Source organism: Rhodobacter sp. JA431 (assembly GCF_900217725.1).
Classification (GTDB): domain Bacteria; phylum Pseudomonadota; class Alphaproteobacteria; order Rhodobacterales; family Rhodobacteraceae; genus Rhodobacter; species Rhodobacter aestuarii.
Map to the genome: position 1 here is coordinate 1 of NZ_OBMP01000009.1, position 55,625 is coordinate 55,625.

At 60.3% G+C, this 55,625-nt stretch carries 57 protein-coding genes (1 of these 57 running past the window's edge); 38 read left to right on the forward strand and 19 right to left on the reverse strand.

Annotated elements, in window-relative coordinates; genetic code table 11:
- From CRO18_RS18910 to CRO18_RS15510, 7 genes are all read left to right on the forward strand, one after another.
- Positions 1-582, forward strand: a 582-nt coding sequence (locus CRO18_RS18910; RefSeq protein WP_097081114.1) for a peptidoglycan-binding protein, incomplete at its 5' end; no start/stop codon positions are given.
- A gap of 13 nt (positions 583-595) precedes the next feature.
- Positions 596-799, forward strand: a complete 204-nt coding sequence (locus tag CRO18_RS15485) for a hypothetical protein (protein WP_076484706.1) — start codon at positions 596-598, stop codon at positions 797-799.
- Between the two features lie 11 nt (positions 800-810).
- Complete coding sequence (locus CRO18_RS15490; protein ID WP_097082813.1) at positions 811-1,077, forward strand: hypothetical protein; 267 nt, start codon at positions 811-813, stop codon at positions 1,075-1,077.
- Positions 1,077-1,388 carry a hypothetical protein gene (locus CRO18_RS15495; protein WP_097082814.1) on the forward strand — a complete coding sequence of 104 codons (312 nt, stop codon included), beginning with the start codon at positions 1,077-1,079 and terminating at the stop codon, positions 1,386-1,388. Before CRO18_RS15490 ends, CRO18_RS15495 begins: the two co-directional genes overlap by 1 nt.
- Positions 1,385-2,494, forward strand: a complete 1,110-nt coding sequence (locus CRO18_RS15500; RefSeq protein WP_097082815.1) for a hypothetical protein — start codon at positions 1,385-1,387, stop codon at positions 2,492-2,494. The genes CRO18_RS15495 and CRO18_RS15500 overlap by 4 nt, the downstream gene beginning before the upstream one ends.
- On the forward strand, positions 2,491-2,766 hold the full coding sequence (locus CRO18_RS15505) for a hypothetical protein (RefSeq protein ID WP_097082816.1): 276 nt from the start codon (positions 2,491-2,493) through the stop codon (positions 2,764-2,766). The genes CRO18_RS15500 and CRO18_RS15505 overlap by 4 nt, the downstream gene beginning before the upstream one ends.
- Positions 2,763-3,077: a hypothetical protein gene (locus tag CRO18_RS15510; RefSeq protein ID WP_097082817.1), complete on the forward strand. Its 315-nt coding sequence runs from the start codon at positions 2,763-2,765 to the stop codon at positions 3,075-3,077. Before CRO18_RS15505 ends, CRO18_RS15510 begins: the two co-directional genes overlap by 4 nt.
- Positions 3,078-3,343: 266 nt before the next feature.
- Here the strand turns inward: CRO18_RS15510 and CRO18_RS15515 are convergent, their stop codons facing one another.
- Both CRO18_RS15515 and CRO18_RS15520 read right to left on the reverse strand, forming a co-directional pair.
- Complete coding sequence (locus tag CRO18_RS15515) at positions 3,344-3,895, reverse strand: hypothetical protein (RefSeq protein ID WP_097082818.1); 552 nt, start codon at positions 3,893-3,895, stop codon at positions 3,344-3,346.
- Positions 3,895-4,635, reverse strand: coding sequence for a hypothetical protein (locus CRO18_RS15520; protein WP_097082819.1), 741 nt, complete (start codon positions 4,633-4,635; stop codon positions 3,895-3,897). The genes CRO18_RS15515 and CRO18_RS15520 overlap by 1 nt, the downstream gene beginning before the upstream one ends.
- Here CRO18_RS15520 and CRO18_RS15525 point away from each other — a divergent pair.
- Positions 4,634-4,927 (forward strand): hypothetical protein, encoded by a 294-nt coding sequence (locus CRO18_RS15525; RefSeq protein WP_097082820.1) that lies wholly within the window; start codon positions 4,634-4,636, stop codon positions 4,925-4,927. The two genes, CRO18_RS15520 and CRO18_RS15525, sit on opposite strands and share 2 nt — an antisense overlap.
- On the opposite strand, the gene CRO18_RS18670 is transcribed toward CRO18_RS15525, so the two are convergent.
- Positions 4,916-5,176 carry a hypothetical protein gene (locus CRO18_RS18670; RefSeq protein ID WP_143128661.1) on the reverse strand — a complete coding sequence of 87 codons (261 nt, stop codon included), beginning with the start codon at positions 5,174-5,176 and terminating at the stop codon, positions 4,916-4,918. The two genes, CRO18_RS15525 and CRO18_RS18670, sit on opposite strands and share 12 nt — an antisense overlap.
- Positions 5,177-5,244: 68 nt before the next feature.
- Positions 5,245-5,439 (reverse strand): hypothetical protein, encoded by a 195-nt coding sequence (locus CRO18_RS15530; RefSeq protein WP_097082821.1) that lies wholly within the window; start codon positions 5,437-5,439, stop codon positions 5,245-5,247.
- 886 nt (positions 5,440-6,325) lie between these two features.
- Between CRO18_RS15530 and CRO18_RS15540 the strand changes: the two genes are divergently transcribed.
- Complete coding sequence (locus tag CRO18_RS15540) at positions 6,326-6,802, forward strand: thermonuclease family protein (protein WP_097082823.1); 477 nt, start codon at positions 6,326-6,328, stop codon at positions 6,800-6,802.
- 193 nt (positions 6,803-6,995) lie between these two features.
- On the opposite strand, the gene CRO18_RS18675 is transcribed toward CRO18_RS15540, so the two are convergent.
- The 3 genes from CRO18_RS18675 to CRO18_RS15555 form a co-directional block, all read right to left on the reverse strand.
- On the reverse strand, positions 6,996-8,180 hold the full coding sequence (locus CRO18_RS18675; RefSeq protein WP_143128663.1) for a hypothetical protein: 1,185 nt from the start codon (positions 8,178-8,180) through the stop codon (positions 6,996-6,998).
- A 4-nt stretch (positions 8,181-8,184) separates the two neighbouring features.
- Entirely contained in the window at positions 8,185-8,583 is a 399-nt protein-coding gene (locus CRO18_RS15550; RefSeq protein WP_143128664.1) for a hypothetical protein, read from the reverse strand.
- Positions 8,584-9,103: 520 nt separating this feature from the next.
- Positions 9,104-10,315: a site-specific integrase gene (locus CRO18_RS15555; RefSeq protein ID WP_143128665.1), complete on the reverse strand. Its 1,212-nt coding sequence runs from the start codon at positions 10,313-10,315 to the stop codon at positions 9,104-9,106.
- 277 nt (positions 10,316-10,592) lie between these two features.
- Here CRO18_RS15555 and CRO18_RS15560 point away from each other — a divergent pair, with 277 nt between their 5' ends.
- Positions 10,593-12,380 carry an ABC transporter transmembrane domain-containing protein gene (locus tag CRO18_RS15560; protein WP_097082827.1) on the forward strand — a complete coding sequence of 596 codons (1,788 nt, stop codon included), beginning with the start codon at positions 10,593-10,595 and terminating at the stop codon, positions 12,378-12,380.
- Between the two features lie 149 nt (positions 12,381-12,529).
- Complete coding sequence (locus CRO18_RS15565; protein WP_097082828.1) at positions 12,530-14,422, forward strand: acyl-CoA synthetase; 1,893 nt, start codon at positions 12,530-12,532, stop codon at positions 14,420-14,422.
- 111 nt (positions 14,423-14,533) lie between these two features.
- Here CRO18_RS15565 and CRO18_RS15570 read toward each other — a convergent pair whose 3' ends face one another.
- The gene (locus tag CRO18_RS15570) at positions 14,534-14,671 is read right to left on the reverse strand and encodes an entericidin A/B family lipoprotein (protein WP_076483853.1); all 138 of its coding nucleotides are present in this window, start codon (positions 14,669-14,671) and stop codon (positions 14,534-14,536) included.
- Between the two features lie 313 nt (positions 14,672-14,984).
- On the opposite strand from CRO18_RS15570, the gene CRO18_RS15575 reads away from it, so the two are divergent.
- Positions 14,985-15,740, forward strand: coding sequence for a putative phage abortive infection protein (locus CRO18_RS15575; protein WP_170952707.1), 756 nt, complete (start codon positions 14,985-14,987; stop codon positions 15,738-15,740).
- On the opposite strand, the gene ettA is transcribed toward CRO18_RS15575, so the two are convergent.
- The gene (ettA, locus tag CRO18_RS15580; protein ID WP_076483855.1) at positions 15,741-17,396 is read right to left on the reverse strand and encodes an energy-dependent translational throttle protein EttA; all 1,656 of its coding nucleotides are present in this window, start codon (positions 17,394-17,396) and stop codon (positions 15,741-15,743) included.
- A 123-nt stretch (positions 17,397-17,519) separates the two neighbouring features.
- Here ettA and CRO18_RS15585 point away from each other — a divergent pair, with 123 nt between their 5' ends.
- From CRO18_RS15585 to CRO18_RS15595, 3 genes are all read left to right on the forward strand, one after another.
- The gene (locus tag CRO18_RS15585) at positions 17,520-18,281 is read left to right on the forward strand and encodes an ion transporter (RefSeq protein ID WP_083951933.1); all 762 of its coding nucleotides are present in this window, start codon (positions 17,520-17,522) and stop codon (positions 18,279-18,281) included.
- Between the two features lie 231 nt (positions 18,282-18,512).
- Positions 18,513-18,929, forward strand: a complete 417-nt coding sequence (locus CRO18_RS15590; RefSeq protein WP_097082830.1) for a hypothetical protein — start codon at positions 18,513-18,515, stop codon at positions 18,927-18,929.
- A 603-nt stretch (positions 18,930-19,532) separates the two neighbouring features.
- Positions 19,533-19,949: a hypothetical protein gene (locus CRO18_RS15595; protein ID WP_076483857.1), complete on the forward strand. Its 417-nt coding sequence runs from the start codon at positions 19,533-19,535 to the stop codon at positions 19,947-19,949.
- A gap of 73 nt (positions 19,950-20,022) precedes the next feature.
- On the opposite strand, the gene CRO18_RS15600 is transcribed toward CRO18_RS15595, so the two are convergent.
- The 3 genes from CRO18_RS15600 to CRO18_RS15610 form a co-directional block, all read right to left on the reverse strand.
- Entirely contained in the window at positions 20,023-20,415 is a 393-nt protein-coding gene (locus CRO18_RS15600) for a hypothetical protein (protein WP_097082831.1), read from the reverse strand.
- Between the two features lie 133 nt (positions 20,416-20,548).
- Positions 20,549-22,171: a calcium-binding protein gene (locus CRO18_RS15605; protein ID WP_097082832.1), complete on the reverse strand. Its 1,623-nt coding sequence runs from the start codon at positions 22,169-22,171 to the stop codon at positions 20,549-20,551.
- A 134-nt stretch (positions 22,172-22,305) separates the two neighbouring features.
- Positions 22,306-23,049: an N-formylglutamate amidohydrolase gene (locus tag CRO18_RS15610; protein WP_097082833.1), complete on the reverse strand. Its 744-nt coding sequence runs from the start codon at positions 23,047-23,049 to the stop codon at positions 22,306-22,308.
- A gap of 132 nt (positions 23,050-23,181) precedes the next feature.
- On the opposite strand from CRO18_RS15610, the gene pyk reads away from it, so the two are divergent.
- From pyk to CRO18_RS15650, 8 genes are all read left to right on the forward strand, one after another.
- Positions 23,182-24,627, forward strand: coding sequence for a pyruvate kinase (pyk, locus tag CRO18_RS15615; RefSeq protein WP_076483861.1), 1,446 nt, complete (start codon positions 23,182-23,184; stop codon positions 24,625-24,627).
- 30 nt (positions 24,628-24,657) lie between these two features.
- The gene (locus tag CRO18_RS15620; protein WP_097082834.1) at positions 24,658-24,888 is read left to right on the forward strand and encodes a hypothetical protein; all 231 of its coding nucleotides are present in this window, start codon (positions 24,658-24,660) and stop codon (positions 24,886-24,888) included.
- Between the two features lie 121 nt (positions 24,889-25,009).
- On the forward strand, positions 25,010-25,210 hold the full coding sequence (rpmI, locus tag CRO18_RS15625) for a 50S ribosomal protein L35 (RefSeq protein ID WP_076484010.1): 201 nt from the start codon (positions 25,010-25,012) through the stop codon (positions 25,208-25,210).
- Between the two features lie 16 nt (positions 25,211-25,226).
- Complete coding sequence (gene rplT, locus CRO18_RS15630; protein WP_076483863.1) at positions 25,227-25,595, forward strand: 50S ribosomal protein L20; 369 nt, start codon at positions 25,227-25,229, stop codon at positions 25,593-25,595.
- A gap of 124 nt (positions 25,596-25,719) precedes the next feature.
- Positions 25,720-26,802 carry a phenylalanine--tRNA ligase subunit alpha gene (gene pheS, locus CRO18_RS15635; protein ID WP_097082835.1) on the forward strand — a complete coding sequence of 361 codons (1,083 nt, stop codon included), beginning with the start codon at positions 25,720-25,722 and terminating at the stop codon, positions 26,800-26,802.
- On the forward strand, positions 26,799-27,191 hold the full coding sequence (locus CRO18_RS15640) for a DUF2513 domain-containing protein (RefSeq protein ID WP_097082836.1): 393 nt from the start codon (positions 26,799-26,801) through the stop codon (positions 27,189-27,191). The genes pheS and CRO18_RS15640 overlap by 4 nt, the downstream gene beginning before the upstream one ends.
- Positions 27,188-29,596: a phenylalanine--tRNA ligase subunit beta gene (pheT, locus tag CRO18_RS15645; RefSeq protein WP_097082837.1), complete on the forward strand. Its 2,409-nt coding sequence runs from the start codon at positions 27,188-27,190 to the stop codon at positions 29,594-29,596. The genes CRO18_RS15640 and pheT overlap by 4 nt, the downstream gene beginning before the upstream one ends.
- 78 nt (positions 29,597-29,674) lie before the next feature.
- Positions 29,675-31,288 (forward strand): GMC family oxidoreductase, encoded by a 1,614-nt coding sequence (locus tag CRO18_RS15650; protein WP_097082838.1) that lies wholly within the window; start codon positions 29,675-29,677, stop codon positions 31,286-31,288.
- On the opposite strand, the gene CRO18_RS15655 is transcribed toward CRO18_RS15650, so the two are convergent.
- The 3 genes from CRO18_RS15655 to CRO18_RS15665 all read right to left on the reverse strand — a co-directional run bounded on the left by CRO18_RS15655 (position 31,285) and on the right by CRO18_RS15665 (position 33,389).
- Positions 31,285-32,013, reverse strand: coding sequence for a rhomboid family intramembrane serine protease (locus CRO18_RS15655; RefSeq protein WP_076483870.1), 729 nt, complete (start codon positions 32,011-32,013; stop codon positions 31,285-31,287). The genes CRO18_RS15650 and CRO18_RS15655 overlap by 4 nt on opposite strands.
- 42 nt (positions 32,014-32,055) lie before the next feature.
- Positions 32,056-32,472, reverse strand: coding sequence for an META domain-containing protein (locus CRO18_RS15660; RefSeq protein ID WP_097082839.1), 417 nt, complete (start codon positions 32,470-32,472; stop codon positions 32,056-32,058).
- 74 nt (positions 32,473-32,546) lie between these two features.
- Positions 32,547-33,389, reverse strand: a complete 843-nt coding sequence (locus CRO18_RS15665) for a MerR family transcriptional regulator (RefSeq protein ID WP_097082840.1) — start codon at positions 33,387-33,389, stop codon at positions 32,547-32,549.
- Positions 33,390-33,501: 112 nt separating this feature from the next.
- Between CRO18_RS15665 and CRO18_RS15670 the strand changes: the two genes are divergently transcribed.
- The 3 genes from CRO18_RS15670 (at position 33,502) to CRO18_RS15680 (ending at position 36,023) form a co-directional block, all read left to right on the forward strand.
- Complete coding sequence (locus CRO18_RS15670; protein ID WP_076484012.1) at positions 33,502-34,785, forward strand: 4-aminobutyrate--2-oxoglutarate transaminase; 1,284 nt, start codon at positions 33,502-33,504, stop codon at positions 34,783-34,785.
- A gap of 3 nt (positions 34,786-34,788) precedes the next feature.
- A complete protein-coding gene (locus CRO18_RS15675; RefSeq protein WP_097082841.1) occupies positions 34,789-35,256 on the forward strand; it encodes an Lrp/AsnC family transcriptional regulator in 468 nt (155 codons plus the stop codon).
- 110 nt (positions 35,257-35,366) lie between these two features.
- Positions 35,367-36,023, forward strand: coding sequence for a GcrA family cell cycle regulator (locus CRO18_RS15680; RefSeq protein WP_097082915.1), 657 nt, complete (start codon positions 35,367-35,369; stop codon positions 36,021-36,023).
- Between the two features lie 64 nt (positions 36,024-36,087).
- On the opposite strand, the gene CRO18_RS15685 is transcribed toward CRO18_RS15680, so the two are convergent.
- Together CRO18_RS15685 and CRO18_RS15690 are read right to left on the reverse strand one after the other, a co-directional pair.
- A complete protein-coding gene (locus CRO18_RS15685; protein ID WP_097082842.1) occupies positions 36,088-37,356 on the reverse strand; it encodes an OmpP1/FadL family transporter in 1,269 nt (422 codons plus the stop codon).
- Between the two features lie 158 nt (positions 37,357-37,514).
- Positions 37,515-39,257, reverse strand: a complete 1,743-nt coding sequence (locus tag CRO18_RS15690; protein WP_097082843.1) for a hypothetical protein — start codon at positions 39,255-39,257, stop codon at positions 37,515-37,517.
- 93 nt (positions 39,258-39,350) lie between these two features.
- Between CRO18_RS15690 and rimO the strand changes: the two genes are divergently transcribed.
- The 3 genes from rimO (at position 39,351) to pnp (ending at position 43,649) form a co-directional block, all read left to right on the forward strand.
- Entirely contained in the window at positions 39,351-40,745 is a 1,395-nt protein-coding gene (gene rimO, locus CRO18_RS15695; protein WP_097082844.1) for a 30S ribosomal protein S12 methylthiotransferase RimO, read from the forward strand.
- 217 nt (positions 40,746-40,962) lie between these two features.
- A complete protein-coding gene (locus CRO18_RS15700) occupies positions 40,963-41,169 on the forward strand; it encodes a cold-shock protein (RefSeq protein ID WP_076483875.1) in 207 nt (68 codons plus the stop codon).
- Between the two features lie 332 nt (positions 41,170-41,501).
- A complete protein-coding gene (gene pnp, locus CRO18_RS15705; RefSeq protein WP_076483876.1) occupies positions 41,502-43,649 on the forward strand; it encodes a polyribonucleotide nucleotidyltransferase in 2,148 nt (715 codons plus the stop codon).
- Between the two features lie 72 nt (positions 43,650-43,721).
- Here pnp and CRO18_RS15710 read toward each other — a convergent pair whose 3' ends face one another.
- Complete coding sequence (locus tag CRO18_RS15710; RefSeq protein WP_097082845.1) at positions 43,722-43,937, reverse strand: DUF1127 domain-containing protein; 216 nt, start codon at positions 43,935-43,937, stop codon at positions 43,722-43,724.
- 220 nt (positions 43,938-44,157) lie between these two features.
- Here CRO18_RS15710 and CRO18_RS15715 point away from each other — a divergent pair, with 220 nt between their 5' ends.
- From CRO18_RS15715 to CRO18_RS15735, 5 genes are all read left to right on the forward strand, one after another.
- Positions 44,158-45,594, forward strand: coding sequence for an aldehyde dehydrogenase family protein (locus tag CRO18_RS15715; protein WP_097082846.1), 1,437 nt, complete (start codon positions 44,158-44,160; stop codon positions 45,592-45,594).
- Positions 45,595-45,654: 60 nt separating this feature from the next.
- The gene (locus tag CRO18_RS15720) at positions 45,655-46,443 is read left to right on the forward strand and encodes an exodeoxyribonuclease III (protein WP_097082847.1); all 789 of its coding nucleotides are present in this window, start codon (positions 45,655-45,657) and stop codon (positions 46,441-46,443) included.
- Positions 46,444-46,511: 68 nt separating this feature from the next.
- Positions 46,512-47,423, forward strand: a complete 912-nt coding sequence (locus CRO18_RS15725) for a co-chaperone YbbN (protein ID WP_097082848.1) — start codon at positions 46,512-46,514, stop codon at positions 47,421-47,423.
- A 26-nt stretch (positions 47,424-47,449) separates the two neighbouring features.
- A complete protein-coding gene (locus tag CRO18_RS15730; protein WP_097082916.1) occupies positions 47,450-48,088 on the forward strand; it encodes an LON peptidase substrate-binding domain-containing protein in 639 nt (212 codons plus the stop codon).
- Positions 48,089-48,156: 68 nt separating this feature from the next.
- Positions 48,157-48,309, forward strand: a complete 153-nt coding sequence (locus tag CRO18_RS15735) for a Trm112 family protein (RefSeq protein WP_245826447.1) — start codon at positions 48,157-48,159, stop codon at positions 48,307-48,309.
- A 3-nt stretch (positions 48,310-48,312) separates the two neighbouring features.
- Here the strand turns inward: CRO18_RS15735 and CRO18_RS15740 are convergent, their stop codons facing one another.
- Complete coding sequence (locus CRO18_RS15740; protein ID WP_097082917.1) at positions 48,313-49,539, reverse strand: UbiH/UbiF/VisC/COQ6 family ubiquinone biosynthesis hydroxylase; 1,227 nt, start codon at positions 49,537-49,539, stop codon at positions 48,313-48,315.
- Between the two features lie 90 nt (positions 49,540-49,629).
- Here CRO18_RS15740 and CRO18_RS15745 point away from each other — a divergent pair, with 90 nt between their 5' ends.
- The 4 genes from CRO18_RS15745 to CRO18_RS15760 all read left to right on the forward strand — a co-directional run.
- Positions 49,630-50,946 (forward strand): amidase, encoded by a 1,317-nt coding sequence (locus CRO18_RS15745; protein ID WP_097082850.1) that lies wholly within the window; start codon positions 49,630-49,632, stop codon positions 50,944-50,946.
- Positions 50,947-51,064: 118 nt separating this feature from the next.
- Positions 51,065-52,243, forward strand: coding sequence for an aminotransferase class I/II-fold pyridoxal phosphate-dependent enzyme (locus CRO18_RS15750; protein WP_097082851.1), 1,179 nt, complete (start codon positions 51,065-51,067; stop codon positions 52,241-52,243).
- A 12-nt stretch (positions 52,244-52,255) separates the two neighbouring features.
- On the forward strand, positions 52,256-55,369 hold the full coding sequence (locus tag CRO18_RS15755; protein WP_097082852.1) for a DNA translocase FtsK: 3,114 nt from the start codon (positions 52,256-52,258) through the stop codon (positions 55,367-55,369).
- An 89-nt stretch (positions 55,370-55,458) separates the two neighbouring features.
- Positions 55,459-55,625: the 5' portion of an outer membrane lipoprotein carrier protein LolA gene (locus CRO18_RS15760; protein WP_076483885.1), read on the forward strand. The gene runs 433 nt beyond the window's last position; the window shows 167 of its 600 coding nt (coding positions 1-167); the start codon lies at positions 55,459-55,461; its stop codon lies beyond the right edge, outside the window.

Sequence of the window (55,625 nt, forward strand, 5' to 3'; positions counted from 1 at the left end):
ACCGCGTTCAAGCGCAGTGTCGGGCTTACGCCGCGGCCCTATTTTGGCCCGCTCACCGAGGCCGCGCTGATGGGCGGCGCGCAGCAACGTGCGCGCGCCGATATTCCCTGGATGGCCGAGGCGTCCCGGATGCTCGGCATTCATGAGGCCCGCGACACGGCACGGCTGAAGGCGTGGTTTGACAAGGCGGTCAACTGGATCGACCCGCGCGAAATCCCCTGGTGCGGGGCTTTTGTTGCCACCTGCATTCGCTCGGCGCTGCCCGGTGAGGTGCTGCCCGACAATCCGCTTGGTGCGCGCGCCTGGGGCGGTTTTGGCAAGGCCTGTGCGCCGGTCTTTGGGTCCGTGCTGACCTTTTGGCGCGGGTCGCGCGCGGGTTGGCAGGGGCATGTCGGCTTTTACTGGGGCGAGGAGGCCGGCGCCTATCACGTGCTTGGCGGCAATCAATCAAACGCGGTGAGCGTCACGCGGATCTCCAAGGCGCGTCTGCTCACGGCGCGCTGGCCAGACGCTCTCCCCGTCACCGGAAAACCCATCGAGCTGTCCGCCTCGGGCGGGCCGCTCTCGCACAACGAAGCCTGAAAGGAGGCTGATCATGGAAAATATCGTTTGGGCGCGCGTGGTGTTTTACGCGCTCTCGTCGCTCCTCGCCGCGATGCCCGCGGCTTGGGCGGGTTGGGGGCTCAGCTATGACGCCGCGACCGGCATTCTCTCGATCAATATCGAGACGCTGGCGGGCGTCTTTGTCGGCGCGCTCCTCGCCTCCGGGGGCGTGATGGCGCTCTGGGGCAAGAAATAGGGGGGCCGATCATGTCTGATCCGTTTGCACTTCATGATCCCGGCATCAACGGCCCCTCCCTGGGGGCGGCGCCGATTGTGCCGAGCGACACCGAAGATCTGGCGGTGCCGGTGCGCGCCGTCACCATCGGCGTGAATGGCGGCACGGTGCGCTACACCCATGCCCGCACCGGCGCGATCTGCACCACCGGCGAGCTGCCTATCGGGCAGCATTCGATCTGGGCGCGCCGCATCTGGGACACCGGCACCACGGCCGAGGGCCTGACGGGGTGGCAGTGATGATGGGGCTGATGGGACTTGGCGGGCTTGGGCTCGTCAGCATCGGCGGTGGGTTTGTCTCGGCGCGGCCAAGTTACCGCGTCGGCGATCTGCAGCCCTGCCTCGGGCTCGACTTCCGAAACGCGGTCTACGTCGCGGATGAGACCTGGTGGTATCCGTCCTACACCTCTGGCGATGATCCGCCCTGTCTCGTGCTCGACGTCGCGCGCGAGACGTATCTGGCCGATGTGGATTGGTGGAAGGAACCGCCGTTCCTGCCAGCCACCCCTGCGCTGATCTTGGACTTCACAAACGAAAGGTATGCGGCATGAGCCTGCAAACGAAATCTTTTGCCGATCTGATCTCGCTCTCCCGCGCCAGCGTGGCGACCTATCTGGGCGCGGATGGCACGATCAAAACAGCCGCGGTCGATGTGCCGCGCTTTGACTTCTCGACCGGGAAAAAGGCGCTGCTGTTGGAGGGGAGTCGCACCAATTTGCTGACGGCTTACACAAACCCGACAAACACCGCAGGCTTTACCAAGACTGGGGATGAAAACGGCGTCTGGAGTTTGGTTGATGACAGCGCAGAACTAGCAGCCGCTGGCCTGTCCGAAATTGTCACGTCCGGCAAGGTTATTAAGGTCGATAACTCTGCTGGCACCACGGACGTTTGGATTAACTCGTCAGTTACGGTTGGCGCTATAGACTCGTTCGCAATGCAGTTGTGGTATCGCGGTGGTGGTGGCGATAGCTCCATCTACCTGACCGGACAATCGGCAGATAGAACGCTGCTTGAAAGCGAGGGTTACGACCACGCCGTAAAGGTGTCCGTCGCGACAGAAACCACCCAGAAAATGATAATCCGGGTGTCTGCTGGTCAGACGCTATACTTCACAATGGCGCAGCTTGAAGCCGGGGCCGGGGCAACATCCTACATTCCGCAGTCTGGGGTAGCCACTACCCGCGCTGGAGATATTGTCGCGCCCATTGATCTCAGTGGGTTCTATCTCGGCGATGGTTATACGCTCGTCGCAAAAGGGCGGCTCGACGTGGCCGCCGGACCATTTGACCGGGTTGTCCAACTAGACGCGGAAGACGACCTCACTCGACAGCACTTCATGTGGCGCAGATCGGCGAATGCGTTTCAGGCCGAGGCTTACGATAACGGGTTAGAGCAGGCGACCTTTGTGGTCGCTGGGGGCCCTCAGCGCGGCGATGATTTTGCTCTGGCAATGGCAGTTGGACCTGACCATTTCCAAGTAGCCAGAAATGGCGTTGCTGGCGCAAAGGACAGCACAGTTTCGTTTGCTCTCCCGGTAAACATGAGGCTCGCATGTTCGGTTGGAGGAAATCGCCCCGCCCTCCTCCTGCTCGAAAGCATCATCATTTACCCCTACCTTCTGACCGAGGCCCAGCTGATCGAGGTGACGGCATGATCTACCTGACCTTTGCCGATGAAGCCGAAGCGCTGGCCGCTCTTTATGAAACCGATGGGGAAACCCCGCGCTATCCGGGCTTGGAGATCCTCAACCCGTGCCCGATGCCGGTGAGCGAGGCCACGGGCGAGGTGGATGCCGAAGGCGCGCCGATCAGCGCGGCGGTGCCCGGCTATCACGTCAACTGCGTCTGCCCGATGGGGACTTGCCCGCCGGAACTGGACCCGTGGCGGGTCTATCCGGTGACGCCCTTTGCGGTGCTGGCGACATGACCCTGCGCGCTCTGCTGCGGCTGTGGTGGCTTTGGCTCGCCATCGCCGCAGCACTCGGCGGCGCATTGGCTTGGGGTCATTACGCCAGCCTGCGCGCTGACCTCGCCGCCACGCGGGCCGATCTGGTGGCCGCGCAGGGCAGGGTGGCCGCCTATGCCGAAGCGGCCGAGATCCGGCGCCGGTCAGACGAAACCCAAGCGCGGCTGCGAGAGGAAGCCACCGCGCTCGATCTCCAGCTCGAACAAATGGAGGGGGGCGATGCGCCGCTTAGCGAATATCTGCGCACTGCTGCTGGCCGCCTGTGGCCCTGACCCCGCGCCGCCGCCATTGGCCGGGCTCGATCTGACGCCTTGCCCGGGTTGGACCGGTGGGCTGCCGGATACCGAGCAGAGGTTGATGCGCGCCGCAGCTGCGGAACGCGCGGGGCGGCTCTGTGCGAATGCGAAGTTGGTCGCGGTAAGGGAGGTCGTGAGGTGAGGCGATACTGAACGCTACCGCGCACAGCTCGTGACGCTGCAAGGCTGGGCACGGGCGATGAGGTGAGGGGGAGGTGGGGCGATATGATGCGCCAGGCCGATCACTCCATATATTTCGGCTGAACCTCTAGATGCTCGAATTTGAGCGCCTTTGGGTTTGCAGGCCTTTCGGGCGGAATAAATGCTAAGACCGGTCTGAGCTCATCGTCACCTGTGCCGCCTCCGTCGTCGGGCACTTCTCGTGATGTGCGATCAAAAAAGACAGCGGCGATCTGGAGTTTAAGGGCATCGAGGTAGACGCACTCGCGCGAGATTTCCGAGAGAACCCTATTTAACTGGGCCTCGCTTTCGGGCGTAAGATTTCCATCGAGTTCGCCCATCCGATGCAGGATCTTGTTCCTATTTTCTCGGCAAATCTGTGATCGCTTTATTGCCTGATCTACCTCCGCGACGATTTCGCGATCAAATTCCTTTGCGCCGACAACTGCTCGCAATAGCTTTTCGCGATCCTGAGGCCGCAATGGCTTGACCAGCAAGTCAAAGGTCAGTGCATCCACGTCCAAATAGAGCGCTGCCATGCTGGCGACGGCGTCTTCGGCGCGGTTCCATGCAATTACTATGCTTCCAATTGTTTGGCGTACTGTGTCTTGCATTATGCGCCATCAAAATCGGATGGAGGGCTTATGTGCGGCCAAAACATCGCGATCTCGGCGCAGCTCGCCTCAATATTTGCAAGCGTGCGCTTGTAGTTGGATGGCGCTGGCGTAGTCTTCATCGCAAATACATCAATCGCAAGACAGAGCTTTCTATCGACCTCACCAAGCGACTGTAGATGCTTGCTCGCCAGCATCCACACCAATGAAGAGACGCATTTGCTGTGATCTTCGCGCCAACCCTTTGAGGCGACAGCTTTAGACGTCTGCAGAAGAACGCCGCCGACACGGCCCTTGCCGATGTTCCGCGATACGAGGTCTAAGTTCACGCTCACATCAACGCCAGCAATTGGGAGCTTCGGTAGTTGACTGGTGTTCACTGTGAACGTGAGGCCTTTTAGGAAATTCGGGCCGATCATGCCTCGAAAGTTTGAGATGGCCTCTGCCGAAAGCGCGGCGTCGTTCTTGGAGTACGCGGTTCCATCGGACTTACTCAGGTCGATCTGGAGTTGTTCCGCCAGCGCAAGCTGGCTCGGTTGCCTGGTATCGTCGGCCAAGTAATCACAGATTGCAGATTTCGCTGCACCATACCTTGTCACCAGAAAGGTTGGCGAATATTTGGCATTGCGAAGAATCGTCTGTCGACGGGTCGGCGAAGCTAAAGTATACTCCGCCAACTGGTTGGCTGACATGCGTGGATCGTGATTCAGTCTGTATTTTTGGGAGGTTATGCCAGTCATGGACGACATCTACCTTTCTGAAACCGTGTGCGACGATACAATTTTTGTAACGCCGCTATCGAAAATGTTCTACCGTCAAGCGGGCGCGCATGGTCTAGGCGGGTCTGAAGGCTTTTTCATCTGCTCTTCTTCGTCGATTGATCCGGACGCGGGCTTCGAGGTCCTGGCGAAAGCTGCTACGGCAGACGCCGCTGAGAGAATTTTCCGCGCGCTTGTCAGTTTCGCCCGTCAGAATCATGGTGCCGCTGAATTGATAACGCAAGGCGCGCTCTCCGAGCCCCTATTCCAATAGGCTGCCGCTAGATCTCAATACGGCGGTTCCATCGGATGAGACGTGACCGATAGAAACGCGAATTTTCTTCGTGCCGCAATGAAGCACCGGCAATCCGGTTTTCATACCGATTCTGAACACTTCATTGCTCCTCGCGATGCCGTCCAGTGCTGTTTTGCCCCCTCCGGGAAGAGGCCGTAAATCCACGTAAACGTGGAAAATATCTCCATCTTCAAACTCAAGAGTGCCTTCGCCTTTTATGGGCTGCATTTTCCGATCCTTTGTTTTGTGTGGCGTCTTCAATGGGACAGCGAGGCGCCCTAAGGCACCCCAAGTTTTCAAGCATGCAGCCGCCGCAGCGCCTCGACACGACTACCTCGGTGCCGCTTTTCGGTGTTGATCTCGCTGATCCGTCCCTGATTTACGCCGTAAAGCGCGGCAATGCTGTGTTGCATCTCTCCCTGAATGATCAAGGTTTGGATGTTCACGGCATCCGCAAAGGTTAGGATGCGGGTCGTTCTTCTCTTGGCCATTTTGGGGCCTCCTTTTGCCCGTCGGGCATAGAGGCCTTTCTGACTTGAAAACCCGTATTACAACTGACAATCTGCCAGTTGACGGGAGGCAAGCCGAAAGGCGCTCCGGTTGACAACAAGCTCGAGGGGTAAGCGAATTCGGACCTCACTGCCCTTCGAGCACTCTTTGCGCCCTGTTCGACCCTGATTTTAAAACTGTCTCCATGCAGGGTTTGGCGCGTGTCAGTAATTTCTGTCCCGGTTGAGCGCGCGTCAACGGAATTTTCACCTTCTCATCGTGCGGTTTTCGGTTGACTGGGTGCTTTTAGAAATACGCCCAGATTCTTCCACTAGGCTTGCATATCGTCCGTGAGACACCACGCCAGCCGCATGTCATGCTGCCCTCGCGCCCCGCAGGCACCGCATTTGGCGCAGTTCACCACATCCTCAACCGATCGATCCGGCGTGCGCTCGGCAAGCTCGCGAAGGCGGATGCTGCCGTGGTGTCCGCACTGTCGGCAGGTGAGGTAGAGGCGGAGGGTGGAGACGGTGGAGAGGGCTGTCATGGGGCGCGATCATCTCGAGAAACCGATCAGGGCGCAATCCACTCGCGCGGCTTTGCGCCAGAGTGTCATGTGTCCAAATCTGCAGGCAGGTGGTCGCCGCGCCCGGTTATTGTTATGCTCCTCGGTAAGATACTGTTACAATCGATCAGCGTTTTGACCAGTGGAGATATTGTGATGATAGCCCGCGTCCTTCTTGCATGCGCCCTGATTTGTCCCGCACCGGGCATGGCGTTTTCCGACAATCAGGGATTTGACGGCCTTGTCGAGCATGGAGGCGGCTGCCGCAAAAGCTCACCTGCTGGACAGTGCTGCCACATGGACAGAAAAGCAGGGAAGGTGCATTGCCACTGAGATTTCAAGCGGTCGCGCTGATCATCACACTATTATCAGTGCCGGCGTTCGGCGGCACCCTGACAGGCACGGCCTCTGTTATCGATGGCGATACCATCGAGATTCACGGCACCCGCATTCGACTGAGCGCGATGGACGCGATTGAAAGCCGCCAACGCTGCACCTTGCCAGACGGAAGCCAATGGAATTGCGGGAAGGATGCCGCCTTTGCGCTTGCCGACAAGATCGGACGCGCGCCGGTCTCTTGCGATGTGAGCGGCACTGATCGCTATGGCCGCGCAATCGCGACCTGTTATCTGCGCGGGGAGGATATTGGTGGCTGGATGGTCGAGCACGGCTGGGCGGTGGCTTATCGGCGTTACGGCACCCAATATGTGCCCGCAGAGAACCGCGCCCGAGTTGAGGGGCGTGGCATCTGGGCAAGTCAGTTTGTCATGCCGTCCGAGTGGCGGCGCGGCAAGCGCTAAGTGAGGGGCACATTGGTTAGCCCAAAGCTGCCGGTCACCTCTGCGTGAGCGAATGCCAGGTAGACGGCGGCGACAACTGAGATGCCAGGAAATAATATAAGATCCCCATGGAGTGAAACCATCCGAAACTAGATTTATAAATACATGATGCCTTTGACACCTTCGCTTCAAAATAAATCCCAACAACCCTCATTCATATTAAAGTTTTGGGGTTAAAAAATTCAAACTCTTGCACCTGCATATAGTCTACGCGCTCTCGTCGCGTTAGGATACCGCGCATACTCAAGTAGCGGCTCAAATCCAGCTTTCCCTCTGGGGCCACCAGTTCAAACTGCTCAGGTGAGAATTTGCATGTGACCTGCCTTCCGCGGAAGGACATTATTCGAACAGTCCTAGTTTTTTCGGAGCCCCCTACTATCTTTCCCTTTTCGATGATCGGGCGACTCTCAATGTCCACAAGGGCCGATTTCACAGCAATTGCGGCTTCCCGCTTGAAGGTTACCACATTGACAGACTTTCCTTGCGAAGCGCTAAACTCGACAGCATCGAAAAAACTGTCTTCATTGGGCATTAGTTCGCTCAATGCAGCAGTTAGTAGAAAATTCTCTGCCGCATACTTTTCCATCTCACCCTCTACAGTTGCCGCCTTCGACATCTCCTTGATCTTTTCACCGAGAATATATCCTTGATATCTGACGCCGCTTTCAATTCCCTCCTGGGTGAGGTCACTAAGCTCGCTACGGCGTCGCACCGCCTGCATATTCACAATAGGAGACTTGACCGCCACCACAAATGAAGACAATGCAATTTGGCAATCAAAATCCAACGTGCTTGACCTACTATTTTGTAGCTCCAAGGGGGTCAAAAGCGCCCTAACTGTAACAAAGCTTTTGTCCACAAGAGACCTCAATCGACCTAGCGAAATGGATTTGTCGTTAAGATTTTGACCAGAGAACTTAATTGAAAATATAGATTCAGCTTGTGCAAGGCTGTCTGGCGCAGGATTTTGCCAGTAATATAGAGGGCGCTGAGTTTTTGGAAGAAACTTTTTAGGCAAATCAGAATGATCTATGCGCCAATAAGCCAACTCTTTTGACCCAAATCTCCAGAAAAATATCCAGTAGCTTTTAGAGAGAAAAGCGCCCCTCACAGATATATTTCCATCTTTCAAGGCAGAAATTATATCATCTTTGGTTTCTGCTGCTAAATAGTATGACCCGCCGTTTCTCGATGAAACCTTATTCAGAAGGCAATCCAAAGGGCCCACTTTTGCTCGAAAAATGAGGGGCTCATCAAATTCATACAAAACCTCGCCGACCTCGAAAGTATCTACAGTCAAGGTGCCATGGCGATTCAGGCCGAATTCCCATTGTGCCAATGCTTTAGCCCTCCTCAACCGGAGGCATAATAACCTTGAACTTGGAGGGCATGTCGCAGGTCAAATCGTTCCACAATGTACAGTGCTTGGGCTGCGGCCTGCTCGGCGTGGGCTCCCACACGCCATCGCCGACGTCTAGTGAGCCTTTGGCGATATATTTCTCAGCAAGGGAAGGTGTGATGTCACGCGCGTGATTGACTGCGTCCAGGTCTCTCCAGACTGACAGCCCCCAACACTGGCACCTGCTTTCCGTACGCGGGCGCAGCCCAAGATTTACCCATGACTGGAAATCTTCTTCTGCAATTTCATTGCTTTCTACTGCGCGGTAGAACTCATCTCCAGCAGAGACAGGCAAAGCGGTCATCGGCGGGCAATTTGCGGGAATGTCATCATCAAAAGTCAAACACACCTCCACTTCTACGCCACTTAAACAGCGGCGCGACGAATTTTGTCAATCGGTCACTATCGCGCAGCACGAGTGTCTCTGTCGACCTGGTTCATAAAATCCACACGCTCTCCCTGGAAATGTGAAGCAGCCACGGCGCCGCGCGAGAAAGGGCTGAGAAGTGTGCTTTCTAAGAGGCCAGGCAGTTCGCTTCAGGTCTTGGTCGCCCCCCTTCGAGCGCCCCAAGTGTCAACTGGTCAACTGACAATCACGGTCATTTCTTCAATGGTTTTTCTATATAATTTTATCTGGGCAAGTGCTGTTAGTGAGCGATGGACTTCCGGCACGGACCCTCATCGTAAAATACAGCGCAGGGAGCGAGTGCGTTCCGGGTTTCGCTGTCGTTGGCCCTGGACGCCGCGAAAGGCAGCTATCCGCCCTTTGCCACAATGCCCGCACTGTAGGCAGTCGAGATAGAGGCACAGGGTTGAGACGGTGGAGAAGGGTATCATCGGGCTGGGAAATCCCGAGGAACCGATTAGGGCGCAATCCCCGCCCTCAGCGGCACAACCTGTGCAACCTCCCCCGTCACATAGTCCGCCCATCGCTGCATAAGCGCTGCCCGCTGGTCCAGCAAGTCGGAGCGGGCATAAGCGCGACGAACCTTCCCGCCGACGACATGGCCCAGCGCGGTTTCGGCCGCAATGTCATACGATCCGTCAAGCTTATCTTGCACCCATGTCCGAAACGTGGTGCGGAAGCCATGCGGGCGCCCCGCCTCCCCGGCCTTATTGATGGCCTTGAGCAGCGCGTTTTGGCTTATTACAGCACCGCGATCTCCGGGGAACAAAAGCCCATCCACCGGATCGTTCGTCAGGTGCCGCGCCTCCTCGACAATTGCGAGCGCCTGCACCGAGAGCGGCACGCGGAAATCGTCAACCGCTTTCAGCTGCCCCTTCACCCGCTCTTTTGGCACGGTCCACACATTCCCCTCGATCTCGCTGAAACGTGCCCCGCGCGCTGCATCGCCGCGCACCACGGTCAATAGCAGGAAACGCAGGCACATCAGCCCCGATGTATCGCCGCGCAACCGCTCGAAGAGCGCCGGAGCATCCTGCCATCTGGTGGCCTCGATGTGCTCGGGCTCGATGTGCAGCGCCCCCATCATCTCTCGCGCCACTTCTAGCGCATCTGGGTCGATACTGTATCCGATGCGCTTCCCCTTCCGGCAGCAAAGCCGCAGGCGATGAAACGCCTTTTCGGCCGTGGATGGCTTGGCCCGCCAGATCGGCTGCAGCACCCGAACGAAATCAGCAGCCCCAAGCGTGGATACTGGGCGCTTGCCGATCTTCGGCAGCACATGCACGCGCAGCGGTGAGAGCCACCTGCCCGCCTCCCCCTCGCCCTTGAGCGTGTGCTTGATGGCCTCGAATGTGGTCTGCACTAAATCCTCCAGCGTCGGGTCATCCCTACTCGCCTCGGCCTCCCGCTCGCGCCTGCGGGCCGTGATCGGGTCTTGTCCTGATGCGAGCAGCGCGGCCCATTTGTCACGCTCCTTACGAGCCTGAGCCAGCGTCACCGCAGAGAGTGTGCCAAGCCCCATGTCGCGGCGCTTGCCGCCGAACGTGTATCGGTAGAGCCATTTGCCCCCGTCTTCCGTCTTGTCGAGATAGAGCCCGCCGCCGTCGCCATATCGGCCCGGGGCGGCGTTTCTGATCGTGATTGCTGTCAGCTTATTGGTCGCCGCCATTCTCAGCCCCACACTCAGCCCCACAATGAGAGCGCGCTGCAAGGGCTGCGGCTGAAACACGGTGAGACGGAAAAACCTTTATTCCATTGGGGTTTTCGGCATATCAGAGTCAACCTGAAACAGGTTGCGACATATCGCGGGTGCAGGCCGCCCGCACCACTTTCCTTCCCGCCGTTTTGCCTTTCACAGCTGCGTGTGCCCGACGGGTGACCCGACAAGAGCCTTGCCCTGTGGTCAAGCCGCTCCTAAACGAGATCAAACGCATCAGGGAGAGACGATGGCCCGCAGTCCGCAAGCCCCGCTGGAAGACCGTCCTAAGACCAAACGCGTCGCCGGATTAAGGGGCCTTGCGCCCTTCCTTGCCCCCTACAAGATGATGGCCTTGGCCACGCTGGCCGCCCTTGTGGCCACCGCTTGCGTGACGCTGATCTTGCCGGTGGCGGTGCGCCGCGTGGTGGATAGCTTCCAATCGGGCGGTGAACTGCTCGACGAATATTTCCTCGCCGCCCACATCATCGCCGCGCTTTTGGCGCTTGGCACAGCGGTGCGCTACTGGCTTGTGTCGCGTTTTGGCGAACGGGTTGTGGCCGATATTCGCAAAGCGGTGTTTGACCGGGTGATTGGCCTTTCGCCTGCCTTTTACGAAAAGATCCTGACCGGCGAGATCATCTCGCGGATCACCACCGACCCAACCTTGATCCAATCGCTGATCGGCTCTTCCGTTTCGGTCGCGCTGCGCAACCTGCTGATTTTGATCGGTGGGTTGATCATGCTGATGCTCACTTCGGCCAAACTGACCGGGTTGGTGCTTTTGATCGTGCCGCTTGTGGTGGTGCCGATCATCATCATGGGGCGGCGGCTACGTAAACTGAGCCGTGAAAACCAAGATTGGATCGCCTCTTCTTCCGGCTCCGCCTCTGAGGCGCTTTTGTCGGTGCAAACGGTGCAAGCCTTCACCCATGAGCCGCGCACCCGCGCCGCCTTTTCCGATGTGACAGAGAAAGCCTTTGGCGTGGCCTCGGCCCGGATCACGATGCGCGCAGTCATGACGGCGCTGGTGATTTTCTTGGTTTTTGCCGGGATCGTTGGAGTGTTGTGGATCGGCGCGCGCGACGTCCGTGCGGGCGCAATGACGGTGGGCGAACTGGTCCAGTTCGTCATTTATGCGGTGATGGTTTCTGCCGCCGTGGGTGCGCTGAGCGAGATTTGGGGCGAGCTTTTGCGCGCCGCAGGTGCGACCGAGCGTCTGGTGGAACTGCTCAATTCCGAGGATTCGGTGCAAGACCCGGCTGAGCCCAAAGCGCTGACCTTGCCCGCAAAAGGCGCGATCACCTTTGACAATGTGACCTTCCATTACCCGTCGCGGCCTGAAATGTCGGCCTTGAACACGGTCAATCTTTCGATTGAACCGGGGGAAACGGTGGCGCTGGTTGGCCCCTCGGGCGCGGGGAAAACGACGATCATTCAGATGATCTTGCGGTTCTATGACCCCGAAACGGGCCGCATTTTGATTGATGGGCAAGATCTGCGCAGCCTCAAACGCGCTGATTTCCGCCGGGCCATTGCACTTGTGCCGCAAGACCCGGTGATCTTTGCCACCACGGCGCGCGAGAACATCCGCTTTGGGCGCCCCGATGCGACAGATGCCGAGGTGGAGGAGGCCGCCCGCGCCGCCCATGCGCATGATTTCCTCTCCGCCCTGCCGCAGGGCTTTGACACCTATGTGGGCGAGCGTGGCGTGATGCTGTCTGGCGGGCAAAAGCAACGTATCGCGATCGCGCGGGCGATTTTGCGCGACGCGCCAATCTTGCTGCTGGATGAGGCGACCTCGGCGCTGGATGCCGCCTCGGAACGCGCGGTGCAGGCCGCCTTTGACGAAATGCGCGCCGATCGCACCACGCTGATTGTGGCGCACCGTCTGGCCACTGTGAAGAAAGCGGACCGGATCGTGGTCTTTGACCAAGGCGAGATCATTGCCCAAGGCACGCATGAATCGCTGGTGGCCGAAGGCGGGCTTTATGCGCGGCTCGCGCGGTTGCAATTCACCCAAGGTGGTGAAGAGTAACGCCCTTTTGCGATTGGCTGAAAACAGGTTTTCGCCGCGTCATCGGGTGATTACGTGACGTTTTGCCGCCGCCCACCCTTGCCCAATTGCTCGTTTTTCCGGCATTCTGGGTTCAAGGTCCGCAGAGGAACGGGCCGGGGAGGAAGATCATGACCGAGACTTTTGCGACCGTGGCCGACCGGGACCGCGTCGAGCAGCAGATGCCGTGGGAAGAACGTGACCGCGCGCTGACGATGTATGATTTCCTCTCTCGGGTGAAAGCGCAGCATGGCGCGCGCCCGGCGCTGACCTTCCAGATCACGTCAGGGCCCAAAGACCCGGCGGTGACATGGACATGGGATCAGGTGCATGCCCGTGTGACGCAAGCCGCGAACCTTCTGCGCAGCCTTGGCGTGCAAGAAGATGATACCGTCGCCTACCTGCTGCCCAACTGCCTTGAAACGGCGGTGGTGTTGTTGGCGGGCTCGGTCGCCGGGATCGTGAACCCGATCAACCCGCTTTTGGAGGCTGAACAGGTCGCCGCGATCTTGCGCGAAACCAAGGCCAAAGTTCTGGTAACGCTGAAAAGTTTCCCCAAAACCGATGTCGCGCAAAAGGCGGCAGAGGCGGTGAAACACGCGCCGAACGTCAAAGTGGTGCTGGAGGTCGACCTCAACCGCTACCTGACCGGGGCGAAAAAGCTAATCGTGCCCTTTATCCGCCCGAAAACGCATCTGAAGCACCATGCTGACGTTTATTGCTTCAACATCGCCTGTGATGGCATGCCCGCCGATCATCTGGTGTTTGACGATGCCACGGGCGACCGTGTTTCCGCCTATTTCCACACCGGCGGCACGACCGGGATGCCCAAGGTCGCACAGCACAAGTATTCGGGCATGGTCTATAACGGCTGGCTCGGCGGCACGCTATTGTTTGACCATAAAGACGTGATGATCTGCCCGCTGCCGCTCTTCCATGTGTTTGCAGCCTATCCGATCTTGATGTCGGCCATTGCCTCGGGCGCGCATGTCGTCTTCCCCACCCCTGCGGGCTATCGCGGCGAGGGCGTCTTTGACAATTTCTGGAAGCTGGTGGAGCGCTGGCAAGTGAGCTTTCTGATCACCGTGCCCACCGCGATTGCCGCGCTGATGCAGCGCAAGGTGGATGCGGATATCTCTAGCCTGCGCACCGCGATTTCTGGCTCGGCCCCCTTGCCGATAGAGCTTTATAACCGTTTCAAAGAGGCGACTGGGGTCGAAATTTGCGAAGGTTACGGGCTGACCGAAGCCACCTGTTTGGTCGCGGTGAACCCGGTCGATGGCGTGAAAAAGGTGGGATCGGTCGGCCTGCCCCTGCCCTATTCCCATGTGCGGATTTTGCGCCAGACAGACACCGGCTTTGACGAATGCGGCGTCGATGAGGTGGGCGAGATTTGCGTCGCCAACCCCGGCGTGTTTGAGGGCTCGACCTATACCGAGGTGGACAAGAACCACGATCTTTTCGCCGAAGAACGTTTCTTGCGCACCGGCGACTTGGGGCGGCTCGACCCCGATGGCTATTTGTGGATCACCGGGCGGGCGAAAGACCTGATCATTCGCGGCGGCCACAACATCGACCCCGCCGAGATTGAAGAGGCGCTGCTGAGCCATCCGGCGGTCAGCTTTGCGGGCGCCATTGGCCAGCCCGATGCTTTTGCGGGCGAATTGCCCAGCGCTTATGTGGAGCTGGTGGCAGGTGCAAGCGTCACGCTGGATGAGCTTGCCGCCCACGCCAAACGCCACATCCACGAACGCGCCGCCGTGCCCAAACATATCGAGATTTTGGAGGAACTGCCCAAAACCGCTGTGGGCAAAATCTTCAAACCCGATCTGCGCAAACGCGCGATTACGCGGGTGCTGAACGTCGCCTTGGCCGAGGGTGAAGTGGCCGCGCATGTGGTGGCGGTGGTCGAAGACAAAAAGCGCGGCCTTGTCGCGAAACTCGCCACCACCGGCGAGTTGGACGAGGCCAAACTGCGCCATGTCTTGGGGCAATTCACCGTGCCGTGGGATTGGGCGGAGTAAGATAAGGGGCATCGACTGGAAGACCAGTCACCGTCCGATTTCGCGACCATCCAGAATAAAAAAGCCCCGGCACAAGGCCGGGGCATCGCGCATCTTGGCAAATGAACGAACTTACATCTCGCTTTGCGCCTCGGCGGCCTCGCTCGTCACGGCGGAGCCAGCGGCTTGCATGTCGCGCCCAGCGCCTTTGACGGTTTCACAGGCGGTCAGCGCAAAAATGGCCAGCAGCGGAATGGCGATCTTGGTCATCGGGTCTCTCCCTTGGCTAATCTTGCCACCCAAACGCACAAAAGCCGCGAAGGGTTCCCCTCGCGGCTTTTGGCATGATGTCAAAACGGCGCTTAGCGCGTGAATTTCTTGTACTTCACCCGTTTCGGCTCAACCGCATCCGGGCCAAGGCGGCGTCGGGGAGGGAGGGGACGATGTGGATGAGGACGATTGTAGACACACGTTTCTCCTATGATACGCTAACCCCGGGTTGACAGCTTTGGTGACGCAAATGCCCTCTCGGTCCAGACCGACAATTTTCGTCTTCGTTTATTCTATCATACTCGTCCTGCTGTTGTGGGTCGCGAATCTTAAATATGGCTGGACGCTTCATGGCCCAGACGATCGCGGCACGTTCGGAGATCAATTTGGCGCGGTGAACGCGCTTTTCACCGGGCTCGCATTTGCTGGAGTTTTGTATGCTATCTTTCTTCAACGACATGAAGTCGAGCTATTGCACGAAGAATTAGAAAGAACCAAGCAGCTTCTAAAAAATCAGGAAGAACTGGCGCAACTCCAACTGGCATCCCAGCGCAAGCAGATATTTGAGGGAACCTTTTTTCAAACCTTGAGCGTGTTCAATGGGATTGTCTCGGGAATGGATCTCAAAAGCACTGGAAAACCAGATGTCACGGGCAAAGATGTTTTTCCGGTATTTTTGGATCGCATAAGGGGCATCTCACCTCTCAAAACGGCAGGATATTATCAAACGATGGAGGCAGAGAGCGTAGGTTCTTCAGAGGTAGCTTACGAGGATTTCTATAAGAAACACGCGTCAGAACTCGGGCACTATTTTAGAGTTTTGTACAATATCCTGAAACTAGTTGACCGGAGCGACGTTGATGACAAACGCTTCTATACAAACCTAGTTCGGGCACAACTTTCGGATGATGAGGCTCTTCTTCTTTTCATCAATGGAATATCTCCACGAGGCGAAAAAATAAAACCTCTTCTTGAAAAGTACTCCATGCTGAAGAACGTGCGCATGGAGGATAAGATCGTGAAGTGGGCGAGGGGGCGCACTGACTACGCCCCCTCAGCCTTCGCGTAGTTACCTCGTAAACTTCTTGTACTTCACGCGCTTCGGCTCCACCGCATCGGGGCCGAGGCGGCGGATTTTGTCTTCTTCGTAATCTTCGAAGTTGCCCTCGAAGAACTCGACATGCGCCTCGCCTTCAAAGGCAAGGATATGCGTGCACAGACGATCAAGGAAGAAGCGGTCGTGGCTGATGATGATCGCGCAGCCGGCGAAATCTTCGATCGCCGCTTCCAGCGCTTGCAGGGTTTCCACGTCCAAGTCGTTGGTCGGTTCGTCGAGCAGCAGCACGTTGCCGCCCGATTTGAGCAGTTTTGCCATATGGACGCGGTTGCGTTCCCCGCCCGACAAAAGGCCCACTTTCTTTTGCTGATCGCCGCCTTTGAAGTTGAAGGCGCCACAATAGGCGCGCGAGTTCACCTGCGCGTCGCCAAGCTCGATCAGTTCCGCCCCGCCGGAAATCTCTTCCCAAACGGTTTTATTGGCATCGAGCGCGTCGCGCGACTGGTCCACATAGGCGAGCTTCACCGTATCACCATAGCTGATGTCGCCGGCATCGGGGGTTTCTTGGCCGGTGATCATCCGGAAAAGCGTGGATTTACCCGCGCCGTTCGGCCCGATCACACCCACAATCGCCCCCGGCGGGATGCTGAAGGACAGATTTTCGATCAGCTGGCGGTCATTGTAGTGCTTGGCCAGACCTTCGACCTCGATCACCTTGCCGCCAAGGCGCGGCCCGTTCGGAATGATGATCTGCGCGGTCGAAATCCGGTCGCGCTCGGATTGATCGGCCATTTTCTCATAGGCCGAGATACGGGCTTTCGACTTGGCCTGACGGGCTTTGGCCCCGGCGCGGATCCACTCAAGTTCTTTCGCCAGCACTTTTTGCTTGGCTTTATCCTCGCGGCTTTCTTGCTCAAGGCGTTTCGCCTTTTGCTCCAGCCAGCTCGAATAGTTGCCCTCGTAGGGGATGCCCCGGCCACGGTCGAGTTCCAAAATCCAGCCGGTGATGTCGTCAAGGAAATACCGGTCGTGGGTGACGATCAGGATCGTGCCTTTGTATTCGATCAGGTGCTTTTGCAGCCAAGCGATGGTTTCGGCGTCAAGGTGGTTGGTCGGTTCGTCGAGCAGCAGCATGTCGGGCGCTTCAAGAAGCAGCTTACACAAAGCCACCCGGCGGCGTTCCCCGCCCGAAAGCGTCGCGACATTGGCATCATCGGGCGGGCAGCGCAGGGCTTCCATCGCCACGTCGATCTGGCTGTCGAGATCCCAAAGGTTCTCGGCGTCGATCTCATCTTGAAGCTGCGCCATTTCCTCGGCGGTCTCGTCCGAGTAGTTCATCGCGAGGTCGTTGTAGCGCGCGATTTTCGCGGTCTTTTCCGCGACACCGAGCATGACGTTTTCGCGCACGCTCAGGCTTTCATCCAGCTGCGGCTCTTGCGGCAGGTAGCCGATCTTGGCGCCCTTGGCGGCCCAAGCCTCGCCAGAGAAATCCTTGTCCCAGCCCGCCATAATGCGCAGAAGCGTCGATTTACCGGCGCCGTTGACACCGACCACACCGATTTTCACGCCGGGCAGGAAGTTCAGGCGGATGTTTTCGAAGCATTTCTTGCCACCCGGATAGGTCTTGGAGACACCATCCATGTGGTAGACATATTGATAGGAAGCCATGCGCGCACCTTTGGGAATGAGGGTTTGGTGGCTAGATAGGGGAAATGGCCCTTCGGGGGAAGGGGCGGAAAGGCGCAGTTGGCAACTGCGCAAGGGTGTTTTAGCCTGTCTTCAGAGGTGGGCATGCTGAAGACACTGAGAAAACTCTACTTTGGCAATTCGAAACGCGCCCATGCGTTTCGCTACGGGCTATTGGCCTTTGACCTGCTGACGGTGGTCTTTGTCATCACCACCTCCTTTTTTCCCCACACGGCGGCGGTTGAGACAGCCGATGAGGTGATTGGCGTGGTGATCGTGCTCGATTTCCTGGCCCGCTTCGCGATTGAACCGCGCAAGCTGATGTTCTGGGCGCGGTTCTCCACCTGGGCCGACCTTGTGGCTTTGGTGTCATTTATCGCGCCCGTGGCAGGGGAAAGCTTTGGCTTCATGCGGGTGCTGCGCACGTTGCGGCTCCTGCACGCCTATCAGATGCTCAGCCGCCTGCGGCAGGATTTCAGCGCGTTTCGCCGCCATGAAGAGGTGATTTTGGCCACGATCAACCTGCTGGTCTTCCTGTTTGTGATGACCGGGCTGATCTATGCAACGCAGTTTCCCTCGAACCCGCAGATCCAAAACTACGCCGATGCGCTTTATTTCACGGTGACCACGCTCACGACCACCGGCTTTGGCGACATAACCCTGCAAGGCACTTCGGGTCGGCTTTTGGCTGTGGCGGTGATGATCTTTGGCGTGACCCTGTTTTTGCGGCTGGCACAGGTGCTCTTTCGCCCCTCCAAGGTGAAATACGAATGCCCCACCTGCGGGCTCAAGCTGCATGATGCCGATGCGGTGCATTGCAAGCATTGCGGCACGATCGTGCATATCGACACCGAAGGCTACACCTGACCTTTCCCATCGCTGCCAGATTGATGCGCTGCAACGGGTCGTTGCGGTGGCAAAAAAGTTCCCGTTTTTCCAGTTCACATCCACGCGACAATGGTTTTTCAGCGCACAATAGATGGTGCGTTTCGATGAATTCACACATCAAACGCACAGGCCTATATCTCCCTCATGACGACGGAACAACCCGCCGACCCGACCTAAAACACTGATAGATATAGAGAACTGGAGAATATCATGCGTACCACTGTTGCCCTTGCCGCTGCCGCCCTTGCTCTGAGTGCAGGCTTTGCCAGCGCCTCCGAACCGAACCAAGGCCTGAAACAAATCGCGGCCTATCTGGGCGTGGATGCGGGCGCCTACAGCGCGACCGAACTGCACGAACTGCTCGCGGCGCGCAAAGACGGCGACCAATCGACCTACGCTTATCTGCTTGAGCGTGGCGACCTGAACAAAGATGCGGCCACCTCGGCGGGTAAATCCCAACTCGCGGCGCAGCTGAAGCTTGACCCGTCGGAATACACCTCGAACGAGTTGACGCTGATCAGCGAAGCCCGCCGCGATGGCGACCGGAATGCGGAGCGCTTCCTGCTCAACCATGAAAACCGCAACAACATCTACCATCCGGTGCCGCAAATCGGCCGCGACAGCTGATTTGAGATCACAGACAACCAAAAGGGCAGCTCCTCACGGGGCTGCCCTTTTTGCATTTAGGCCCCATAGACCCCACGCGCTGCGAAGCCGGATCGCCGCTAAGCGCAATACGTCAATCATGGTGAGAAGCCTCCGCTCAAGCGTCGCAGCGCAGATCCGATTGCCGTGACGAGTGCGCCCCGCACGCGCGACGCATTCCACACCGATCCCCGCACCGCGCGGATTGAGCGCTGGTGACAGGCGAGTCGTCAGGGCTGAGCCTCTTCTCCCTGATGCGCGACTTCTGCCCACCTGCAGACAGAAGCTGCCTTCGCCTAGGCAGTGCATTCCGCGCCATTCTGCCTATTGCGGCCCTATGAGGCCTCAGGCGGCGACGCCCCTCCCGCACCTTGACGAAGGCGAGCACCCAAACGGAAGCGGCCCGAATTGGTTCCGTATACCATCGCTCACAAACGTGCGATTTTGGTTCATTTTTGCACATTAGTTGGATTAATTAGATAAATTTACAGTCCATTCGCACAGTCCTATATCTTCCTCATGAAGACGAAACGAGCCGTCAAACAAACCTAACACACTGATAGATATAGAAAACTGGAGAACATCATGCGTAACACCGTAGCCATCGCCGCCGTCGCCCTTGCACTTGGCACCAGCTTTGCCAGCGCCGCCGAACCGCGCCAAGGCCTGCAACAAATTGCCGACTACCTTGGCCTTGATGCGGGCGCCTATAGCGCGACCGAACTGCACGAACTTCTGGCCGCGCGCGATGCCGGCGACCAATCGACCTACGCTTATCTGCTTGAGCGTGGCGACCTCGCCAAAGATGCCGCCGCCTCGGATGGCAAATCGCAGCTTGCCGCGCAGCTTGGTCTGGATGCGTCGGCCTTCACCTCCGCAGAACTCACCCAAATCAGCGATGCCCGTCGCGATGGCGACCGGAATGCGGAGCATTTCCTGCTCAACCATGAAAACCGCAACAACATCTACCACCCGGTGCCGCAAATCGGCCACGACAGCTAATCCGATGCGACAACAAGAAAGGGGCAGTTCCTGACGGAGCTGCCCCTTTTTTTATGGAGATACGGCAGCGCGCCTAGGCGCTGCGAAACCGGATCACGGCGGGATGCAGCAAGGCTGCGTGCGTGGCTTCCACGATCACAGCGGGAAACCCCTCGATCAGCAAACGCACATCGCGCCCGATTTGCTCAAATTGCAAATCCTCTGCGCGGGGCACTGGCCCTTCGATCGCCAGTTCGATCACATCGCCCGGCCGAAAGCCCGTGATCCGCGGCAAGGCCTCAAGCGGCACATCCTCAACACGCCGCGCCGATGGAGTTGCTCTGAGACGCGCGCTGCGCCGTGGCTTCAAGGGCTCGAGGGGTTCAAACGCCTGATACTGTGCAGCACGCCGTGCAAACAGCCGCCGCAACTCGACCCAAAGCACAATCACGATTGCGCAGCTTAAAGAGAGGATCAGTGCAAACATTGACCCTGTCCTCCTTGCAAGGTTTCAGATCGACCGGACACCCAACCGACAGATCGCAAAAGACAGATCGCTTTGAAACCCCTCTCGCACCAAAGGCGCGAGAGGCTGTGGCAATGCCCTAAGCGCGAAAGCCTCAGGCTGATTCCACCAAGCGCACGGTGACGCTCGTGACCGGGAATTGCGCCGGGTCGACCCCGTCGATGACCATCAGCGCTTTGCCGTTATAGCTGATCAGCGTGCTATTGCTGCCATAAGCCGAGGTCGTCACCGTGCCAGCCAAACTATCGGTCAGCACCTCGACAGCATCGCTGCCCACCTCAAAATCAGTCACATGGACTAGATCGTAGGTGTCAGGCTCATCGGTTGCGGCCAGGAAGGTGTCGTTCCCGCTGCCCCCCGTCAACAGCGCCCCATCCTCACCGGCGAGCGTGTCATTGCCAGCACCGCCATCAAGGATCGACGGACCGGATGCAGACGCTTCGCCAAGCGCGCCAAGGAAATCATCGCCATCGCCGCCAAGCAAGGTATTCATGCCGCCCCTCGCAGCAAGCGTGTCATTGCCTGTGCCGCCATCAAGCAGGTTGTTCCCGGCAGTATCGACCAACACATCATTGTCAGCGCCGCCGTTCAGCGTGTCATCGCCATCGCCGCCGTTGAGAAGATCGCCACCGGTGTAACCATTGAGCAGGTCATTGCCAGCACCGCCGAGAAGGAGGTCTGTATCACTGCCCCCATCGAGGTTGTCATCCCCAGCGCCGCCGTCCAAGATGTCATTGCCGGTGTTGCCGATCAGATAATCATCGCCGTCACCGCCCTCGAGGCTGTCATCGCCTGCTTCGCCGTAAAGCGTATCGCCGTTGCCGCCGCCCAAAAGCGTGTCATTGCCATCGCCGCCAAACAGGGTGTCGAAGCCATAACCGCCATTGAGCAGGTCATCGCCGCCAAGCCCCTCGATGAAATCGGCCCCAAGCCAGCTTGCGATATCATCATCGAATTCGGTGCCGGTCAGGCTGTCAGCCCCGTTGGTGCCAACCATTTGCAGGCCAGCCTGCTGCTGTGCGCCAACCAAAGTCGGATAGATGACGGTTGTGTCATCATCTTCGATGGTTAGCGAAACCTGCCCATCCAGATCGGCGGCCGAACCGCCATCAAAGAAGGCCACGGTCTCCCCGCCGAAGCTGAGCGACGCGCCGCCATCGACATCTTGCAAGGTGAAGGGCGTGCCGGGTGTGTAAGAGCTCACGCCGAGGATGAACTCCTGATCCTCATCCGGCGTGAAATCGGAAACGATGACAGGGTCATCGCCGCTTTGCCAAACAGACACAAAGAGGTCACTGCCATCACCGCCAACGAGCGTATCGCCATCATCGCCAACCAGCGTGTCATTACTCGCGCCGCCTTGAATAAGGTCCGCGCCGCTGCCGTCCAGATCAACGGCTGCAACAAAGTCGTTGCCATAGCCGCCATGCAGCGTGTCAGAACCTGCGGTGTCAATCAGCTCATCCGCCCCGAGGTTGCCGCGCAGAACGTCGTTGCCCGCGCCGCCAAGGATCGAGTCATTGCCGTGGCCACCGTCGATATAATCATTGCCGTCGGTGCCGATGAATTCCCCGTCGTCGTCGCCGAAAATCGTTACGCCGAGACCGGTGTTGGACTGTTCGTTGTTCGAGGAACCATCGTCGTCATCGTCGCCCCCCGCGAAGGCCAAACCAGCGAGCAAGAAAGGGAACATCGAAAGAAGAATGAGACTGCCCATGGCACGCTCCAATAAATACACGTTAATAAATCGCTACCTTCCAGCCATACTTTTGGCAAGAAGACCCTAAACCTTGGATGATAATTGGGAAATTATGGAAACAATGCGGCACGCAGACGGCATTTGTTTCGCGCTCAAAGGCCGCTCTGCCGCAATGTTGCCACAAGAATGAACGCGAGCCGCGCGGCCCAATCAGATTGGCCCGATTCGGCCTCAATCAGATCCTGACGCAGCTCAATCAGCACATTTGGCCGCCCCGGCCCCAAGGCGTGGCGATCGATGCTGTCGCCCACCAAATGCCCGGTATAGGGTTCATTGTCGCCTACACAGATCCCTTCTGCCTCAAGCGCCGCAATCAGCGGGAGCGCCAAACGGCTATCAAGATGCGAATGCAGGATGCCGACCTCCCACGGGCGCGGCGCACGCCCGCGCAACCGCGGCGTAAACGAATGGATGGCGCAAATCACCGTATCGGAGGAACGCGCCGCCAAAAGCTCCAACGCGTCGTGATAAGGCCGATGCAGCCGCGCAAGGCGTTCTTCCATGCCCGCCGCCGATATGCCCCGGTTCGCAGGGATCACTGTGCCATCATAGAGTTGCATGACCAAAGTGGGATCGTCTTCACCCCGGTTCGGGTCAATCACCAGCCGCGAGAAATCGGACCAGATGATCGGCGCCTCCAGATGCGTGGCCAATTTTTGCGCCAGACCAAGTGCCCCGATGTCATAGGCGATGTGGCGCCCCATCTCGGCGGGCGCGATCCCCAGATCGCCGCCCCCCACCCAATCGGGCACACGATTGGTGGCGTGATCCACCGTCACAAGCCAGCGCGCGGCACGATTTTCGGTGATCTGATGAAAAGGTGCATCCACAGTCATGGTTTCTTCGTCATTATGTTGCACTGAAGATTTAGACGGCCCGCAAGCGGAGTGCCAGTTGCCCTAAGCAAAGTTTTACGGCATAGAGAACGCGGCCCACGAAATGACAGCAACACGAACACCCGAGGACGCATGAGACGCCTTCGCAATGTCAAGATCGTGGCCACGCTTGGCCCCGCATCTTCTGATTACAAAACCATCCGCGCATTGTTTGAGGCGGGCGCAGACGTGTTCCGGCTCAACATGAGCCATGGCACGCATGACGAACACCGCGTGCGCTATGACATCATCCGCCAGATCGAGGCCGATACCGGGCGCCCGGTGGCGGTTCTGGCCGACCTTCAGGGACCAAAGCTGCGCGTCGGCACCTTTGCCGCCGTCGCCGCCGAGCTTGAAGAAGGCCAAATGTTCCGGCTCGATCTCGACCCGACTGAGGGCGACAGCCACCGTGTGTGCCTGCCCCACCCGGAGATCTTCGCCGCCCTCGAAGCGGGCGCGCGGCTTCTCGTCAATGACGGGAAGATCCGGCTCAAAGTGTTGGACTGCGGCCCCGATTACGCCAATTGCGAAGTGATGGTGGGCGGCACGATTTCCAACCGCAAGGGCGTGAACGTGCCTGATGTGGTTCTGCCGCTGGCCGCACTGTCCGACAAAGACCGCGTCGATCTGGAATTTGCCTGCGAACTGGGGGCCGACTGGCTTGCGCTCAGCTTCGTGCAGCGCCCCGAAGACGTGATCGAAGCCAAGGAACTGGCCAAGGGCCGCGCGATGGTGCTCTCGAAAATCGAGAAACCCTCGGCAGAGCGCGCATTTGACGAAATCCTTGAAGTGTCGGACGGGATCATGGTCGCCCGGGGCGATCTGGGCGTGGAACTGCCTGTTGAGGCTGTGCCGCCGATCCAAAAGCGCTTGATCCGCAAATGCCGCGCCGCCGCCAAGCCGGTGATCGTGGCGACGCAGATGCTCGAAAGCATGATCGAAAGCCCGATGCCGACCCGCGCCGAAGTGTCGGACGTGGCGACGGCCATCTATGAAGGCGCCGATGCGGTGATGCTTTCGGCGGAATCCGCGGCCGGGCGCTACCCGATTGACGCGGTGCAGACGATGAACGCGGTCGCCCAATCGGTCGAAAGCGACAGCACCTACCGCGACATCATCGAGGCCAGCCGCTCGGCGGTGCGCCAAACGGTGACCGATGGCATCGTGGCTGCGGCGCGCGAAATCGCCGAAACCACCGATGTTTCGGCGATCTGCTGCTACACCCAATCGGGCAAAACCGTGGGTCTGGTGTGCCGCGAACGCCCGCGCGTACCGATCATTGCGCTGTCGCCGATCACGCAAACCCTGCGCAAGCTGTGCTTGAACTGGGGCGTGCATGCGGTGCGCTGCGATAAGGTGAGCCGCTTCAAAGAAGCTGTGGTCAATGCCGCCCGTGCGGCGCGCGACTATGGCTTTGCCGATGAAAGCCACCAGATCATCGTTGTGGCCGGTGTTCCCTTCAACGTGACCGGCACCACCAACATCTTGCGCGTCGCGCCTTGTGACGAACGATTGATCTACCGCACCGACCCGGAGTAACCTTCGTTAACGAAGACTCCGGAGGCCACGATGCATAACGCCGATCTCTATCTTGTTTTGGGCATCATCGTGGCCGCGTTTGCGATCCCGGCGGTGATTTCTGCCTTTTCCGATAGCCGCCCGCCCCGCGCCGCCGCGATTGCGGTGCTGGTGGGCGGCGGGTTGATCCTCTTCGCCTTCATCTCACGGCCGGGCGGCTACACGCCCGACCAGATCCCCGCCGCGTTCACCCGCGTTCTGGCTTGGCTCCTGAACCAATAGAACAAGGTCGGTTTTCCCTTGCCAAAAGCTGCGGGGCAGTCTAAAGGCCCCCACCTACCCCGCGCGGCCGGCCAATAGTGGCATGCCGAGTCGTGCGTTCACTCTCGAAAAGGAGATGAAAATGCCCAAGATGAAGACAAAATCGGCCGCCAAAAAGCGGTTCAAATTCACCGCGTCCGGCAAAGTTATTGCTGGTCCGGCTGGTAAGCGCCACGGCATGATCAAGCGCACCACCAAGTTCATCCGCGACAGCGCGGGCACGATGATCTTGTCCGATGCGGACGCGAAGATCGTCAAAAAATACATGCCCTACAACCGCTGATCAGGAGGCCTGAAACATGTCCCGCGTTAAATCCGGCAAGGTGACTCACGCCTCGCACAAAAAAGTTCTGAAGAAAGCGAAAGGCTACTACTCGGCCCGTTCGCGTAACTTCCGTACCGCGACCCAAGCCGTCGACAAGGCGAACCAATACGCCACCCGCGACCGTAAACAGCGCAAACGGAATTTCCGCGCGCTGTGGATCCAGCGTATCAACGCTGCTGTGCGCGCGTTCGACGCCGATATGACCTATTCGCGTTTCATCAACGGTCTGGCGCTTGCCGGGATCGAAGTGGACCGCAAAGTTCTGGCCGATCTCGCGATCGCTGAGCCGGAAGCGTTCGGTGCCATCGTCGAAAAGGCGAAGGCTGCCGCGGCCGCTGCCTAATTTCCCCTTTCGGGAACACATTAACCCCCGCGCGGCACCGCCCTCGCGGGGGTTTTTCTTTGATCTGCTTGAAATCGGGGCGCGGCGCGGTATGAACAGCGCAACCACCCCAAGGAGAGACGTCATGACCGCGCTCGATGTGCTTAAAGCGAAATATCTCGAAGGCATCGAGGCCGCTTCCGATGAGGCGAGCCTGGAAGAGTTGCGGCTGGCCGCGCTGGGTAAAAAGGGCGAGATCAGCCTGAAAATGCGCGAACTGGGCAAAATGACCCCGGAAGAGCGTCAAACCACCGGCGCCGCGCTGAACCGTCTGAAAGACGAGATCGACGCCGCCCTGCGCGCGAAGAAAGAGGCACTTGCCGATGCGGCGCTTGAAGCGCGCCTGCAATCGGAATGGCTGGATGTGACGCTGCCGGGCCGCCCGCGCCGCCAAGGCACGATCCACCCGGTTTCCCAAGTGATGGATGAAGTCACCGCGATCTTTGCCGATATGGGCTTTGCCGTGGCTGAAGGCCCGCAGGTGGAAAGCGATTGGTATAACTTCGACGCGCTCAACATCGCGCCCGAACACCCCGCCCGCCAAGAGCATGACACGTTCTTCATGGCGCGCGACGCGGCTGACCCGCGCCCGCCGCATGTGCTGCGCACCCACACCAGCCCGGTGCAAATCCGCTCCATGCAAGCGCAAGGCGCGCCCATCCGCATCATCGCGCCGGGCCGTGTTTACCGCATGGATATGGACCAAACCCACACCCCGATGTTCCACCAAGTCGAGGGTCTGGCGATTGGCAAAGACATCTCGATGGCGAACCTGAAATGGGTGCTCGAAGAGTTCTGCAAAACCTTCTTTGAGGTGCCCTCGGTCGAACTGCGCTTCCGCGCCAGCCACTTCCCCTTCACCGAACCCTCGGCCGAAGTGGATATTCGCTGCTCGTGGGACAATGGCCAGTTGAAGATTGGCGAGGGCAATTCGTGGATGGAAATCCTTGGCTCGGGCATGGTGCACCCCAAAGTGCTCAGCGCCGCCGGGATCGACCCGAAGGAATACCAAGGCTTTGCCTTCGGCATTGGCATCGACCGTTTGGCCATGCTGAAATACGGCATCCCCGACCTGCGCGCGTTCTTTGAAAGCGACCTACGCTGGCTGCGCCACTACGGCTTTGCCGCGCTCGATTTGCCGACGGTGTTTGGGGGCTTGAGTAAGTGAAGCGTGATCCCGAAATTGTGCGGCAGTTACTGCTCAAGGCCGCAGATCGCGATGAAGCGATCATTCTCGTAGCCGACATAGCGACGTCGGAAGAGGAAAGGTATCACCTTCATCTTCTAAACGAGATCAGCTTCATTCGAGTTTTCGACCAATCAGGCAACTCCTACATCGGTGGTTCTGCGCTTGAATTGTCTAGGTTTGCAGGAGCGACGATGAGCGTTGCAAGTGCGGGGCACGACTACTTAGACGCGATCCGCGACGAAGGGATTTGGCAAAAAACAAAAGAGGGAGCTGCCAAAATGGGCGGAGTCACCTTGGGCATCATGAAAGATATTGCGGTTGTTTATATGAAAGAGGCAGCCGCTGAAAAGCTGGGGATCACGCTATGAAATTCACCCTCTCCTGGCTGAAAGACCATCTCGACACCGACGCTTCGGTGGAGGAGATCGCCGAAGCGCTCACCGACCTTGGCCTTGAGGTTGAGGAAGTCGTGAACCCGGCGGCGAAGCTTGCCACCTTCACGCTGGCCAAAGTGCTGCATGCCGAAAAGCACCCCGATGCGGATAAGCTGCGCGTGTGCAAAGTGCTGACGAACGAGGGCGAGAAGGTCATCGTTTGCGGCGCGCCGAATGCGCGTGAAGGCATCACCGTCGTTTTGGCGAAACCGGGCGACTATGTGCCGGGCATTGATGTCACTTTGGGCGTGGGCAAAATTCGCGGCATCGAGAGCCACGGGATGATGTGCTCCGAACGCGAGTTGGAACTGTCGGACGAGCATAACGGCATTATCGAACTGCCCTCGGGCGAGGTCGGCGACACATTCATCGACTGGTTGGCCGAAAACCGCCCCGAAGCGGTGGACCCGGTGATTGAAATCGCGATCACGCCGAACCGCCCCGATGCGTTGGGCGTGCGCGGTGTGGCACGGGATTTGGCCGCGCGCGGCATCGGCCAGTTGAAACCGCTCGAAGTGGAATCGGTGCCGGGCGGATTTGACAGCCCGATTTCGGTGCAAATTGACCCGGCGCTGAAAGAAAAAGGCTGCCCGCATTTCACTGGGCGTTTGATCCGTGGCGTGAAGAACGGCCCCTCGCCCGCTTGGCTACAAGCGCGGCTGATGGCGATTGGCCTGCGCCCGATCTCGGCCTTGGTCGATATCACCAACTACTTCACCTATGATCTGAACCGCCCGCTCCACGTCTTTGACGCGGCGAAAGTGGCGGGCAATCTGCGGATCATCCCCGCCAAGGGCGGCGAAGAGTTGCTGGCGCTGGATGGCAAGACCTACACGCTGAGCACCGGCCAAATGGTGATTTGCGACGATAAAGAGCCCGAAAGCTTGGCCGGGATCATGGGCGGCGAGCTTTCGGGCGCGACAGAAGAGACCACCGATGTCTTCCTCGAAAGCGCCTATTGGGACCCGATCACCATTGCCGCCACGGGCCGCGCGCTGAAAATCAACTCCGATGCGCGCTACCGCTTTGAACGCGGCGTGGACCCGGCCTTCACGCTGCCGGGGCTGGAACTGGCGACGCAAATGGTGCTGGACCTGTGCGGTGGTGAAGCCTCGAACGTGGTCTCGGACGGTGCGCCGCTGGATACCACCCGCGCCTATAAGCTCGACCCGGCCCGCGTGATCTCGCTTGTTGGGATGGAGATCCCGGAAGCGACGCAACGCGAAACGCTCACCGCGCTTGGCTTCACGCTTGAGGGCGATATGGCCACGCCCCCGAGCTGGCGCCCCGATGTTTTGGGCGAAGCCGATCTGGTCGAGGAAGTGGCGCGGATCGCCTCGCTCACCAAGCTTGAGGGCAAGCCGATGGCGCGTGAAACCACGGGCGTGCCCGATGCCATTTTGACGCCGCTGCAAGTGCGCGAACGCACGGTGCGCCGCACGATTGCCGCGCTTGGCTACAATGAATGCGTGACCTACAGCTTCATTGACGCGAAATCGGCCACGTTGTTTGGCGGCGGGGCCGAGGCCACGCGGCTTGAAAACCCGATTTCCTCGGAAATGACCCATCTGCGCCCGGACCTTTTGCCGGGGCTCTTACAAGCCGCTGCGCGCAACCAAGCGCGTGGCTTTGCCGATCTGGCGCTGTTTGAGGTTGGGCCGGCCTTCACCGGCGGCGAACCGGGCGACCAAGTGCTGCAAGCGGCGGGTCTTTTGGTTGGCGCATCCGCCCCTCGCGACCCGTGGGGCTCGCGCCGCGCGGTGGATGTTTATGACGCCAAGGCCGATGTCGAAGCCGTGCTGAGCGCCATCGGTGCGCCTGCACGCGCGCAAATCAACCGCAAGGTGGCGGGCTGGTTCCATCCGGGCCGGTCGGGCAATATCGCGCTTGGGCCGAACCTGATGGCGAGCTTTGGCGAAGTGCATCCGAAAGTGCTGCGCGAAATGGGCGTGAAAGGCCCGGCAGTCGCGTTCACGCTGCATATCGCTGCCGTGCCCTTCCCGAAGGTGAAAACCCCCACCCGCGCCGCGCTGAAACTGAGCGATCTGCATGCCGTGGAGCGCGATTTCGCCTTTGTGGTGGATGCGGGCGTCGAGGCGATCACCGCCGTAAACGCCGCCTACGGCGCCGATAAAGCGCTGATCGAGGCGGTTTCGGTCTTTGACCAGTTCACCGGCGCGAAAGCCGAAGAACAGATGGGCCCTGGCAAAAAGTCGATCGCGCTTTCGGTGCGGCTGCAACCGCGCGACAAAACGCTGACCGATGCCGAGATTGAGGCCGTGGCGCAAAAGGTGGTCGATAAGGTCACCAAAGCCACCGGCGGCACGCAACGCAAATAACCGCGCGTCGCGTGACGCAAGTCACGCTGTGCAAAGGGCAAAAACAGGTTAGGCTCCTCCCATCCGGGAGGGGCCTTTTTGCAATTTGATTATGTGATCTTGGGCGGCGGCTCGGCGGGCGCGGTTCTGGCAGCACGGCTCAGCGAAGATGCCGATGTTTCCGTCTGCTTGGTCGAGGCGGGGGACGAGGCGCGCGATATTTTGGTGCGGGCACCCGCATTGGTGGCGGCTTTGGTGCCGGGCTATTTGCGCGCGCACAACTGGGCACTGCACACCGTTCCGCAACCGGGGCTCAACGGGCGGAGGGGGTTCCAGCCGCGTGGGCGGGGTTTGGGCGGCTCTTCGGCCATTAACGCAATGCTTTATGTGCGCGGCCACCCCTCCGACTATGATCGCTGGGCCGAGATGGGGGCCACAGGCTGGGCGTGGGGGGATTGCCTGCCGTGGTTCAAAACGTCCGAGCGCAATATGCGCGGGGTGTGCGCCTTGCATGGCGATGCCGGGCCGCTGCAAGTGGGCGATCAACGCCGCCCGCGCAAAATCTCGCAAGCCTTTATCGAGGCTTGCGGCGCAGTCGGCTGCGCGCCGAATAAGGATTTCAACGGGCCGGACCAAGAAGGCGCAGGGCTCTACCAAGTCACGCAATTTTGGGATGGGCCGCACAAGGGCGAGCGCTGTTCGGCGGCTGCCGCCTATCTTCACCCGGCAATGCAGCGCCCTAATCTGACTGTGCTCACCCGCAGCCGCGCGGAAAAAATCCTGCTTGAAGATGGGCGCGCGGTGGGTGCTTTGGTGCGCCAAGGCCGCAAGCGGTTGCGGGTTGAGGCGCGGGCAGAGGTGATTGTGTCGGCGGGTACCTTTGGCTCGCCCCAGCTTTTGATGCTTTCGGGCATCGGCCCCGGCGCGCATCTGCAAAGCCTTGGCATTGCGGTGCACCATAACCTGCCCGGTGTGGGTGAAAACCTGCATGACCACCTTGATTACATCATTTCCTACACCTCGCCCCGGCGCGATGTGGTGGGGCTGAACCCCGGCGGGCTGATGCGGCTTGCCCGCGCCGCAGGGGGCTGGCGCAAACATGGCGAGGGGCTTTTTGCCTCCCCCATGGCAGAGGGCGGGGCGTTCTTGCGCTCCGCGCCTGATGCGCCGATCCCGGATTTACAGATGCATTTCGTTGTCGGCATCGTCGATCAGCACATGCGCAAGATGCATACAGCCAATGGCTGGTCTGCCCATATCTGTGCCCTGAGGCCCCATGGGCGCGGCACGCTGCGTCTGGCCTCAAAGAACCCGCGCAAAGCGCCGCTGATTGACCCCGCCTTTTTGGCGGATGCGCGCGATGAAGCGCTGATGCTGCGCGCCGGACAGGTGCTGGAAAAGATCACCTCGGCAGCGCCGTTGGCGCCGTGGCGGGGCGAGCGGCTGTACCCGCATGATGGGTCAGATGCGGCGATCATGGCCGATATCCGCGCCCGCGCCGATACCGTTTATCACCCCGTTGGTACCTGCCGGATGGGCACCGATGAGCAGGCCGTGGTGGACCCAAAACTGCGGGTGCGCGGCATTGCAGGGCTGCGGGTGGTTGATGCCTCGGTCATGCCGCAGCTTTTGGGCGGCAATACCAATGCCCCAACGATCATGATTGCGGAACGCGCGGCAGCCTTTATCCGCGCCGATCGCAAAGGCGGTTAGCGCCGCCTGCGTGGCACGATCGGCACCGAGGTCGCTTGATAGTCGATGGACGGATGGGGCGGTTGGCCCTGCGTTTGCCCCCAAAACGCCGGGCCGCCAAGGCGCAAAAAGCGCGGCAAAATCATCGCAACGCCCGCCACGAAGCCCCCCACATGCGCCATATAGGCCACGCCATCGCTGCCCGCGCCAAGGCTGTTAAACAGCTGAAACGCGAACCATGCCCCCAGCACCCAAAAGGCGCGCAGGGTGAAAATTTTGTAGATGATGATGAAGATCACCAAAATATCGACACGGGCGCGGGGAAAAAGCAGCAAATACCCCCCCATCACCGCCGCCACCGCGCCGGAGGCCCCAACCATTGGCACCGAACTATGGGGCTCAAGCGCGATCTGCGCGGCCGCGGCAGCCAACCCGCCCAGCAGGTAAAAGATCGCAAAGCCAAAATGGCCAAGCTGGTCTTCTAAGTTGTCGCCAAAGACCCATAAAAACAGCATATTACCGCCGATATGCATGATCCCGGCATGTAAGAACATGTAGGTGAACAGCCCATGCAGCCAGACGCCATGCGTGACCGCCTCGGGATACAGCGCGCCCTGCAGCCACAGCCCGCGCATATTGCCCCCCCAATCTACGGTGAGCAGATAGATGATAAGATTGAGCGCAATGATCGCCCAAGTGACCCAAGGCGTGCGGTTCGACGGGTTGTGATCGCGGATCGGGAACATGAGGCGAGCCTTTCGGAAACCTGTGGCGGCGTCAAGCGGGGCTCATTTATGCGCACGGATCAGCGGCTTGCCTTCAAGATCGGTGAATTCCAGCGTCTCGCCCACAAGCCGCAGCCCCTTGGCGCGGCCAATCGTGGAATGGAAGGCCTGCTCCACCTCCATCTGCGTGGGCGGGCACATCATCCGGGTGCCGCTCAGCGCGCCGACATGCAACAGGTTTTCACGCATCTCGACCCGGCCAGAATAGCGGTTGCAGCCAGATTGCCCTGCAATCACCCCCGGTTCGGGCGCGGTCATCGTGACCGCGATCCCATCGGGCACCACCATTCCCGCAATATCGAACACATGCCATTGGCTCGCGTGATCGAGCAAGTTCAGCGGATCGGTCAAAGGTTTGGGCGCCTCTTCCTTGCAGGCGGCAAGGGCAAGGACCAGAACAAGCAGCAGGCTCGGGCGCATGGGCACTCCATCAATTTGGACGAGACTGCGCTTGCCCAGACGACGACGCAAGTCGCCTCACGCAAAGGTGTGCCCTAGAACGTGGGCGGCGTGTTCACCCAGATCACCACCGTGCGCCCATCGGCGGCATTGGCCCAAGCATGCGGGCGGCGGCTTTCAAAATAGATGCTGTCGCCGGGGCCAAGTTCGTGCAGTTCATCGCCATCTAGGGTGATGCGAAAGCGCCCCTCAATCACGGTGATAAACTCTTCGCCCGCATGGCCATAGCCGCCCTCAGACGCGGCACCGGGGGCGAGAATGAAGCGGTGGCAATCCATCTGCCGCTCGCCCTCAGCCAAAACCTCGACCCGCACGCCCTCGACCGGCATCGGCCAAATCCGCGCCGCGCCCGCGCGCACGACGGGATGCCCCTCTTCTTCCTGCCCAGACAGGCGCGAGACCGTGGTGCCATAATATTGCGCGAGATCGGCAAGCGTCTTGAACGACACGCCTGCCCCGGTGCGCTCAAGCGTGCTGAGCCCAGAGGCCGAGGCCCCAACGGCCTGCGCCACCGCCTCCAGCGTTTCGCCGCGCGCTTGGCGCAATTGGCGCAAAGCCGCGCCAAGTGGTTCATTGGTGATCGCGGCCTCAGTGGGGGCGCTGTTTTCACTTTCGAGCGCGGCCCGAATGGCCGCCGGGTTCAACCCCGCCTCGCGCCGCAAATAAGCGATGCGCTGCAACCGCGCCACATCCGCCGCCGCGTAAAGCCGCTGCCCAGAGGCACGGCGCTGCGGTGTCACCAAGCCTTGCTTCTCCCACAGCCGCAGGGTGGAGGGCGCAACACCCGCCGCGCGTGCCGCCTCGGTCACCCGAAAAAGCGGGGGCGGCGCATCTGGTTCCGCGTTGGATGAAACAGGTTTGGGCAATGGATCAGTCATTTTTGCAGCCTTACGCCCAGAAGATGCGCCCTGCCACCGAAACTGACAAGAATTTTCTTGCAGAAAAAATGCAAAGTGATGAAGGATGGGGCATCTCGAATCGGAGCCCCCCATGACTGTCCAGACCTCGCCGGAACTCACCGCACGCCGCCAAGACGCCATCGCCAAGGGCGTTGGTATGACGACGCAGATCTATGCCGAACGGGCAGAGAATGCGGAGATCTGGGACAAAAACGGCACCCGATATATCGACTTTGCGGCGGGCATCGCGGTGGTGAACACCGGGCACCGCCACCCAAAGGTGATCGAGGCGGTGAAGAAGCAATTGGATGCGTTCACCCACACCTGCCACCAAGTCGTGCCTTATGAAAACTACCTCGCGCTGGCTGAGCGGTTGAACGCGCTGGTGCCGGGGGATTTTGCGAAGAAAACCATCTTTGCGACCACTGGGGCGGAAGCGGTGGAAAACGCCGTGAAGATCGCGCGGCACTATACCGGGCGCGCGGGCGTTGTGGCCTTTGCGGGCGGCTTTCATGGCCGTACTTTCATGGGCATGACGCTGACCGGCAAGGTCGCGCCCTATAAAGCGGGCTTCGGCCCGATGATGAATGATGTTTGGCACCTGCCCTTCCCCTGCCCGCTGCATGGCGTGAGCGCCGAAGAGGCCGTCGCGGGGCTGGAGCGGCTCTTTAAAGCGGATATCGAACCGGGCCGTGTGGCGGCGATTATCGTTGAACCCGTGCAGGGCGAAGGCGGCTTCTACCCGGTGCCCGAAGGGTTCATGGGCAAGCTACGCGAACTTTGCGACAAGCATGGGATCGTGCTGATTGCCGATGAAGTGCAGACTGGCTTTGCCCGCACCGGCAAGCTTTTCGCGATGGAACACCACGGCGTTGCGGCGGACCTCACCACGATGGCGAAGGGGCTGGGCGGGGGTTTCCCGATCTCGGCGGTGACCGGGAAAGCCGAAATTATGGACAGCCCGAACCCCGGCGGGCTGGGCGGCACCTATGCCGGTGCGCCGATTGCCGTGGCTGCCGCCCATGCGGTTTTGGATGTGATCGAAGAAGAAGACCTTTGCGCCCGCGCCGAACGCTTGGGGGCACGGCTCAAACAACGCTTGGCGGCGATGCAAGACGCGGTGCCGGAAATCGTCGATATCCGCGGCCCCGGCTTCATGAATGCGGTCGAATTCAACGTCGCCGGCACCGAGACGCCGAACCCCGAAATGACCAACCGCATCCGCGAAGAAGCGCTGAAACGCGGCCTGATCCTGCTCACCTGCGGGGTTTATGGCAATGTGATCCGCTTCCTTGCGCCGCTCACCATCCCCGATGCAATCTTTGACGAGGCGCTTGATATCCTTGAAGCCTCGATCCTTGCGGCGAAGGGCTAAACGATGTGGGGCGAGGCACCGCACGGGCCTGAGCGGCTGGATACCACCGACCAACGCCTGATCGCGGCCTTGCGCCGCGACGGGCGGGCGGCGGTCTCTGACCTTGCCGGGCACTTGGGTCTGTCGCGCGCCACGGTGCGCGCGCGGATTGAGCGGCTGATGAACCGGGGGGAAATTTCGGGCTTCACAGTGATCACCCGCACCGATATCGCCACCGCCCCGGTGCGCGGACTGATGATGCTGGCCATCGACGGGCGGCAAACCGAAAAGATCGTCACGCGCCTTTTGGGTCTGCCGCCGGTGCAAGCCGTGCACACCACCAATGGGCAATGGGATCTGATCGCGGAAATTGGCGCGCGGTCTTTGGCAGAACTGGACGAGACGCTGCTGCAGATCCGCCGTCTTGAGGGTGTCAGCCGCACCGAGACGAACCTACAGCTCTCGTCGCGCCGCCCCGCAGCCCGGTTCTAGGCGATCTCGCGCGCGAGGCCTTGAATTTCCGGGTCTTCGGTTGTATCTCGCCACGTCCCGGTTAGAATGGGTCAAGACCGCCCCCGAAGGGCGCCAACGAAGGTATGCCGATGTCCTGGACCGATGAACGCGTCGAACTTCTCAAGAAGATGTGGACCGAGGGGCAATCTGCCAGCCAGATCGCTAAGGAACTGGGCGGGGTGACCCGCAATGCCGTGATCGGCAAGGTTCACCGGCTGGGCTTGTCGAACCGGGTGGAAGGGGGCGCAAGTGCCGCCGCTGCGGCCCCCGCCGCCGCGCCCGCGCCCAAACCCGCCGCACCGGAACCCACGCCCACCCCCGCCGCTGCGGCCCCTGCCGCGCGCCCGGAACCCGAGGTTGAAGTCGAGCCCGTGCGCCCGGCTGCCGCCGCAACCCCGCGCCCGACGCCCGCGCCCGCTGCTGCGCCTAGCGCCCCCACCGCGGCCCCGGCACCTGCGCTGCGCAAACCGGGTATTGTGCCCGCGGGCCAACCGCTGCCGCCGCAGCCCTCGCTCAATGAAATCAGCCCCGAGACGCTGGCTTCGGTCCGCGAAGTGGAAAAACGCTCGCGTAAAATCTCGCTGATGGAACTGACCGAGCGCACCTGCAAATGGCCGATCGGCGACCCGGCGACGGATAATTTCTATTTCTGCGGCCTGCCCGCGCAAGCTGGCAAACCCTATTGCGAGGCGCATGTCTCGGTGGCGTTCCAACCGATGAGCGCCCGCCGCGACCGCCGCCGCTAAGCGGTTCAAAAATCAAAGCAAAAAGGGCGCCGCGTGGCGCCCTTTGTTGTTTCTGGAGAAAGGCTTAGAACTTCCGGGTCCAGCCAATCGCGGCAGAGACTTGGTGCATCTTGATCTCTACAGCACCGCCGCCCATTGCCAGTGGAATCGACGGGTTCGACACGCTGTTCGACAAGACATAGCTGACCGAGAAATCAAGCTGATCGCGATCATTGAGCCGTTTGGAGCCCCCCACACTGAAGTGATCTTCGACCACGCCGGGCGCCAAAATGTTCAGCGCGACATCTTCCGGCCCAATTGGGTTCGTGGCATGGGCATAGCCAAAGCGCCACGTCATATCAGGCGATTGCTGCCACTCGGCCCCGATGCGAATGACATCCACATCATCCCAGCCAAAGCCCGCGCCGCCCGCAGCCCCAAAGGCCCCGGCATCGGTTGCATTCCCGACCGCACCGATATCGCTGTAGAAAATGCGCTGCACATCCAAAAGCAGCGTCAGATCACTGCGCGCCTTGAAGGCCAAACCAGCGGTGATCGAGGCCGGAATGTCAAAATCCCCGCCATCTTCAAAAAGCCCGGCATATTTGTCGAATTTCGACATATCGAACCGGGTTTGCCCAGACAGACCAAGCGTCAACTGCGGGCTCACCTCATATTGCATCCCAAGCCGTAGCCCGACGCCATAAGACAGCTCATGCGCCATATTGGTCATGTTTGCCCCGCTGACAGACATCCCAGCGAAAGCGCCCAGCCCCTCTGCCCCAAAGCTTTGAATGGCGAGCGTCGGCGCAATCCCCCAACTAAACGCCCCGTCTTTTTTCGCATAGGTCGCCGAAATGAAAAGCTGCGTCAGGTCCACACCCGCTTCGCCGCCGCAAAAGACCCCGGTGCCCCCGCCACAGCCGAGCGCGCTATTCGCAACAGCCGGGTAAGAGGTGTTCATGCCACCATTGCCATAAACGGCAAAGTTCAAGACCGCGCCATTGGCGAGCGGGCGGTTATAGGCGAAGTTCGGCACCGGAAAGATGTTTTGGTCGCTTTTCACCGTGCCGGGGGCAATCATCATGGTGCCCGTGCCGGTATATTCCCGAAACGGTGCGAACAGCTCCACGCCCATATTCATCTGATGCCCGACCGAGGCAACGGCAGCCGGGTTGATCGCGCCGGACATCGCATCTTGGCTAAAAGCCACACCTGCGCCCGCCACGCCGCGTTGCGCGGTGCCGTAGCCAAGAGCAAAATAGCCTTCGGTCGCCTGCGCCGCGAAGGGAAGCCCGGCCACGAGGCACAGCGCCACGCCCCCAGCCAAACGGGATTTCGCAGAGAAATTCATAGGGTCCTCCATCAGCGCCGGAGAGGGGCTTTGGGTCTTCCCGACACACGAAGCCCCCGGCCCGACCCCGCGCATCGTGACTTCTGCACAGCGAGCATAAACTTTCCGTGATCTAAATCATATATCTCATTTTCACTGAGTGATTGGGGCGGGAAGGCTCAGTCTTTCTTGCCCAGCACCCCGGTGAACACCGCCGCCGCCGTGGCCAAAAGCAACCAGCCCGAAAGCTGCACAGCCCAACGCGCCCAATAAAGCGTTAGGCCGAACGCGCCCCGATCTTTGGAAGGCGCCCAAGCATCTTCCTGCCCCAATGTGTCGAGCGGCAAGAACAGATCGAGGGCATAAAGCGCGGGCGAAAAGGTCTCGTAATCGCGGTAGGCGGTGCTTTGCTCCCAAAGCTGCAACGGCATGGTGCAGCCTTCAACTTGTTGCGCTTTGCACCCCAGCCGAGAGGCAACGAACCATTCCGCCGAAGTTAGCACCACGGGCGAGGCGGGGGCAAATTCCCCGCGTTGATAAGTTTGATCGGAGAGCCACCACGTCGCAATCAGGATCAACAGCGCTGTGCGCAAGGCTTTGAATGGGGCGTGACCAAAGCCAAAGGTATCTCGATATATCCGGCCCCAAATAAGGGAAAGGATAGCGGTCCCTTTCCCAAATGTATCGGGCTTTGATTGCGCCATGGCCCGCGCAAAGGCCGCCCACATAAGCCGTTCATCGCGGGCAAACCGCACCTTTGCCGCATCAATTCGGTGGCCCATGCTTTCGTAAACCTTGGCAAGCTGACTATAAGGCTGCGGGTCGAAATCTTTACGCGTTGAAGGTTTTGTTGTTGGGGAAGGAAGCGTCCGCTCCCCCTTCCGCGCCAAGAGAGCGAGGCGGTCCTGCACCGTCATGGCGCTTTGAATCGAGTCGTAGCGGAATCCGGAGAGTTTGGCGGTTTCGACGCAGGCCCAAGAGGCGGTGTCGTCGGTCAAGCGGGAAACGCTGGTTTCGGTGAGGTCGAGAGCTTCGACGGCTCCAGAGATTTCTTCCCAGAAGAATCCGCCGCCGATCTTTGCGCCCTCGGCGTCGAAAACCCCCTCGATCTTTGCTGATCGGCAACGAAGATTTCCTGTCACCTCTGTCCGCACGAAGTTCACCTCGCCCGTGGCGGTGAACCCGTTGCGCAAGAACACATTCGCTCCGATCACGGCGCTATCGCAGTTCAAGGCGCGACCCTGCAGTGCCGAGAAACTGCCGCCATCGCAAGAGAGTTGCCCGGTGATCTTGGCCCCCACGAAGTTCACCTCGCCCGAGGCGGTGAAGCCTTCGCGCAAGAGCACACCCTCCCCGATCATGGTGGCATTGCAATTCAGCGCGCGGCCCTCGGTGACTGAAAACGTGCCGCCGTCGCACTCCAAGGCTCCGGAGATACGCGCTCCCGCGAGATCGACCGATCCTTGGGATTCGAACCCGTTCCTAAGGAACACATCCCCCGCGCAATTTAGCCTCTGCGCATTCAGCCCGGGGAGTTTTGATCCCGGGAGGAACAGGTGTTGCAGGTGTGTATCTTGCAGCAGCGGGGCAGTCTCGAAAACACACTCGGCCAAGGTAAGAGACCGACCACAGGTCACGAACGGCAGAGCAAGTGTGTTTTCGATCCAGAGCCCCGCAATCTCAATTCCCTCGTGACCGCAGATCACGCCGGGAATATCCTTTGTCAACAGCCAGCAGATCAGCCGTGCGTCAAAGCGGTTCTCGTCGGTCGCGGCCTCCGGACGTTTCGAGGTCTTCCAATCGAATTCGTCAGGGAAAGCCGCTCCCCCCGTCTTGATAAAATCCCTCTCTCGCGGCAATAGCCCCCGCCCAAGCCGCTTCTCCGCCCAAGCAAACGCTTCGCTCAAATCCGCATCGGCCATTCTGGCACCTCCAATACCGCGCCATCCTGCGCAGTCACCAGCTTTCGCGCAAGGCGCTTCCCGTCGCAGGGCTTCCCGGTGTATAGCGCTGCCATGAGCCAGAACCCGCCCGATCTCCGCCCCGACCTTGCGCCCAAAGCGCACATGACTGATGCGCCGCGCCCCGGCCAGCCGACCATTGGCATGGTCAGCCTTGGTTGCCCCAAGGCGCTGGTGGACAGTGAGCGCATTCTCACCCGCCTGCGGGCCGAGGGTTATGCGATCTCGCCCTCTTACCAAGGGGCCGAGGCGGTGATTGTGAACACCTGTGGTTTTCTTGACAGCGCCAAGGCCGAAAGCCTTGAAGCGATTGGCGAGGCTTTGGCGAAAAACGGCAAGGTGATTGTGACGGGCTGCTTGGGCGCAGAGCCCGAGTTTATTACCGGGGTGCATCCCAAAGTTTTGGCGGTCACCGGGCCCGAGCAATATGAACAGGTGCTCGATGCCGTGCATGGGGCGGTGCCGCCCAAGCCCGACCCGTTTGTCGATCTGCTGCCGCCCACCGGGGTCAAGCTGACGCCGCGCCATTTCAGCTATTTGAAAATTTCTGAGGGCTGCAACCACGCCTGCAAATTCTGCATCATCCCCGATATGCGCGGCAAGCTGGTGAGCCGCCCCGCGCATGCGGTGCTGCGCGAGGCGGAAAAGCTGGTGGAGGCGGGCGTGCGGGAGCTCTTGGTGATCAGCCAAGACACTTCGGCCTATGGGCTGGACCGCAAGCATGAAGCGAGCCCGTGGAAAGAGGGCGAGGTGCGCGCCCATATCACCGACCTGACCCGCGCATTGGGCCAGATCGCCCAGCCTTCGGGGGCTTGGGTGCGGCTGCATTATGTCTACCCCTACCCGCATGTGCGCGAGATGATCCCGCTGATGGCGGAGGGGCTGGTGTTGCCCTATCTGGATATTCCGTTCCAACACGCCCACCCAGATACGCTCAAACGCATGGCGCGGCCTGCGGCTTCGGCCAAAACGCTTGATGAAATCGCGGCGTGGCGGCGCGATTGCCCCGAGATCGTGCTGCGTTCGACCTTTATTGTGGGCTACCCCGGCGAGACGGAGGAAGAGTTTCAATATCTGCTGGATTGGATGGATGAGGCGCAACTCGACCGGGTCGGCTGCTTCCAATATGAAAACGTGGCCGGGGCGCGCTCCAACGACCTGCCCGACCATGTGCCTGACGCGGTGAAGCAAGAGCGTTGGGACCGTTTCATGGAAAAAGCGCAAGCGATTTCAGAAGCGAAGCTCGAAGCCAAAGTGGGCAGCCTGCAACAGGTTCTGGTCGATGCCGTCGATGATGAGGGCGCCACCTGCCGCACCCGCGCCGATGCGCCCGAAATTGATGGAAATCTCTTCATCGACGAAGATTTCGAGGGGCTTAGCCCCGGCGATATGGTGACCGTCGAGGTCGAAGAAGCCTCTGATTATGACCTCTGGGGGCGGATCGTCTGATCCCCCCATAGGCCGCAATGTCGCGTGCCAAAATGCCCCGCGTCCCAATGACCATTGCAATTTCCTTGCTTTTTCGGTGCGTTTGCGGGCATACAACTCCCGCGCAACGCGCTAGCTCGACGACCTGCTCCGTTACCGGCTTCAGTAGTTCTCGATCGTGACGTGACTGAGCCGGGCCGCCGCAATTTCGCGGGCGGCATGTAAAAGGAGACGACGGATGGCCAACGGCACCGTGAAATGGTTCAACCAAACCAAAGGCTTCGGCTTCATCGCCCCGGAAACCGGTGGCAAGGACGTGTTCGTCCACATCTCGGCAGTGGAACGCGCCGGTCTGCGTGGCCTCAATGACGGCCAAGCGGTGACCTTCGACCTCGAAAAAGGTCGTGACGGTCGCGAATCGGCGATCAACCTCGCGCTGGCCTAAGCCTAAGCGCAGAGATGATGCGAAGCGGTCCCATCGGGGCCGCTTTTTTCTTTGTGCAAAAGGATTTCTGGCGATGAGAGGGGCGGTGATGCGGCCCGCGCGCCGAAACACCCCAGGATGCATCGGCGAATCACTGCAAAACCCACAGTTGCAGCGCCACCTTCAAACTCCATGCTTCCCAAACGCCTTATTTTCCTGTATGCGCGCCCCATCTGCGACGTGAGTCCACGCCCCCGGGACACATGCGAAGGATAGGGGGCGGCGGCAATGGGGCCGCCATATGCCGGGAGACATGGGACGGGCCCATGCGTGCTCCCAGACAGGATACGCTGATGTTCAACGTTACGAAAAAATCGATCCAGTGGGGCGAAGAAACGCTCACTCTGGAAACGGGCAAGGTTGCCCGTCAGGCCGATGGCTCGGTGATCGCCACTTTGGGCGAGACCTCGGTCATGGCCAACGTGACCTTCGCCAAAGAGGCGAAGCCGGGGCAGGATTTCTTCCCGCTGACCGTGCACTACCAAGAGAAATACTATGCCGCGGGCAAAATCCCCGGCGGCTTCTTCAAGCGTGAAGCGCGTCCCTCCGAAAAGGAAACGCTGACCTCGCGCCTGATCGACCGTCCGTGCCGTCCGCTGTTCGTGCCGGGCTTCAAACATGAAGTGCTGGTGATGGCCACGGTTCTGTCGTGCGACCTCGTGAACGACCCCGACGTTGTGGCGATGATCGCCGCTTCCGCCGCGCTCACCATCTCGGGCGTTCCCTTCATGGGGCCGATCGGCGCCGCGCGCGTGGGCTTTGTGAACGGCGAATACGTGCTGAACCCGGCCATGGACGACATGACCAAGCTGCGCGACAATCCCGAGCAACGCCTTGACCTTGTCATCGCCGGCACCAAAGACGCCGTGATGATGGTGGAATCGGAAGCCTATGAGCTGACCGAAGAAGAAATGCTCGGCGCCGTGAAATTCGGCCATGACGCGATGCAACCGGTGATCGACCTGATCATCTCGCTCGCCGAAGACGCCGCGAAAGAGCCCTTCGACTTCACCCCGCCCGATTACTCGGATCTCTATGCGAAGGTGAAAGAAGCTGGCGAAGCCGAAATGCGCGCCGCTTTTGCGATCAAAGACAAGCAAGAACGCTCGAACGCGATTTCGGCGGCGGTCGACACGATCAAGTCGAAACTGTCGGAAGACGATCTGGCCGACATCAACCTCGGCTCGGCGATCAAAAAGCTGGAATCGGGCATCCTGCGCGGTGACATCATCAATGGTGGTGCCCGTATCGACGGCCGTGACACCAAAACCGTTCGCCCGATCGTGGCGGAAGTCGGCATGCTGCCGCGCACCCACGGCTCGGCGCTGTTCACCCGTGGCGAGACCCAAGGCCTTGTGGTCACCACGCTCGGCACCGGCGATGACGAACAAATCATCGACGCGCTGAACGGCAACTACCGCTCGAACTTCCTGCTGCACTACAACTTCCCGCCCTACTCGGTTGGCGAAGTGGGCCGCGTGGGCTCGCCCGGCCGTCGTGAAATCGGTCACGGCAAACTGGCGTGGCGTGCGCTGCAAGCGGTTCTGCCCGCAGCGACCGACTTCCCCTACACGATCCGCGTCGTGTCGGAAATCACCGAGTCGAACGGCTCCTCTTCGATGGCTTCGGTCTGCGGCGGGTCGCTCTCGATGATGGATGCGGGCGTGCCGCTCAAAGCCCCGGTGGCTGGCGTGGCGATGGGCCTGATCTTGGAAGATGACGGCAAATGGGCCGTGCTCACCGACATCTTGGGTGACGAAGACCACCTTGGCGACATGGACTTCAAAGTGGCGGGCACCGAAGCCGGTATCACTTCGCTGCAAATGGACATCAAGGTTGCGGGCATCACCCCGGCGATCATGGAGCAGGCGCTTGCGCAGGCGAAAGATGGCCGGATGCACATCCTTGGCGAGATGAGCAAAGCCCTTTCGGCTGGCCGTCAAGAATTCTCGGCCCATGCCCCGCGCATTGAAACGATGCAGATCCCGACCGACAAGATCCGTGAAGTGATCGGCTCGGGCGGCAAAGTGATCCGCGAGATCGTTGAAGTGTCGGGCGCTAAAGTCGACATCAACGACGACGGCATCATCAAGATCGCCTCGGCCAATGCCGAAGCCATCAAGAAGGCCTATGACATGATCTATTCGATCGTGGCTGAGCCGGAAGAAGGCAAAATCTACCGCGGCAAAGTCGTGAAGCTCGTCGATTTCGGCGCCTTCGTGAACTTCTTCGGCAAGCGCGATGGTCTGGTGCACGTCAGCCAAATCGCTGGCAAACGCCTCAACCACCCGAACGAAGCGCTGAAAGAAGGCCAAGAAGTTTGGGTCAAACTGCTGGGCTTCGACGATCGTGGCAAGGTGCGCCTTGGCATGAAGATGGTCGACCAAGAGACCGGCGAAGAGATCGTGGCCGAGAAAAAGGAAGAACAGCCCGAGGGCTGATCTGACCAAGCCTAAAAATGAGCGCAGCCCCCGCTATCGGCGGGGGCTGTTGCGTTAGAGCTTCAGCTTTTCTCAGCGGCCGTAGACAGTTTGGCGGGCAATTTCATGTGCGTTCAAACGCGACAGACCGATATCGTCCCAGTCACGGTTGCTCATGTTTTGCAACTCGTCGAGCAGCGCAAGATATTTGCTGTGCTGTGCACGGGCCGCGCGGAATTGTTCGATCTTGCGGGCGATGGGTTCCAGCGTCAGGCGCCGGGGCAGAGCTAGGGAAGCGGCGAAGGTCATGTGAGCCTCGTTGGTTTAAAGTTTTCCTCCCGATACCGCTAACCTAGTGCGTTGCAGGCGCGCGCACAAACGGCGATCCGGAATTGCCGCGATGCAGAAAGCGCATGACTGGTAAGGTCTTGTTACCAGATAGCGCAAACATTGTGCAAAGCGCCCCTGACAGTGATGGCTTGTGTTGCACTCTGCGCCCTGTCACGCTGGCCCGATCAGGGAGGGAGCCATGATCGAAAAACGCGAGTTCTACATTGGCGGCCATTGGGTCGCCCCCGCCATGCCGCGCGACCATTTCGTGATCGACCCCTCGACCGAAGAACCCTGCGCGATCATTTCTCTGGGGGATCAGGCCGATACCGATGCCGCCGTGGCCGCCGCGCTCAAGGCCGGGCCGGGGTGGGCCGCCACGCCCCCGGCGGAGCGGCTGGCCTGTGTGGAACGGCTCCTTACCCTCTACCAAGCCCGCGCGGAGGAAATGGCCCGCGCGATCAGCCTTGAGATGGGCGCACCGATTGACATGGCACTGGCCTCTCAGGTTGAGGCGGGCACGTGGCATATCACCAACTTCATCACCGCCGCCAAAGCTTTTGACTGGGTGCACCCCTTGGGCGATGGCACGCCCGGCGCGATGATCGCTTATGAACCGGTGGGCGTGGTGGGTCTGATCACCCCTTGGAACTGGCCAATGAACCAGATCACGCTCAAGGTGATCCCGGCGCTGCTAGCGGGCTGCACGATGGTGCTCAAACCCTCTGAAGAGGCGCCACTTTCGGCCATTTCGTTTGCGGAAATGGTGCATGAGGCGGGCGTGCCCCCCGGCGTGTTCAACCTTGTGAACGGTGATGGTTTGGGCGTGGGCACGCAGCTTTCCACCCATGCAGATGTGGAAATGATCTCCTTCACCGGCTCCACCCGTGCGGGGCGCGCGATTTCCAAAGCGGCGGCAGAGACATTGAAGCGCGTCTGTCTTGAACTGGGCGGCAAGGGCGCGAACCTGATCTTTGCCGATGCCGATGAAAAGGCGGTCGCGCGCGGGGTTCGGCATTGCTTCCAAAACTCCGGCCAAAGCTGCAACGCGCCAACGCGGATGCTGGTGGAGCGCGCCGCCTATGACCGCGCGTTGGAGATTGCCTCCGAGGTCGCAGCACAAACCCGTGTTGGCTCCGCGCATGAGGCGGGCCGCCATATCGGCCCGGTGGTGAATGAAGCGCAATTTGAGAAAATCCAAAGCCTGATCGAAACCGGGATCAAAGAAGGCGCGCGGCTTGTGGCGGGCGGGCTTGGCCGCCCCGAAGGCCTGAACAAGGGGTTTTACATCCGCCCCACGGTCTTTGCCGATTGCACGCCAGAGATGACCATTATGAACGAAGAAATCTTTGGCCCTGTGCTCTCGATCATGCCCTTTGACAGCGAAGAAGAGGCCGTCGCCATCGCCAATGCCACGCCCTATGGGCTGACGAATTACGTGCAATCGCAAGATGGCCCACGGCGCAATCGGCTGGCGCGGGCCCTGCGCGCGGGCATGGTGGAGATGAACGGGCAAAGCCGTGGCGCGGGGGCACCCTTTGGTGGGGTGCGCGCCTCGGGCCGTGCGCGCGAAGGCGGGCGCTGGGGGATTGAAGAATTTTGTGAGGTGAAGTCGATCTCGGGCTGGGAAGGGTAAGCCCCGCCCTTGCCCTTTTGGCCATGCCGGGCCATTCTCGCGCGCCCAAAGGAGAGACGCATGACCTTCACCCTCGCCACTTGGAACATCAACTCGGTCCGCCTGCGCGAGGCGCTGGTGTGCCGCTTGATGACCGAGGAAGCCCCGGACGTTTTATGCCTGCAAGAATGCAAAAGCCCGGTCGAAAAGATCCCCTTCGCGGCCTTTGAAGCCTTGGGCTACCGCTACATGGTGGCACGCGGTCAAAAGGGCTATAACGGCGTTGCGATCCTATCGAAACTGCCGATGGAAGAGGCTGCAGCCGAAGATTACGCCAACCTCGGCCACGCCCGCCACATTGCCGGGCAGCTCGAAAACGGGGTGACGATCCACAATTTCTACGTGCCCGCAGGCGGCGATGTGCCCGACCGAGAGCAAAACGTGAAATTTGGCCAAAAGCTCGATTTCCTGACCCATATGCGCGATGATTTCATGGCCGCCAAACCGCAAAAGTCGATCCTCGTGGGGGATTTGAACATCGCCCCGCGCGAAGATGACGTGTGGAACCACAAGGCGCTTTTGAAGATCGTGTCGCATACGCCGATTGAGGTGGAGCATCTCGCGCAGGTGCAAGCAGCGGGCGATTGGGTCGATGTCACCCGCAAAGACATCCCCGAGGGGCGGCTTTATTCGTGGTGGTCTTATCGCTCGCCCGATTGGGATGGGGCCGACAAAGGCCGCCGGCTCGACCATCTGTGGGCCACGCCCGATATTGCGAGCGCCGCGCATTCCAGCCGCATTCTGCGCGCGGTGCGGGGCTGGGAACAGCCCTCGGATCACGCGCCCGTCTTCGCCACATTCGATCTTTGAGATATGGCCCCTTGGCGTGGTGCAAGTGGCACCGCATATAGGGGCAAAGACCGCGAAAGAGGATTTCCATGTTCGGAACCGAAACCACCCCAGCGCAAAGCTATGTGAAAGACGTCACCGAGGCGAATTTCATGGCCGAGGTTGTCGATGCCTCGATGGCGACCCCGGTGATTGTTGACTTTTGGGCGCCTTGGTGCGGCCCGTGTAAACAGCTTGGCCCGATGCTTGAAGAGGCGGTGAATGCCGCCAAGGGCAAAGTGCTGATGGCCAAGATCAACGTTGATGACAACCAACGCCTCGCCCAAGCGCTGGCGCAACAGGGCCTGCCTTTGCAATCTATCCCCACCGTTGTGGCGTTCTTTGAAGGCCGCCCGGTGGATATGTTCCAAGGCGCGGTGCCCGCTTCGCAGGTGAAGGCATTCGTTGAAAAACTCGCCGCACTTGCGGGGGATGGCGGGCTTGGTGAAGCGATTGCCGCCGCTGAGGAAATGCTTGCCCAAGGCGCGGCCGTTGATGCCGCCGAGACCTTCGCCGCAATCTTGGGTGAAGAGCCCGAAAACGCGGAAGCCTATGGCGGGCTGGTGCGGGCGCATCTGGCCACCGGCAATCTGGATCAAGCCGAACAACTGCTTGCCGCCGCGCCGGAAAAAATTGCCACCGCCGCCCCGGTTGAGGCCGCGCGCGCGCAACTCGCGCTTGCCAAACAAGCCGCTGAAGCTGGCCCGCTTGATGATTTGAAAGCCAAGATCGAGGCCAACCCCGACGATCATCAGGCCCGGTTTGACTATGCCACCGCGCTTCATGCGGCGGGTCAGGTAGAAGAAGCGGTCGAGCAACTGTTGGAGCTTTTCCGGCGTGACCGCGAATGGAACGAGGCTGCCGCAAAAACGCAGCTTTTCACCATTTTTGACGCGCTTAAACCGACCGATCCGCTTGTTGCCAAAGGGCGCCGTCGGCTCTCGTCGATGATATTTGCCTGAGGCGAGAGGCGGGCTATTTGATGCTTATGATCAAGCCCAGTGACCTGCCAGACCAGATCCCGCTGTTCCCGTTGCCCGGGGCGCTTTTGCTGCCTCGGGGGCGGTTGCCGCTGCATATCTTTGAGCCGCGCTATTTGCAGATGGTGGAAGATTGCCTGAAAACGCCGCAACGGCTGATTGGCATGATCCAACCCTGCAAGGGGCGCGATGGCGAAGAGCGGCTTTCCGTAATTGGCTGCGCCGGGCGGCTGACCGGTTTTTCGGAAACCGAAGATGGCCGCTATATGATCACGCTTTCAGGCGTGTCGCGCTTTCGCCTTGGCAAAGAGATTGAGGGATTCACCCCCTATCGGCGCGCGGAAGTCAGTTGGGCGCATTTTGAGCGCGATCTGGGCATGACCGAACATGACCCGGAATTTGACCGCGAAACCTTTTTGGAAACGCTCGCGCGGTATTTCCATGCGCAAGGGTTGGACACCGATTGGGAAGCGCTAAAAGATGCGGAAGATGAGTTGCTGATCAACTCGCTTTCGATGCTCTTGCCACTCGAACCCGAAGACAAACAAGCCCTGCTTGAGGCCCCAAGCCTGACCACGCGGCGCGAAACGCTGATCACGCTGTTGGAATTTGTGCTGCATGGTGGCGGCGAGGAACGCAAGCAATGAGTGAGGCGGAGGCCGAAAACCTGCACGCCGTGGTGCCAGAATCGCAGCGCGGTGGGTTTGATCGGCGGATGCTGGAGGCGCTGGTGTGCCCGTTCACGCAAACCACCCTGCGCTATGATGCCGAGCGGCAGGAATTGGTATCAAAAGCCGCCGGGCTCGCTTATCCGATCCGCGGCGGCATTCCGATTTTGCTCGCCGATGAGGCGCGGCGGCTGAAGTAACGCTTAGACCGGGCGACCCTGCATCAGTTTGGGCAAGGGGCCAGCGATCCCTGCGGCTTGCCGCATAAAACCGCGCCGCAGCGGGCCAATTGCTTGCACGATCCCCATGCCCAAATCGCGCCCCGCGCGCAGGACCGGATTATCATTCGAAAAGAGCTGGTTCACCGCATCCATGCCCAAAGCCATCGCGGTGGAGTCAAACCGCCGCCAAGTTTGATACCGGTCGAGCACGAAGGTCGTGCCGTAATCTTCGCCCCGGCGCAACGCCTCAATCACCACTTCTGCCAAAGCAGCGACATCGCGCAGGCCAAGGTTGAGCCCCTGCCCCGCGATCGGGTGCACCCCATGCGCAGCATCGCCGATCAGCGCGACGCGCGGCGCGACATAGGCTTTCGCAAGCGTCAGATTGAGCGGGTAGCTAAAGCGCGGTCCGGCCAGCCGAATTTCCCCCAGAAAATCACCAAAGCGCGGGCGGACAAGCGCCATGAAATCCGCGTCATCAAGCTTTTGCACCACGGCGGCGTTTTCATCCCGCTCGCTCCAGACAATCGAAGAGCGATTGCCCGTCAGCGGCAAGATCGCCAGCGGACCCGAGGTCATGAACATCTGATAGGCAATACCTTCATGCGGCTTTTCATGTTCAATCGCGGCCACAAGCGCGGTTTGGCCATAGCCCCAACCCTCACGGGTGATGCCTGCACGCTCGGCCACGCCAGAACGCCGCCCATCGGCTCCCACCAAAAGCTTGCCCGTCAGGCTGCGACCATCAGAAAGCGTCGCCTTAATGCCGCCGGGCAGTTCTTCTTGCGCTACAACCGAGGTTTCGGAGATCAGCGTGATCTGCGGATTGGCTTCCACCGCCGCCATCAAAGCGCGATAGAGAAACCGATCTTCGAGCATGTAGCCCACGGGCTTTTGATCCAGCTCGCGGCTGTCGAAATGCAAAAAGAACGGGGCCACCCCCTCGCCGGGGCGACCGTCAAAGGCTTTCACATCATTGATCGGCTGCGCTTCGGCGGCGACCGCGGGCCAAAGGCCAAGCGCGGTCAGCAGCTTTTGCGAGCCAAGTGCCAGCGCATAGGCGCGGCCATCGAATGTATCCTCGGCGCGGCGCGTTGCGGGCGCCGCGTCAATCACGGTCACGCTCAGCCCCGCTTGAGCAAGGGCCAAGGCAAGCGCGGGGCCATTTAGGCCGCCACCAGCGATAAGAACGTCGGAATCCTGTGTCATGCGCCCAATATGGCGCGTGCTGCGGGATTGTCCATTGCCCAAGCGAGGGCTAGCTTGCGAAGAATACACCCTGTGGGCGAGGAGGCGGGAATGCTAGAGCGGTTCTGGTCGGCGGCAGCACAAGGACAGGCGATGGCCGAGGGGCGGCTGGACCCGGTCGAATTGGCGGAATCCTATCTGGAGGCGGCCGAACCCCGCCACGATGTCTATGCAAGGCTGACCGCAGATCGCGCTCGGTTTGAGGCCATGGCCGCGCGCACACGGCTTTTGGACGGCTTGGGGCGCAGCCCGCTGGATGGCGTGGCGCTGAGTTGGAAAGACCTGTTTGACAGTGCCGGCACGGTGACAGAGGCAGGCTCGCTTTTGCTGGCCGGGCGCGTGCCCAACGAAGATGCCGAGGTGCTGCGCCAAGCCTCACTGGCGGGCACGGTCTGTTTGGGCAAAACGCATATGACCGAACTCGCCTTTTCCGGCCTTGGGCTAAACCCCAACACCGCCACGCCCCCCAATGCGGTGACGCGCGGCTTGGCTCCGGGGGGGTCTAGCTCGGGCGCGGCGGTCTCGGTCAAGTTGGGGCTGGCGGCGGCGGCGGTAGGGTCTGACACCGGCGGCTCGGTGCGCATTCCGGCGGCATGGAACGATATTGTCGGGCTTAAAACCACACACGGGCGGGTCTCCACCCGCGGGGTGGTGCCGCTGTGCAAGCGGTTTGACACGGTCGGTCCGCTGGCCCGCACAGTGGAAGATTGCGCTTTGGTGCTTGCCGCTTTGGAAGGCACCAAAGCCCCCGATTTGCGCGGGGCAACGCTCGATGGTGCGCGGCTTTTGGTGCTGGATGGCCTACCCTTTGACAGTATCCGGGAGGCCCCAGCACGGGGCTTTGAAAGTGCCGTGGCCAAACTTGCGCGCGCAGGCGCGACGGTCGAGCATATGGCGCTGCCAATGGTTAGCCCGGCGATGGACCTTTCCGGCATTCTATTCGCGCCAGAGGCCTATGGGCTGTGGCACGACACCATCGAAGCCGCGCCAGAGAAGATGTATCCGCTGATTTTGCAGCGCTTCCGGGGCGGCGCGCAGATCAGCGCGGCTGTGTATGTGAAGGGCTGGGATGATCTGGCCCGCCATCGTGCGGAATTTTATGCCGCCACCGCCGGGTATGATGCCGTGCTGGTGCCAACCGCGCCGATCTTGCCGCCCGATGCCTTGCGGCTTTTGACCGATGCCGCCTATTTTGAAACCGAAAACCTGCTTGCGCTGCGCAACACCCGCCTTGCCAATATCTTCGGCCTTTGCGCACTGACGCTGCCAACGGGCGAGCCGATGTGCGGGCTGTCGCTGATGGGCAAGCCGATGCGGGAAGAGGCATTGCTGCGTCTGGGCATGGCGGTTGAAGCCGCGCTTGGCTGAAAAGTCACAGATCAGGCGCGGCACTCCCTCTAAGAGTGTGCTTTTGGTGGACGCAGCCGCCGCGCTTGAGTAGTTTTAATCGCAAACGGGGCGCAACGACCCCGAAAATGAGGCACAGATGGACTATCCCGAGCGGTTTGCGAACCTGCCCGAATACGCATTTCCGCGTTTGCGGCGGCTGTTGGATGCGCATGCACCCGGCGGCGACCCTATTGCCATGTCAATCGGCGAACCGCGTCACCCGATGCCCCCCTTCGTGGGCGAGGTGCTGGCCGAAACCCTTGGCGAATTTGGCAAATATCCGGCGAATGACGGCACCCCCGAATTGCTGAGCGCTATTTCCGGCTGGCTCGCACGGCGTTTTAAGGCGCAGGTGTCGGAAGACCGGATCATGGCGCTGAATGGCACGCGCGAGGGGCTTTTTAACGCCGCTGTCGCGCTGTGCCCCGAGGTCAAGAACGGCAAGCGCCCGGTGGTGCTGATCCCGAACCCGTTTTACCAAGTCTATGCGATTGCCGCCGCGACCGTGGGGGCCGAGGCCGTTTTCGTGCCAGTGACCGAGGAAAACGGCTTCTTGCCCGATTTTGAGAGCCTGCCCGCCGAGGTGTTGGACCGCACGGCGATTGCCTACCTTTGCACCCCCGGCAACCCGCAAGGCGCCGTGGCCCCACGCGATTACCTCACCCGGCTTTTGGCCTTGGCCGAAAAGCATGATTTCAAGATCTTCTCGGATGAATGCTATTCGGAAATTTGGCGCATCGCCCCACCGCCCGGCATGTTGGAAGTGGTGCAAGACACCGGGGCCGACCCCGAGCGCGTGGTGGTGTTCCATTCGCTTTCAAAACGCTCGAACCTGCCCGGTCTGCGGTCGGGTTTTTGCGCCTCTGGCCCGCGCAACATCAAGGAAATCCGCCAGTTGCGCGCCTATTCCGGCGCACCGCTGCCGCAACCGATTCAGCGCGTCTCGGAACGCGTTTGGGCCGACGAAACCCATGTGGAAGAAAACCGCGCCCTGTACATGCAGAAATACGCTGATGTGGCGGAGATTTTCTCGGGCGTGAACAGCTTCCGGCTGCCCGATGGCGGCTTTTTCCTGTGGCTGCCGGTTGATAATGGCGAGGCCGCAGCGCTCAAAATCTGGCGCGAAACCGGGGTGCGGGTGCTGCCCGGTGCCTATCTCGCGCGGGAAGTGAACGGGGAAAACCCCGGCAAAAATTACATTCGGGTGGCCCTTGTCGCCCCAAGAGAAGAAACGCAGCGCGGGCTGATCAAGCTGCGCGACTGCTTGCACAAGTAAGGACGGTTCGGCATGGCATCTTATCAGGCAAGGCAACGCGACCCGCTTCTGGACCAAGACACGCAAGCGGTGCTGGAACGCCGCGGGCGCGAATTGTTGGGCGGCGGGTTTGTGCTTTTGGGCGTTCTGGTGGCAATGATGCTCGTGTCTTACGCGCCCGAAGACCCAAGCTGGATGGCAGTTTCAGATGCCCCGGTGCAAAACTGGCTAGGCCGGTTTGGGGCCGGGATCGCCTCGCCGCTCATCGTGATTGTGGGCCGGGGCGCTTGGCTGTTGCCCGTGGGCTTCATGATCTGGGGGCTGCGCCATTTGCTCCATCGTGGCGCCGAACGCGCGATGGCGCGGATGGTGTTTTTGCCGATCGCGATTGCCGTCGCCGCCGTTTATGCCGCGCTTTTGGTGCCGGGCGAGGGCTGGCAGCAGGCTTACGGGCTTGGCGGCAATTTCGGCGATATGATCGCAGGCTCACTTTTAGGCCTTTCGCCGATTTCGGGCTCGATTGGGCTCAAGCTGATGACGGTGGTGATGGCTTGTGCGGCTTTGGCCGCGGGACTCTTTGCCACCGGGTTTGACCGTGCTGAATTGCGTGCCGCCGCGCGGTTCTTGATGCTGGGCATGGTGATGCTTTACGACATGGCGCTGCGCGCCGCTGGCCGGGGGGCAACCGCCTCTGTGCGTATGGCGCAAGGGGCCGCCGAAGCGCAACGCGCCCGCAAAGCTGCCGCAGCCGAACGCGCCGCGCAAGAGGCCGCATGGCAGGCCCAGCAAGCTTGGGAGATGGCACAAGCCGCCCCTGCAAGCGCCGCGCAACCGGCCTTTGCCTCGCGCGTGCGCCGTGCGCCCGAGCCGGAAATGGACTTTGGCTATAGCGATTATACCCCCGAGCCGGAGCTCGTGGAGCCGATGCAGGCTTGGGATATTCCCGCCGAGGCCCCGCCCGAAGATCGGATCAAGGCCCGCATCCAGCAAGCGGTGAAAACCCGCAGCGCCGCGCAGGCCCCGGCAGAGCCGATCTTGCGCGCCGAACCCATGCTGCAAGCGCCCGAACCCACCTGGGAAGACCCGGTGATGGAGGCGCCCGCGCCGCCGCCTGCGCCCACGACCCCGGCCTCGGTTCTGGCCGCCGTCTCCGCACGCCTTGCGCGCGGCCCGAAGCCCGCGCCTGCCCCCCTTCTGCGCGCGGAACCGCCTTTGCAAGCGCGCCCCCGCTTTATGCCCGGCGCGGCCCCTGCCCCGGTTGTTCCCGCGCCCGAACCGATGGCCTTTGCCGCCCCTGAGGCGGAAGCTTATGACGAGACCGACTTCAGCTTTGAACCGACTGTCGAGGTGGATGAAGACAGCTGGGCCGCCGCTGTCGAGGCCTTTGAAGCCACCGATGAAGCGCTCGACGATCTTGGCCCGGACATGCGCAACGTCTTCGCCGATATGGACGAGGATGACATTCCGCCAATGCCCGAACCTGTGGTGCCCAAGCTGCGCCCGGTGCTGAACCGCGCGGTGGTCCCCCCTGCCCCCGAACGGCGCGTGGTCGCGCCGCCGCGCAAAGCGCCCGCGCCCTCCAAACAAGCTTTGGCAGAGGCACAACCGACGCTGCGGTTTGAAACGCCCGAGACCCCGGCCTATGAAACGCCGCCGCTCAGCCTGTTGACCAACCCCAACACGATCCAGCGCCACCAGCTTTCGGATGAAGCGTTGGAAGAAAACGCCCGCATGCTCGAAAGCGTGCTCGATGATTACGGTGTGAAGGGGGAGATTGTCTCGGTCCGCCCCGGCCCCGTTGTTACCATGTATGAACTTGAACCCGCGCCGGGGCTGAAAGCGAGCCGCGTGATTGGCCTTGCCGATGACATCGCCCGGTCGATGTCGGCGCTTTCGGCGCGCGTTTCGACCGTGCCCGGACGCTCGGTGATCGGCATTGAATTGCCGAACGCACATCGCGAAAAGGTGGTGCTGCGCGAAATCCTGTCCGCGCGCGATTTTGGCGATAGCAACATGCGCCTGCCGCTGGCCCTTGGCAAAGACATCGCCGGGGAAGCCGTGGTGGCGAACCTAGCGAAAATGCCCCACTTGCTTATTGCGGGCACCACCGGCTCGGGCAAATCGGTCGCGATCAACACGATGATCCTGAGCCTGCTTTACAAGCTTTCCCCCGACGAATGCCGGCTCATCATGATCGACCCGAAGATGCTGGAACTTTCCGTTTATGACGGCATTCCACATCTGCTCTCCCCCGTTGTGACCGACCCGAAAAAAGCGGTTGTCGCGCTCAAATGGGTCGTGGGCGAGATGGAAGAGCGCTATCGCAAAATGTCCAAAATGGGCGTGCGTAACATTGAGGGCTACAATGGCCGCGTCCGCGAGGCGATGGCGCGTGGCGAGATGTTCAAGCGCACCGTGCAAACAGGCTTTGACGAGGATAGCGGCGAACCGGTCTTTGAGACCGAAGAATTCCTGCCCCAGCCCTTCCCCTATATCGTGGTCATCGTCGATGAGATGGCGGACCTGATGATGGTGGCGGGCAAGGAGATTGAGGCCTGCATCCAACGCTTGGCGCAGATGGCACGGGCCTCGGGCATTCACCTGATCATGGCAACGCAGCGGCCTTCGGTCGATGTGATCACCGGCACGATCAAGGCGAACTTCCCGACCCGGATCTCGTTCCAAGTGACCTCGAAAATCGACAGCCGCACGATCTTGGGCGAAATGGGCGCCGAACAGCTTCTGGGCATGGGCGACATGCTTTATATGGGCGCCGGTTCGCGGATCACCCGTATTCACGGCCCATTTGTGAGCGATGAAGAGGTGGAAGAGATCGTCAGCCACCTCAAGAGCTTTGGCCCGCCGGAATATATGTCGGGTGTGGTTGAAGGACCCGATGACGAGGTGGCATCCGATATTGATGCGGTGCTGGGCCTTGGTGGCAACACCGATGGCGAAGATGCGCTTTATGACCAAGCGGTGGCGATTGTGATCAAAGATCGCAAATGCTCCACCTCTTACATCCAGCGCAAATTGGGCATTGGCTACAACAAGGCGGCGCGTCTTGTGGAGCAAATGGAAGATCAAGGCGTTGTGACCCCGGCCAACCATGTCGGCAAACGCGAGATTTTGGTGCCCGAGCAGTAAAGCCCCTACCCGCTTGAAAGTGATGAGCGCCCCGCATGACGTGATCATGCGGGGCTTTTTATTCCCGCACGTTCCGCTAGATTTGCCTCATGAACCTATTGCGTCTCGCCCTTGCGCCCGTTTTTGTCCTTGCTCTCGCCGCGCCTGCGCTGGCGGAGAAGCTGCCGTTGTCGGTGATTTCTGGTTATCTCAACGGGATCAAAACCGCTGAGACAGCCTTTACCCAGATCAACGCGGATGGCACGCGCGCAAAGGG

Bases quoted from the DNA above. Each gene is read 5' to 3' on its own strand.
- CRO18_RS15505 (WP_097082816.1), top strand. From the start codon at position 2,491: ATGATCTACCTGACCTTTGCCGATGAAGCCGAAGCGCTGGCCGCTCTT.
- CRO18_RS15485 (WP_076484706.1), top strand. From the start codon at position 596: ATGGAAAATATCGTTTGGGCGCGCGTGGTGTTTTACGCGCTCTCGTCG.
- pnp (WP_076483876.1), top strand. From the start codon at position 41,502: ATGTTCAACGTTACGAAAAAATCGATCCAGTGGGGCGAAGAAACGCTC.
- rplT (WP_076483863.1), top strand. From the start codon at position 25,227: ATGTCCCGCGTTAAATCCGGCAAGGTGACTCACGCCTCGCACAAAAAA.
- CRO18_RS15600 (WP_097082831.1), bottom strand. From the start codon at position 20,415: ATGTTTGCACTGATCCTCTCTTTAAGCTGCGCAATCGTGATTGTGCTT.
- CRO18_RS15675 (WP_097082841.1), top strand. From the start codon at position 34,789: ATGTGGGGCGAGGCACCGCACGGGCCTGAGCGGCTGGATACCACCGAC.
- pyk (WP_076483861.1), top strand. From the start codon at position 23,182: ATGAGACGCCTTCGCAATGTCAAGATCGTGGCCACGCTTGGCCCCGCA.
- CRO18_RS15605 (WP_097082832.1), bottom strand. From the start codon at position 22,171: ATGGGCAGTCTCATTCTTCTTTCGATGTTCCCTTTCTTGCTCGCTGGT.
- CRO18_RS15620 (WP_097082834.1), top strand. From the start codon at position 24,658: ATGCATAACGCCGATCTCTATCTTGTTTTGGGCATCATCGTGGCCGCG.
- CRO18_RS15565 (WP_097082828.1), top strand. From the start codon at position 12,530: ATGACCGAGACTTTTGCGACCGTGGCCGACCGGGACCGCGTCGAGCAG.
- CRO18_RS15745 (WP_097082850.1), top strand. From the start codon at position 49,630: ATGCTAGAGCGGTTCTGGTCGGCGGCAGCACAAGGACAGGCGATGGCC.
- pheT (WP_097082837.1), top strand. From the start codon at position 27,188: ATGAAATTCACCCTCTCCTGGCTGAAAGACCATCTCGACACCGACGCT.
- CRO18_RS15500 (WP_097082815.1), top strand. From the start codon at position 1,385: ATGAGCCTGCAAACGAAATCTTTTGCCGATCTGATCTCGCTCTCCCGC.
- CRO18_RS15755 (WP_097082852.1), top strand. From the start codon at position 52,256: ATGGCATCTTATCAGGCAAGGCAACGCGACCCGCTTCTGGACCAAGAC.
- CRO18_RS15720 (WP_097082847.1), top strand. From the start codon at position 45,655: ATGACCTTCACCCTCGCCACTTGGAACATCAACTCGGTCCGCCTGCGC.
- CRO18_RS15595 (WP_076483857.1), top strand. From the start codon at position 19,533: ATGCGTAACACCGTAGCCATCGCCGCCGTCGCCCTTGCACTTGGCACC.
- CRO18_RS15680 (WP_097082915.1), top strand. From the start codon at position 35,367: ATGTCCTGGACCGATGAACGCGTCGAACTTCTCAAGAAGATGTGGACC.
- CRO18_RS15740 (WP_097082917.1), bottom strand. From the start codon at position 49,539: ATGACACAGGATTCCGACGTTCTTATCGCTGGTGGCGGCCTAAATGGC.
- CRO18_RS15560 (WP_097082827.1), top strand. From the start codon at position 10,593: ATGGCCCGCAGTCCGCAAGCCCCGCTGGAAGACCGTCCTAAGACCAAA.
- CRO18_RS15520 (WP_097082819.1), bottom strand. From the start codon at position 4,635: ATGACTGGCATAACCTCCCAAAAATACAGACTGAATCACGATCCACGC.
- CRO18_RS15725 (WP_097082848.1), top strand. From the start codon at position 46,512: ATGTTCGGAACCGAAACCACCCCAGCGCAAAGCTATGTGAAAGACGTC.
- CRO18_RS15690 (WP_097082843.1), bottom strand. From the start codon at position 39,257: ATGGCCGATGCGGATTTGAGCGAAGCGTTTGCTTGGGCGGAGAAGCGG.
- CRO18_RS15710 (WP_097082845.1), bottom strand. From the start codon at position 43,937: ATGACCTTCGCCGCTTCCCTAGCTCTGCCCCGGCGCCTGACGCTGGAA.
- CRO18_RS15525 (WP_097082820.1), top strand. From the start codon at position 4,634: ATGGACGACATCTACCTTTCTGAAACCGTGTGCGACGATACAATTTTT.
- CRO18_RS15665 (WP_097082840.1), bottom strand. From the start codon at position 33,389: ATGACTGATCCATTGCCCAAACCTGTTTCATCCAACGCGGAACCAGAT.
- ettA (WP_076483855.1), bottom strand. From the start codon at position 17,396: ATGGCTTCCTATCAATATGTCTACCACATGGATGGTGTCTCCAAGACC.
- CRO18_RS15570 (WP_076483853.1), bottom strand. From the start codon at position 14,671: ATGACCAAGATCGCCATTCCGCTGCTGGCCATTTTTGCGCTGACCGCC.
- CRO18_RS15515 (WP_097082818.1), bottom strand. From the start codon at position 3,895: ATGCAAGACACAGTACGCCAAACAATTGGAAGCATAGTAATTGCATGG.
- CRO18_RS15700 (WP_076483875.1), top strand. From the start codon at position 40,963: ATGGCCAACGGCACCGTGAAATGGTTCAACCAAACCAAAGGCTTCGGC.
- CRO18_RS15530 (WP_097082821.1), bottom strand. From the start codon at position 5,439: ATGGCCAAGAGAAGAACGACCCGCATCCTAACCTTTGCGGATGCCGTG.
- CRO18_RS15495 (WP_097082814.1), top strand. From the start codon at position 1,077: ATGATGGGGCTGATGGGACTTGGCGGGCTTGGGCTCGTCAGCATCGGC.
- CRO18_RS15730 (WP_097082916.1), top strand. From the start codon at position 47,450: ATGATCAAGCCCAGTGACCTGCCAGACCAGATCCCGCTGTTCCCGTTG.
- pheS (WP_097082835.1), top strand. From the start codon at position 25,720: ATGACCGCGCTCGATGTGCTTAAAGCGAAATATCTCGAAGGCATCGAG.
- CRO18_RS15735 (WP_245826447.1), top strand. From the start codon at position 48,157: ATGCTGGAGGCGCTGGTGTGCCCGTTCACGCAAACCACCCTGCGCTAT.
- CRO18_RS15670 (WP_076484012.1), top strand. From the start codon at position 33,502: ATGACTGTCCAGACCTCGCCGGAACTCACCGCACGCCGCCAAGACGCC.
- CRO18_RS18670 (WP_143128661.1), bottom strand. From the start codon at position 5,176: ATGCAGCCCATAAAAGGCGAAGGCACTCTTGAGTTTGAAGATGGAGAT.
- CRO18_RS15490 (WP_097082813.1), top strand. From the start codon at position 811: ATGTCTGATCCGTTTGCACTTCATGATCCCGGCATCAACGGCCCCTCC.
- CRO18_RS15585 (WP_083951933.1), top strand. From the start codon at position 17,520: ATGCTGAAGACACTGAGAAAACTCTACTTTGGCAATTCGAAACGCGCC.
- CRO18_RS15715 (WP_097082846.1), top strand. From the start codon at position 44,158: ATGATCGAAAAACGCGAGTTCTACATTGGCGGCCATTGGGTCGCCCCC.
- CRO18_RS15750 (WP_097082851.1), top strand. From the start codon at position 51,065: ATGGACTATCCCGAGCGGTTTGCGAACCTGCCCGAATACGCATTTCCG.
- rimO (WP_097082844.1), top strand. From the start codon at position 39,351: ATGAGCCAGAACCCGCCCGATCTCCGCCCCGACCTTGCGCCCAAAGCG.
- rpmI (WP_076484010.1), top strand. From the start codon at position 25,010: ATGCCCAAGATGAAGACAAAATCGGCCGCCAAAAAGCGGTTCAAATTC.
- CRO18_RS15610 (WP_097082833.1), bottom strand. From the start codon at position 23,049: ATGACTGTGGATGCACCTTTTCATCAGATCACCGAAAATCGTGCCGCG.
- CRO18_RS15655 (WP_076483870.1), bottom strand. From the start codon at position 32,013: ATGTTCCCGATCCGCGATCACAACCCGTCGAACCGCACGCCTTGGGTC.
- CRO18_RS15590 (WP_097082830.1), top strand. From the start codon at position 18,513: ATGCGTACCACTGTTGCCCTTGCCGCTGCCGCCCTTGCTCTGAGTGCA.
- CRO18_RS15510 (WP_097082817.1), top strand. From the start codon at position 2,763: ATGACCCTGCGCGCTCTGCTGCGGCTGTGGTGGCTTTGGCTCGCCATC.
- CRO18_RS15660 (WP_097082839.1), bottom strand. From the start codon at position 32,472: ATGCGCCCGAGCCTGCTGCTTGTTCTGGTCCTTGCCCTTGCCGCCTGC.
- CRO18_RS15685 (WP_097082842.1), bottom strand. From the start codon at position 37,356: ATGAATTTCTCTGCGAAATCCCGTTTGGCTGGGGGCGTGGCGCTGTGC.
- CRO18_RS15555 (WP_143128665.1), bottom strand. From the start codon at position 10,315: ATGGCGGCGACCAATAAGCTGACAGCAATCACGATCAGAAACGCCGCC.